We start from the raw sequence: 56712 nt of genomic DNA, 5'->3' as shown, positions 1-56712 counted from the left end.
CAACGAGTTTGTGCCCCTCCCCCTTGAGGCTTCGGGGAACGTTTTTCACCGGCTCGCCGTCGTCGAGGAGAAATTCGACCACCTCGCCGGTATCGACCATTTCCAGCGCCAGCTTGGCCTTGACGAAGTTGGTGGGGCAGGTCACCCCGCGCAGATCGATGGTTGTCATGGTACTCGTTTCTCCTTTCCAATCTGGGTGGCGATGCGCTGGGGGGGGATGGTCGCATCAACAACAGCGGCCGGGAACCGCTCCCGCAGGTAGCCGAGGAGCGCGTCGGGCCCCTCGGCGCGAATGACGTCGCCAAGCCTGATTCTCCCCTGTCCTTCGGCCTTCTCCTTGTACCAGTCGAGCACAGCGGCGATGAAGTCAAACACCTGTTCCTCCGGCAGGAACTCGGCGAATAGTGTGCCCACCAGAGGACGACGCCCCCACTTGCCACCGATCCGCACGGTGTACCCCTTCTTTTCCGCCCGCCAGGCCTCGGAGGGGCAGACCTTGAGGCAGTCGCCGCAATAGAGGCAATTCTCGGGGATGAAGCGTGGCTTGCCGTCATCTCCCATGACAATGGCGTCTTCGGTGCACGATTTGTCGCAGAGGCCGCAGCCGATGCACTCGTCAGCATAAAGAACAGGCCAGATGGCCCCTTGGAAACCCACGTCGTTGGTGGCCGACTTGGGGCAGTCGAAGGGGCAACCGGCAAAGCCGACCTTGAACTTGTGGTGGCCGGTGGAGGTGCCGAAGAGCTTCTCGTCCACCTCCAAGGCCGACTTCTGGGTGTCAACGAGGCCGTTGGGGTTGTACTCACAGCCGCCGCAGGCAGTGGGTACCCGAACCCGGGCACCGCAGGAGGCCACCTTTTGGGTCCCCTCCCCGAGCTCGGCCACCACGGCGTCGAAGTCGCGGAAGTTGATGTTGATGAGCTCCACCGACTGGCGTACCGAGAGATGCACCATCCCTTGGCCGTACTTCTCCGCCACCTCGGCGATCTTTTTCAGGCGCGCAACCGGCATGCGTCCGCCAGGGACCCGCAGGCGCACGGTGAAGAGGTCTTTCCCCCGCTCCTTGATGAAGCCGCCGGCCTTGAGATTTTTCAGGTCGATGTCAGTGCTTTTCTTCTCGTCAGACATTGGTCTGCTCTCCTTTACTCCACGATATCGATGGGCTCAGGCTCCACCACGCCGTCAGTAATGCGGAACGCTTTCACGTCGGGTTCCGCGCCGGCCAGGGAGGCGATGACATAGGAAACGCCGGGAGTGAGTGCCAGCCGGATATCCTCTTCCGACGGCCGGGCCGGGGTCTCCGGGTGGGAGTGATAGATGGCAAGCATCGCCAGCCCCCGGTTCCGCAACTCCTTCACCACGGCGAACTGCTCCTTGGGGTCCATCATGAAGTGCTCGTCGCTCTGGTCGGTGTTGGCCATCCGGAAGATGGCCGAGACGGCGCCGTCAATACCGCCGAGGATGCCGCACGCCTCAATGGGGGCGTCGGCTTGGGCATGAGCGATGAGCTCTGCGTGGATCGCGCGGGGAATCGTCAGCATGGTCACTTCTCCAGGTCGCAGACGTTCAGGGCGTCGAGTTCGTCCACCAGTTCCGTCACGGTGGGGTTATCGCCGCATACGGGGCACTTGCGGTTCCGGTTGAGCTTCACCTTCCGGAAGTTCATCTCCAGGGCGTCATACATCATGATGTGACCGGTCAGCAGCGCACCTTTTCCGAGCAGGTACTTGATCGCCTCGGTGGCCTGGATAGTGCCGATAACTCCTGGCAGGACGCCGATGACACCGGCCTGGGAGCAGGTGGGAATGGCGTCCTTTGGCGGCGGAGCCGGGAAGATGCAGCGGTAGCAGGGGGATTCCCCTGGCTTAATGGTCATTGTCTGGCCCACGAACTGGAGGATGCCGCCGTGGGAGTACGGTTTCCCCGCCATGACGCAGGCGTCGTTGATGAGGAACTTGGCGGCAAAGTTGTCGGTGCCGTCGATGACGAAATCATAGTCGGCGATGATCCGGGCGATGTTGGCGGCGGAGATCCACTCCTGGTAGGTCCGCACCGTCACGTCGGGGTTGATGGCCTCCATCTTCTCCCGGGCCGACTCCACTTTCGGCTTACCCACGTCGGGGGTGAAGTGGATCACCTGGCGCTGGAGATTGGAAAGATCCACCACGTCGGCGTCGGCAATGCCGATGGTGCCAACCCCGGCTGCGGCCAGATAAAGTGCGATGGGGGCACCGAGGCCGCCGGCGCCGATCACCATCACCTTCCCCTCCAGGAGTTTCTTCTGTCCCTTTCCTCCCACCTCTTTCAGGATGATGTGGCGGGAGTAGCGTTCGATCTGCTCTTCAGTGAACATTACTTACCTCCGCCCATAAAGTAGAGGAATTCCACCGCATCGCCATCTTTTACCGTTGTGGCATCGAACGCCTCCCGCTCCAGCACCTCGCCGTTCAGCTCCACCGTCACATACTCGGCCTGGGCCACCTTGAGCGCCGAGAGGAGTTCGGTCACGTTCAGGCTCTCTGCACCATCCACCGTGGAGGGTTTACCGTTTACCGTCAAATTCATTGCAATCTCCTTCTATATAGCGTTGAGGGACTCCGCAAAGTCCTCGATTATGTCGTCGATGGCCTCGATGCCGACGGAGACGCGGATCATCTCCTCGCTCACTCCCATGAGAGCCTTCTCCTCGGGGCCGAAATCGGCGCAGATGGTGCTGGCGGGATGAATCACCAGAGTCTTGGTGTCGCCGATGTTGGCCAGATTCTTGGCCAGCCGCAGGCCGTCGATGCAGTGGAAGGCAGCAGCCTTGTCAGCAAGGCCGAAGGTCAGAAGCGCGCCGTAGCGGCCGCCGAACTGCGCTTTAGCCGTTTCGTGCCACGGCGAACTGGTGAGGCCGGGATAGTTGACCCACGCCACCTTGGGGTGGGCGGCCAGGAACTCCGCCAGGCGCTGGGCATTTGCGCAGTTGCGCTCCATCCGCAGCGCCATGGTTTCGATCCCTTCCGACAGAAGGTATGAGTTCATAGGAGCGGGACAGGCGCCGAGGTCTTTGTGGATCAACTTTCGGGCACGGGCGGAGAAGGCGAACTGGCGAAACTTCTTCACGTACGGCTCGAAGTGGGGATAGCTCTCCCGCCGCCAGTCAAATGTGCCGCAGTCGATGATGGCCCCGCCGATGGCGCTGCCGGTGCCGTTGATGTACTTGCTGGTGGAGTGGACAATAATGTCGGCCCCCAGCTCTTTCACCCTGCCGAGTACTGGCGTGGTGACGGTGGCGTCCACTACGAGGGGCACACCTGCCTCCCGGGCGATCGCAGCCAGGGCCGCCAGGTCGGGGACGTCGAGCCGCGGGTTCCCCATGGTCTCCACAAAGATGAGACGGGTTCGCTCGGTGACTGCGGCCCGCATTGCGGCGAGATCACTCGGATCCACGAAACGGGTGGCGATGCCGTAGTTGGAGAGGGTGTCGCGGAAGAGGGAGAAGGTGCCGCCGAAGAGGGATGCCGAGGAGAGGATCTCGTCGCCGCAGCGGACGATGGACAGCACCGCCAGAGTGATGGCCGCCATCCCCGAGGAGGTGGCAATGGCCGAGATCCCCCCTTCCAGCAGCGCCAACCGGCGCTCCAGACTCTCGGTGGTCGGGTTGTTGATCCGGGTATAGACATGCCCCGCCTTGCGGCCCCGGAAGATGTCCTCCAGATCCTCGGCGGTTTCGTGGGCAAAGGAGGAAGACTGGACGATGGGAACCGTCGTGGCCCCAGCAGGGCCGGGTTCAAGGCCGCCGTGAATCAAGAGGGTGTCGAGCTGAAAATCCCGCGCCATATTCGTTTTTCCCCTTGCCATCATTCCCGGCCACGCGAAGTAAGTCACATCGAACCAGCCGCAAAATAACAGCGCCTTTTTATCACCAATTATGTCAACAATATCTTGACTCCCTTCTAAATTTTTTCACAAAGAAAGGCAAGTTATTTTTGACCTACTTTATAAATTACTTACGGCACAAACAACCGTAATACACACCAGTTTATGTGTAGAATAATCATCTACAGGCGTTCTTATTTTGTAGAATATTCTCTACAACAACCTGTAACACCAAGCTGGCATACGGTAAATAGTTAGTTTTTATATATAGTTACAACACTCGCTATTCTCGGCACGGTTATTGGAATTTATGACTCAAGTGAACAGAGAAACACGCAAAACAATCAACAAGGAGGATGAGTCATGAAAAGGAAAATCTCTTATGGAATCGTGGCAGCTCTGGTGCTTATGTACGGAGGAGTGTCATATGCTGCATCGTGTGGCTCGTGCGGAGATGACGCTAAGTGCAAGGATCCGCAGGCGGTTCAACAGTTCAAGAGCAAGACTGCCCATTTGAGGAAAAGCCTGAATGAGAAGGAGATAGAACTGAGCGTTGAATACGGTATGAACAGCATCGACACTAACAGGACAACTGCCCTCGAAAATCAGATAGGAGATCTGAAGAAGGAAATCGGTGCGGCAGGTGAAAAGTTGGGATTTGCCCCTTGCTGCATTTCCTAGCGTTTGTCTCGGGATGGGGGCGTCAGCCCCCTTCCCCTTACCGCTGAAGAGTCAGCAATGTCATAGCTTTTTCTGATTAGCACCAATCTTCTGCTAAGCGTAGCCAGCGATCAGGCCTTTTGCCAGTGCGAGCAGCCGCGTGGATCATGCGGGGCAACATCCCGGCAAGACCGAAGCGATGGTTGAAACGACACTGACAGGGAACTTGCACCCCATTAGACACGCCCATGCCGGGCGTACACAAATGAAATGATGTCCGGGAAGCCGTTAGCCCGGACAGGGCTGCGGGGGTTACTTCGCGGGCTTGATCTCAGACAGCAGGCTCCTTCTTGGCGATGCCGGACGGCTTAACCTCTCCCTTGGCCACTTCTGCCTCGAGTAGTGTGGATGATCCTCACAATGCGCCGCGTCAGGAAATGAAGAGCAGAAATAACACCCCCACAACGATCCGGTAGACGCCGAACGGTATGAAGGTATGGCTCGTGATGAATTTCAGGAGTGCCATTATCCCGATCACGGCAAAGATGAAGGATGTGACGAAGCCGACCAGAATGTCTTGCCACTCCCCGGATGGTGTCGTACATCATTTTTTCTCGGCCTCGCGAGGCCCGAAGGTATATTGGTAGCCAAGATAGGCCGAGAATCGGTTGTTGCCCGCGATGTCACTGCCGGCAGAGAAAAGGATGTGGTGATCTTCGCTCAGATTGAAAATCCAGCCGATGTTGTAGCCGGTCCGGTCACGCCCATCGTCCGTGTCCTTGCCGAAATAGAAGATCTCCGCTCCCAGGGTGAGGCTCTTGGTTATTTCGCGCTGCCCCAGCCAGCTCAACTGCCAGAAGTTCTTGTTTCCCTCACCTGGATTGATCCAGTAGCCGCCACCACCGTACGTCGTCCATGGCCCCCGACTTTTCTGGAGCCAGATCGGGAGGAACACCGGCACATGGCCACCACCGCACGGTCACTGTCCCCCGTTGGAAGATGCACGATCGGGAAGGTGCCGACCTGTGGCACGGAATCCGTCTCGTGGAGGAACCGGTATTTCACGCCAACCTCGGTGTCGCCGAAGCCATACATGGTTGGTCCGCCATTCGGGTGGACAAAGGCCAGCGGGACAAGGAGATGCAGTTGGACATCCGGGATAATGCCGTAGTTGAATTCGAAGTGCGGTGCGGTGCCTTCCTTACTGTCCTTGTTGTTCGCGTATTGGGAGGCGATGTAGAACTCGCCGTGCTGGTACTCAACCGTCTCCGGGTCGTCGGTAATGAATGGCGGGCCAGCCCATGCAGTTGCCGGGGCAAGTACGGCCAAGGCCAGAATGAAAGCTAGAGCCTTCATCTTCAAACGGTTGCTGGGAGTTGTTCTTTGCTGTCCCATGTCATTTTTCCTTTCGATATTAGTGGGATAGCTAAACTACTGCCAGTGCAGCACGACCATATGGGCGGTAACCCGCGATAACGATCCGCGGGACCTTCAAAAGGAGAGAAGCCCGAAGGCGATAATGCCAAGAGAGCCGCGAGGATGGCTGCTGTTCCACAAGGACGGTTCGGGCATAATGCCTTGGCCATCCTCCAGTATGGCTTGAGCCCCCAACGCTCCTATTGTGGCGCTCCTCGTTCAGCTTATCTCACGTCCGGGGCCATCAGTCTAAACCCGGGCATCTTTTAGGTGAGCCACGGTTTACTTCTCTACGAAATCGTTGCCCTGGATATTTCCTTCGACCACCACTCCTTCCAAATGGTGTTCCCCTGCATAACCTGTAATCCTGACCTTTCCCACTTCCTTGTAGCCCCCGTACTTCCTGAGTCCAGTGTACCGATAGACGGGGACGATCTCATTGTGAGAAAACTCCTCTTTAGCGGCCTTTGGCCCCGGATGAAGAAGCTGAACGGTATCCCCCGGTTTGGCAATAACCGTGACTGTCGCTCTGGGGCCAATACAGGCGGTCATCAGCAACGGAAGTACAAGGACTATTACGCCAATGGCTAACCTTTTAAAAGTTCCCATGAATTCCCTCCCTTTCTTGCATCGCCGCGAATCTTTACCAGTTCCTGCATCTTTTCCTTTATTTTCGCCAAGACATCAACCCCATCGGGGGTGATTCTGTAATATTTCCTTACCTTGCCGCCGACATTTTCAGAAAAGGATTCCAGATAATGCTCTGAGCCGCCTGAAACGAATGTATGCCGACATGGCGTTGGAAAACCGGGCGCTTGCGGGGAGATTGAACGATTTTGAAGATGTAAGGGGTCCGGGACGCCGTTGGCCCGGACAGGAAGGTGAGAATAGCTATACGTCAGTGTTTCACAGGTTGAATCAGGCAGGCAGCCGATTCTTTCATGGCGATGTCGCCAGGCTTCACCTCTCCCTTGACCACTTCGGCCTCAAAGTAGTGAGCACTAACGTACGAAAGCACTTTGACCTGCCCAACTTCAATTGACTTGGGATTCTTGGCCCCACCAATCTCCCGGTAGACGGTAATCACGTCGTTCGGGCAGATCTCTTTTTTTACGTCGGCAGTGCCGCTGTGAAAGAGATGGACCTTGTTACCCACCTTCATCACCACTTCACTCTTCGCTTTCTTGTCTGCAGCCCCGGCTGAGAAAGAGGCGAACACCACAAGCGAAAGGGCGAACATTCCAAATACGACAGCAATTCTTCTCATCTTCATTCTCCTCTCTTGTTTAAATGATCTACAACCGAATAACACCCGTCATCCCCTTGGTATCACCTCCCTCCTTAAGCACCTTCCTGAACATGCATTGTCAGTAACTATAGCGTGAATGACCGCGGCAATTTGCTCAATCCATGCATACCCGGGTTCCGACTACTCATCTTTCGCGCTCGCCACGTGGCTCAATTCGTCGCAACCGATTCCCGTAAAGAGGTCCACGAGTCCCGGATCGAATTCTCCTCCTGAACCTTCCCGAATAATTCTGACAGCCTCCTCGCACTGAACGGCACCGATGCCGGTAATGAGTTTCTCGAAAGTGTCTGCAATCAGCAGCAACCTTGCACCAAGCGGAATCTCCTCCCCTCTGAGGCCGCGTGGGTAGCCGCTTCCGTCGAAATGTTCCTGGTGGGCACGGACGATCTCTGCCGCTTCACGGAGAAAACCGATTTTCCGCAGTAAATTATACCCCGCTTCGGGGTACGAGCGCATTTCCTTCAGTTCTAATTCCGGGAGACCGACCCGTTTTAAGAGGGTAAACACGGAATCGTGAATTGAAACTTTTCCCACTTCGTGCAGCAACGCACCAAATCCTATCGCCTTTCTTTCATTTTCGGTTACACCCAGATGGTCAGCAAGACGGAGGGCAATTTCCCGTACCCGCAGGGAATGGAGCCGGCTGTTTTTTGCCCTCATGTCGAGGGCCGAAACGAGAGCCAGGAGTGTCTCTTCGTTGGCCGTGGCAAGCTCCGCGAGAAGTGCCCGCTGCCGGTCGAAGAGCCAGCCGGAGACAAGCCCTACTACCCAGAAACTGGCAAGTTCCCCCATCTGGTTGGCCTGCTCCATGTAGTTCCCCGGCCAGTCGAGAAAAGCATGGAGGGAAAAAAGGATTGTGACGGCCGATGTCGTGTAGACAGCACCCCTTAGGCCAAACCAGGCACCTGCCATTACAGGAGGGAGGAAGTAGAGCTTACGGAGTACGATATGCAGCGCATGATAGACGTGAGACTCGGTCGGCACGACAAAATGGAACAAGGCGATAACAGCCGTCAATAAAACCAAGATGACGACCCTGCCCTTTGCCCCATGTATGAGATAAGATTTCTTCATTGTCCATTCTCATATCAAAGGATAACAACCTCTCTCGCCGCCGCAACACAACGAATGCCGACTATTACATATTGGGTTCGCCTCCCCCCTGCCCATCTCCTGCTGAACCGATCCCGCGCAGAATGGAATTCACAATCTCGTCCATCCGCTGCTCCTGTTGCCGTCGAAGGCCTCCATCAGCTTTTGCTGGCCGGGGAAGCTCCTCGTCGGCCCGTGCCACAGTGATTGTTTCTCTGCCGTCGCGCAACACCTCGTAATGGACGTGGGGCCCCGTTGATCTGCCCGAGTTCCCTGACCGCGCGATAACTTCACCAGGTTCAATCCGTTCTCCCGGCCGGACGACAAGTTCGGAATTATGCCCGTAGAGTGTCCTGCCGCCGCTGTCGTCTTCGACTATGACGGCCAGCCCATGGCCGCCATGCAGACCAGCATGAATGACCCGTCCTCCACGGGTTGCCCGAACCGGCGTGCCGACCGGGACAGCGATGTCGATACCCCGGTGGTAAACGAGCCTGCTACTGCCGAACGGGTCTACACGCCACCCCACGCCGGAAGTGACTGTACCGCTTACCGGCAATTCCAGTTCGCCCCACGCCGAAAGCGGAGCCAGGAGCATCACTACAACAATGAAAAGACGGTTCATTAGTTACCCCTCCCCGCACCCCCGCCCAAGGCCCCGGCAGGGGCGCGGGGGTACTCCTACTGATCCTGGAAAAGAACGGTACTGAGATACCGCTCTCCGGTGTCGGGAAGGACAACAACAATTCTCTTCCCCTTGTTTTCGGGACGCCTCGCCACCTCCAGGGCGGCGAAAGCCGCCGCTCCCGCGGAGATCCCCACAAGCAGCCCCTCTTCTCGGGCCAGACGGCGGGCGGTTTCCAGCGCCTCCTCGTTTCTCACCGTGAAGATTTCGTCAATGGCTTCACGGTTCAATACCTCCGGCACGAAACCGGCGCCGATTCCCTGGATTTTGTGTGGGGCGGGATGGCCGCCGGAAAGGACCGGTGAATCGAACGGCTCCACGGCGATGATTTTCACCCCCGGGTTTCTCTTTTTGAGCACCTCGCCGACACCGGTCACGGTTCCGCCGGTTCCGACGCCGGCCACGAAAACGTCGACTTTGCCGTCGGTGTCCGTCCAGATCTCCTCAGCGGTGGTGAAACGATGGATGTGGGGGTTAGCCGGGTTCCGGAACTGCTGGGGTATGAACGAGTTGGGGATATCCGCGGCCAGTTCCTCGGCTTTATTGATCGCACCCTTCATCCCTTCCGCCCCCCGGGTGAGAACCAGTTCGGCGCCGTAGGCCTTCAGGAGATTGCGCCGCTCGACGCTCATGGTATCGGGCATGGTGAGGACCAGGCGGTATCCTCTTGCCGCGCAGACGAAGGCCAGAGCGATGCCGGTGTTGCCACTGGTCGGCTCGATAATGACCGTATCTTTGTTGATGAGTCCCCTCCCTTCGGCATCACGGATCATGGACACGCCGATCCGGTCCTTGACGCTGCCGCCGGGGTTGAACGATTCCAGCTTCGCTACAATGTCTGCCTCGATTCCCGCGGCCACTTTGCGAAGCCTCAGCAACGGAGTTTTGCCGATCAGGTCAGTAAGATTCTCGTAAATTTGTGCCATGTGCCCCTGCTCCTTTTGTTGAGTCATTGTGGTTGTCAGTGGGAGTGACCACCGCTGCCGGTCTGCCGCTCCGCCGCTTCGTCCTGTGCACCATGGTGTCCCATGTGGTCTCCCGGCATGAGCATCATGCATCCCGATGTCAGAAACGCGCCGATGATGAGTGCCGAAAAGAGAAGTGCTTTCATAGAGTATCCTCGTCTCTTTAATTTTCGCGCTGTCAGCAAGCCTTTTGGCAGTCACTATTATTCTGCATCAAGATCGAGCAGAGTTTCTGTGCCCCCTTGTGGGCAATCGTGGCTGTCGGATGAGCCAGCGTCAACCCAAGAACCAGCGATGTCAGAACCGTAAACTTGAAAAAGAACATCTTGCTCAGCATTCCTGACGATACCTCTTCAGCTCGAACGTTCATTTCCGCATTCTCCTTTCTCATTCAGTGTGAGTGTCCCCCGCCATGACCGCTATCATAGCTTCCCGAGTTGTATTGGGGCCTTTCGTAGTCGGTTGTGTTGTCGAAATGCTTGCCGTCGAGAAAATCAATAACGGCGCATCCGGACAGAAGCGCGACAGTTCCCGTAATCGCGAGCATCAGAACAACTTTTCCCATATTAATCTCCTTTGTTTCAGGGCGTGGTGTATTGGCGCTGAGCCTCTATGTAAAATCATTTCGTTGCCTGATGGATGCATAAAAAACGGCGCACTCCGAAGGAGGAGTCAAAGAGTGCGCCCAATATAATTCCACCGCCAGGAGAAGCACCAGAAAACCTCCAAGACGTGAAATATTGTACCGTACCTAGCAAATGGTGGGCCATTGCTTAACACTTCGAGATCGCAAGGTTTTTTTAAATAACATTATCTATGCAATCAACTTATTAGGGAATATCCCACAACGGTTGTTGAATTTTCTGCAACAACTTATATCGACTTCTGCAGGAAAGTTTACCTACAGTTTTATAGCAAGCCGTTGCCTTCGTATGCTTACTATTGCAAAGATTGATTTACGCTCTCAATTCATGACTAATATCAGACAGTGTGCTGTTGATTATTCCTCACATTTAATTACCGCAACGATAACATTTAGGCATTTTTTATGTAATTTCAGGTAGTTTTACAATTGGCCCAGCTTTTGTATTCGACTGTACAGACGAAGGCAGACGGCGAAAGAGATGAGAGTCAGAGGAAATTGACCATGCGAAAAAGAACAGTAGGAACCGGAATCCTGGTGGCATGCGCCGTGGGGCTTCTCGTGTATCTCGCCTTCAACGTCAGGCTTGCGCCTATCCCCAACGCAGTGGCGGCCCTCAAGACCGTCGGGATGACCTGCGGCAGCTGTGCCGGCAAGATAGAAAAGGCCCTCAAGCCGATGAAAGGGGTGGCGGGGGTCGAGGTGGATGTCAAGGGCGGGTGGGTTCTGGTGGGGTACGACACCAATTCGGCCAATCCGGAGACATTTGCCGGAGCGGTCCGCAAGGCCGGATTTCAGAGCTGGCTCATGGAGCAGATGTCGCTCGCCGATTTCCGGCGGGTTACGGGTCGGGATTTCGGTGCGAAGGTGGTCCGGTCCGGTGGGTGCGGCACTGGCGGTTGCGACTCCGGCGGCTGCGGTAATGCAATATAGGATGTATTCGGGAAAGGAGATACATATGAGACGAGGACAGATATCTAAAATTTTTCGGCTGGTGATGGTGGCGGCGCTGGGAGTTGTCCTTGGTGCGGGAGCGGCGCTTTCATCAGGCTCACCGGAGGCGGTGACGGAGCTGAAATCCACTGGGATCTCCTGCGGCGGCTGTGTGTCGAAGATAACCAAATCTCTGGAAACGGTGCCGGGGGTTGCTTCCGTGGATGTCAACATTGAGGCTGGCCTGGTATCGGTCTGGCATGACAACACGGCCACCCCCCAGAAGCTGGCGGCAACGGTAAGCGATGCAGGGTACCAGAGCACCGTTCAGGAAACCATGAGCGCCGATAGCTACCGGGAGAAAACCAGAATGAGCGGCCCCACCCAGGCCCGCAGTGGCGGCTGTGGCTGCTGTGACAAGTCCAAGAAGCCGGAAAGGAACTGACCATGGGGAAGAAAATGAGAGAAAAAGAAAATAGACAGGTCGAAACCATCAATAAGCCCGAGGGCGAGGAGGTAAACGTGAAAGCAGCGAAGAAGGGTTTCAAATGGGGAATTCTGGTGGCAGGGGCACTACTGGCCGGGGTAGCTACGGTGTTTGCCCTCAATTTCCCCGGCTTGTCCGGCGTCGAGAAGGTAAAGGCGGTCAACGGCACGGTAGCAATTCCATTGACCAAAGTTTCCGACGGCAGCGCCCACTTCTACCGCTACACCGAGGGCGGCAAGGAGATCAGGTTTCTCGTGGTGAAGGGAAGCGACGGCCAGTTTCACACCGCCTTTGATTCCTGCGACGTCTGCTTCCGGGAGAAGAAGGGGTATGTCCAAGATGGCGACACCATGCTGTGCAAGAACTGCGGCAAGAAGTTCCAAATCAACCGGATCGGCCCCCACTCCGTCGGCGGCTGCAATCCCTCGTACCTCCCCGCCACCAGCGACGGCAGGAACATCATCGTAAAGGCTTCCGATCTCCAGCAGGGAGCGCGCTATTTCTAATCGGACCGGCGAGGCATCGATACCATGAAACTCCACTCCATATCACTCAATAACCTGCGGCGGCGCAAAGCGAAGATGGCGTTTCTCACCATCGGCCTCATGGTCGGCATCGCCACCATCGTCACGCTCGTGACCCTCACCGAATCCATGTCCAACGACATCGGCCGCAAGATGGACGAGTTCGGCGCCAACATCCTCATCATGCCCCGAAGCGAGGACTTGGCCATGAGTTACGGCGGCATCAGCCTCGGCCGGGTAAGCTTCGACCAGCAGGAGATCCATGAGGGGGACCTGGCGAGAATCCGAGAGATCAAAAACAACAAAAACATCCTCGCGGTCTCTCCCAAGGTGCTTGGTGCGGCGACTCTGAAGGAGAAAAACGTTCTCCTCGTGGGGGTTAACTTCGCGGAAGAGCTCAAGATGAAGCAGTGGTGGCGGATCTTCGGCGACGAGCCGAAGACTGAGAACGAAATCCTCCTCGGCAGCACCACCGCCGACACGCTCCACCTCTCCCCCGGCGACTCGGTGACCATCGGGGGCGAGGCCCTGAAGGTGGCGGGAATCCTGGAACAGACCGGCTCCCAGGACGACTCGCTGGTCTTCGCGCCCCTGAAAAAGGCCCAGAAGATCCTCGGCAAGGAGGACAAGATCACGCTTGTGGAAGTGGCGGCGCTCTGCGCCGGTTGCCCCATCGGCGACATGGTCGTCCAGATCGCCGAGAAGCTTCCGGAGGCGAAGGTCACCGCCATTCAGCAGGTGGTGGAGTCGCGGCTCAAGACCCTCGACCAGTTCAAGCGCTTCTCCTACGGGGTCGCCGGGGTGGTGATCTTCATCGGCTCACTTATCGTCTTCGTGACCATGATGGGGAGCGTCAACGAGCGGACCACCGAGATCGGCGTCTTCCGGGCCATCGGTTTCAGAAAGAGCCACATTATGCGGATCATCCTCCTGGAGGCGTCCCTGGTGAGCCTGCTGGCCGGCGCGTTGGGCTATCTTTCGGGAATGGGGGCGGCCCGGCTCGCCCTCCCCTTCATGGCCGAGTCTGCCAAAGCGGCCCTTGTCTGGGACGGACTGGTGGCGTCGGGCTCCATCGGCCTCGCCGTGACGGTGGGGCTCCTAGCGAGCCTCTATCCGGCACTCCACGCCAGCCGTATGGACCCCACGGAAGCCCTGCGGGCACTGTAACAGCGGGGACCGGGGACTAGGGACCGGACAAACGAGAATAACGGAGTATTTAACCATGGCACTCATCGAGATCAGTAATCTAACCAAGCACTACTCCTGCGGTGATGAGACGGTGGAGGCGCTGCGGGGGGTCGACATCGGCATCGAGACCGGCGAGTTCATCACCATTATGGGACAGTCGGGGTCAGGGAAAAGCACCCTTCTTTCCATCCTCGGCGGCATGAACCACCCGACCAGCGGCAAGGTGACGGTCAACGGAACCGACCTCTACGCCTTGGGAGAGGAGCGGCTGGCCGATTTTCGGGCCGGGAACTTCGGCTTCGTCTTCCAGTCGTTCCACCTGATCCCCTATCTCACGGCCCAGGAGAACGTCATGCTCCCCCTGACCATCGCGTCCCTGAAGGGCGACGAGAAACGGCAAGCGGCCCTCCAGGCCCTGGAACGGGTCGGGCTCGGCGGCAAAGCGGACCGGCTGCCGAACCAGCTCTCCGGTGGCGAACAGGAGCGGGTGGCCATCGCCCGCGCCATCGTCAACCGCCCCCACATCCTCTTTGCCGACGAGCCCACCGGCAACCTCGATACCGCCAACAGCGAGGCGGTCATGGCCCTTTTTCGGGAACTGAACGACGAGGGTCAGACCGTGGTGATGGTGACCCACAACCCGGAAAACTGCCAGTACACCGACCGGACAATTCACATTCGGGACGGGAGGGTGATCTGATGCTGAATTTGGCCCACAACAGAGAAGAAATGAATTCGAAAGAGACCTGGCCAGAGAGCGGCGACTTTCTTTTCGTGACCGCAGGGAAGCAGTGCGCCACCATTGAGTCGTTGCTAATTCGTAACGGTTTGAGGGTTACCCGCGTGGAAAACGGCGAAGAGGCGCTCTTGGTGCTTAAAGATGAACCATGGAAAGTCCTAGTTGCCGATGCCCTGCTTCCCGATATGGACGGGATCGAACTGACCCGTGCAGCGCTCGAGAATCAGCCCAGCCTTTTAGTTATTCTCGGTGTCGCCGACCCGCCCGAAGATTTCGGGAAAAAAGCAGCAATGGCAGGTGCGTCGGGTATAGTTCACAAACCCTACGAACCGGACCAGCTGTTTCCGCTCCTTTGGTTCCTCATGCAATAACAGGCGTAATGTTAGGCACTTACATCTGCCAGACACATTGACAACAAGAAATGAAGTGGCATTATTTAACAGGTTAGAGCCGTATCGGCGGATCCGTCCCGCCCTAACCCGGGCCTACGAGGCCAACATCACCGCCATGAAGGCAGGGATGGATATGCAGATGCAAATCATCCAGATTGGCAGCAAGTGATTGCACCGCGCTCTTGTCTCTACTTTGCCAAATGGAAAAATTTTTTTACAAAACAACTAAAATTAATTAAAAACTCGCCGATAAAAACTAGAGTGAACTAGCCACGACAGTAGAGAATATTCTGATGCTGCTGTCGAATATTCTGCATGCTCGCCATCGAACAAGCGGCACAAGTTGAATATAAGCCGTAAAATCAGCCAATTTGCTTTTGGCACGGCAAATGGATAGTCATAACTATCTACAACCTCCAGGAGACCCCATGAAATCACGTCTCGCAATCGGGTTCATGCTTCTCGCGGTGCTGGCGCTTCCGTACCAGGCACCGGCCGAGGAAACAAAACCATCCGAAAATCTCCCTCAGCTTGTCGATGCTGCCCTCGCCAACAATCCCGAGGTGAAGGCGTCCGAGGCCCGTTGGGAGATGTTCCGCAACCGCGTGGCCCAAGCGGGTGCCCTTGACGATCCGATGCTCATGCTCAAGATGCAGAGCTTCCTGATCCGCGATCCCTTCAATTCCCGGCGTGATCCCATGAGCCAGCGGGTGATCGGCATCTCGCAGCAACTCCCCTTCTGGGGGAAGCGGGACCTGAAGGCCGAGGTGGCGTCGAGGGAGGCCGAGGCGCTCAAGTGGCAGGTGGCGGAGCGGAAGTTGGAACTGGCCCGGATGGTGAAGGAGACCTGGTACCAAATCTTTCTGACCGACAAGGAGTTGCAGATCGTCGAGAAGAATATCCGGATCATGGATGACTTCATCGCCCTTGCCGAAACGAAATACTCCGTGGGCCAGGGGGCCCAGCAGGACGTCTTCAAGGCCCAGGTTGAACGTTCGAAGATGGTCGACATGAAGATATCCCTGGAACAGCAGCGAAAGAGCCTCCAGGCCACCCTGAACACCCTGCTCTACCGCCCCGCCGAAACGCCGGTGGGAAAAGTTGCCGACTTCGAACTGAAGCCCTTTACCTGGTCCCCCGACCAACTCCGCTCCATGGCGCAGGAGAACCGGCCGCTGGTCAAGAGTCTGCGCGCCGAGATCGAGAAGGGTGAAGCCGGACACCGTCTGGCGGAAAAAGAGTATTTTCCTGACGTTAATCTCTCCTTCGAATATATGCAGCGGGATCCCATCAATGACATGGAGGCTGGGTACGACATGTACAGCGCTGGCCTCACCTTCAATCTCCCGATCCAGCGGGAACGGCGCCATGCCATGGTCCGGGAGTCGTCGGCCGAGATCGCCATGGCGACGGCAGAATTGAATACCTTGAACAACAGCATCAATCTCGGCATCGCCGACAGCCTGGCCCAGCTGGAGCGGCGTGAGAAGCTCGCCAAGCTCTACCGCACCGGCATCATCCCCCAGGCGGAGCAGTCGCTGGAATCCGCCACCATCGGCTACCGGGTAAACAAGGTCGACTTCCTTACGCTCCTCGACAACCGGCTGACCCTCTTCAACTACGAACGGGACTATTACGAATCCCTGGCCGAGTACCAGATGCGCCTCGCCCAGCTTGAGGCCCTGGTCGGCAAGGAATTGCAGGAGTAGTGGGCTTTCCCGGCGTGCGCGCCCTGTAGATGCTATGCATTGAACTATTCTCCATAAACCGCGAGGTACGATCATGAAATTGAGTGCAAAGGTAGCAGTTCCGGTGGCAGTGGTTCTCCTGGCCGCGGCAGGCGGCGGGGGGTACTACCTGTGGCACAACCAGAAGGCGGAGACCGCAACAGGAGCAAAACAGGGGGAAAAGGCCGCCCAGGGGAAGGTGCTCTACACCTGCGCCATGCATCCCTTCATCATCAAGGACAAGCCCGGTACCTGCCCCATTTGCGGGATGGAGCTCATCAAAAAAGTGGAAGGCGCCCAGGCAGATGCCAAGGAAATGGCCATGCTCGAGCATGTTTCCCTCTCGCCTTCCCAGCAGGTGATGGCCAATGTTGCCACCGTTGAGGCAAAGACGATGCCCCTCACCAAGGAGGTGAATGCTGTCGGCATCGTGCAGTACGACCAGTCCCGGCAGGCGAAGGTCACCGCGTGGGTGGCGGGCCGCATTGACAGGCTCTACGTCAACACCGTTGGCGCCTATGTGTCCAAGGGAAAACCGGTGGCCGAGGTCTATTCGCCCGATCTCGTCTCCGCTCAGCAGGAATACCTCCTGGCACTGAAGAGCCGCGACCGGTTCAAGGACTCCCCCATTGCCTCCATCTCCCAGGGGGGAGAGGGGCTCGTGGCCTCGGCCCGGCAGCGGCTCCTCCTCATGGGGGTAAAGGAGCACCAGATCGCAGGGCTTCAGAAGGCCGGTCGTCCCAATATCCGTCTTCCTATTTACACCCCCCTCTCGGGGGTGGTGATCGAGAAGATCGCCATTGAGGGGCAGTACGTGAACACGGGGGATCCCCTCTTCAACATCGCCGACCTCTCCACCGTCTGGGTGGACGTGGAGGTCTACGAAAACGAATTCTCCTTCATAAAGCTCGGCCAGCGGGTCGACATCGTTTCCCAGTCTTATCCCGGTAAGACCTTCTCGGGTCGGGTGTCGTTCGTCTACCCCTTCCTCGACCCCAAGACCCGGACGGTCAAGGTGCGGGTCCAACTTCCCAATCCAGGCCTGAAGCTCAAGCCGGACATGTTCGTGAACGCGTCGGTCAAGGTGCCGCTCGGCACCGCCGTGACCGTGCCGGTGGCCGCAGTGATGGACACCGGTAAGCGGCAGGTAGCATGGGTTGAGATGAAGCCGGGAATGTTCGAGCCCCGGGACGTGAAGGTGGGCGCCCGGGTGGGGGACATGCTCCAGGTGCTCTCCGGGGTGAAGGCAGGCGAAAAGGTTGCGGCATCGGGCGGGTACCTGATCGACTCCGAAGCGCAGCTGAAAGGGACTGGCGGCGGCCATGCCGGCATGCCGGGGATGAAGATGGAGGAGAAAGGCGCTCCGGCTCCCCCGGCCGGTCATGAAGGGCACACGCCGTCCGCTCCTCCCCAGAAGAAGGGGGGCGGCATGGATATGGGTGATATGAAAATGTAATTTGATCAGGGACCGGACGCCGGTCCCGGAGGTTCACTGTGATTGAGAAAATCATCGACTACTCCGCGAGAAATCGCATCATTATCATCATGATCTTCGCCCTGATTGTGGCTGCGGGGGTATGGGCGGTCTACAGGACGCCGGTTGACGCCATTCCCGACCTCTCCGACAACCAGGTGATCGTCTTCACCGAATATCCGGGACGCTCGCCGCAGGTGGTGGAGGACCAGGTGACCTATCCCCTGGCCGTAAACCTCCAGGGGCTGCCCCAGGTGCGCGCCGTCCGGGCGTCGAGCGCCTTCGGCTTCTCCATGATCTATGTCATCTTCGAGGACAAGGCCGACATCTACTGGGCCAGAACTCGGGTGCTGGAGCGCCTCAACTACGCTGCATCGCTCCTGCCGCCCAACGTCCGCCCGACGCTTGGCCCCGACGGCACCGGCGTCGGCCATGTCTTCTGGTACACCCTGGAAGGAAAAGGATATGACCTGGAACAACTCCGGACGCTCCAGGACTGGTTTGTCCGCTACCAGCTGAACACCGTCCCCGGCGTGGCCGAGGTGGCCTCCATCGGCGGATACGTCCGCGAATACCAAATCGACCTGGATCCCAACCGGCTCTTCGCTTACAACGTCAAGGTTGATCAGGTTATGGAGGCGGTGAAGCGCTCCAACAACGACGTGGGCGGCAGGCTCATGGAACAGGCCGACGCCGAGTACCTGATCCGCGGCAAGGGGTACATCAAGTCTCCCAAGGACCTGGAGGACATCGTGGTCGGCGCCGACATGCGCGGCACGCCGGTCTACGTCAAGAACCTCGGCACCGTGCAACTGGGGGGCGCCATCCGTCGGGGGCTCCTCGACATGAACGGCGAAGGGGAGGCGGTGGGCGGCATCGTGGTCATGCGCTACGGCGAGAACGCCAAGGACGTCATCGACCGGGTGAAGGAGAAGATCAAGTCTCTGGAGCAAGGGCTTCCCCCCGGCGTAAAGATTATGGTCTCCTACGACCGCTCCGATTTGATCATGCGGGCCATTGACACCCTGAAACACTCGCTGCTGGAAGAATCGGTGGTGGTATCCCTGGTGATCCTCGCCTTCCTCCTCCACTTCCAGAGCTCCCTGGTGATCGTGCTGACCCTCCCAATTGCGGTGCTGATCTCGTTCATCACCATGAAGCTCATGGGGGTCACCTCCAACATCATGTCCCTGGGGGGGATCGCCATTGCCATCGGCGTGCTGGTGGACGCCGGGGTCATCATGGTGGAAAACTGCTACCGGCACCTCTCCGAGCTCCCCCCCGAGGAGCGCAAAGAGAAGCGGCTGGAGGTGATCATCACAAGCGCCAAGCAGGTGGGACGAGCGATCTTTTTCTCCCTGGCCATCATCGTCCTCTCCTTCGTGCCGGTCTTCCTCCTGGAGGGGCAGGAAGGGAAGATGTTCCACCCCCTCGCCTTCACCAAGACTTTCTCCATGGTGGGATCGGCCTTCATCGCCATCACGCTCGTGCCGGTCCTCATGTTCTTCTTCATGCGGGGGAAGATGCCGCCTGAGAGCTCCAACCCGGTTTCCATGTTCTTCATCCGGCTCTACTCGCCGGTGATCCGCTGGGTACTGAAGTGGAAAAAGACCACCATCGCCCTTAACCTCGTGGCCCTGGCCATCGCCATCCCGATGTTCATGACCCTCGGCTCCGAGTTCATGCCCCCTCTTGACGAGGGATCGCTCCTCTACATGCCGGTGACGCTCCCCAACATCTCCATAACCGAGGCGAAGCGGCTTATCCAGGTGCAGGACACAGTCATCAAGAGCGTCCCCGAGGTGGAGCACGTCCTCGGCAAGGTGGGGCGCGCCGAAACCTCCACCGACCCGGCGCCGGTCTCCATGTTCGAGTCGATCATCATCCTGAAACCCAAGGAGAAGTGGCGGGCCGGGGTCACCAAGGCCGACATCGTCTCGGAGCTGGATGCCAAGCTCCAGCAGATCGGCGTCAGAAACGGCTGGACCCAGCCGATCATCAACCGGATCAACATGCTCTCCACCGGGGTCAGGACCGACCTGGGGGTCAAGATCTTCGGCAACGACCTGAACGTCCTCAAGGACCTGGCGGTCCAGGCCGAGGGGATTCTGAAGACCGTTCCCGGCGCTGCCGACGTGGTGGCCGAGCGGGTCACCGGCGGCAACTACATCGACATCGACATCGACCGGGAGGCCGCGGCCCGCTATGGGGTGAACGTGGGCGAAATCCAGGATGTCATCGAGACCGCCCTGGGGGGCGAGATGCTCTCCACCTCGGTGGAGGGGCGCAACCGCTTCCCGATCCGCATCCGCTATATGCGCGACTATCGTGACAATATCCCGGCCATCCAGCGCATCCTCGTGGGCGGCATGGAGGGGGCTCAGGTGCCGCTGTCGCTCGTGACGAAGCTCAAGGTCTCCACCGGTGCGCCGGAGATCAACAGCGAGGGAGGGCTGCTGCGCTCCATCGTCTTCCTCAACGTGCGTGGCCGCGACATGGGGGGCTTTGTGGGTGAGGCAAAGACCGTCCTCGAAAAGAACCTGAAGCTCCCGGCGGGTTACTACGTGGCATGGTCGGGACAGTGGGAGAACCAGGTCCGGGCCAAGCAGCGCCTCCAGATCCTGGTGCCGGCGGGGATGCTCATCATCTTCATTCTCCTCTACTTCACCTTCCACTCGGCCCTGGAGGCGAGCATGGTCATGCTCTCGGTCCCCTTCGCCCTGGTGGGGGGGGTCTACCTGGTGAAGGCCCTCGGCTACAACATGTCGGTGGCAGTCTGGGTCGGCTTCATCGCCCTCTACGGCATCGCCGTGGAGACTGGGGTGGTGATGGTCATCTACCTCCATGAGGCCTTGGACAAGAAGCTCATCAACGGGCCATGCACCGAGCAGGACATCTATGATGCCACCTTCGAGGGGGCGGTGCTGCGGCTGCGCCCCAAGCTCATGACCGTGGCAGTGGCCCTCATCGGCCTGATACCGATCATGTGGTCCAGCGGTACCGGCGCCGACGTCATGAAACCGATCGCGGCCCCCATGATCGGGGGGATGATCTCCTCGGCCATCCATGTCCTCATCATGACGCCGGTCATCTTTGTGTTGATGAAAAAACATGATCTAAAAAAGGGTAAACTGAAGTATTCAGGGATGAAGCATTAGCTGTAGAGTCGCTCCGTGGGCGGCTCTCAGGAAGGGTCATTGACCCATTTCAACACACCATAAAAAGGAGAAGAACAATGAAGAAATTGCCAGTAGTCATCGCAGTGGCAACCTTTGCCCTGGCGGCCCCCCTTGTTTCCCACGCGGAGATGGATCACGGCTCCATGAAGATGGACCACGGTTCAATGAAGATGGATCACGGGGGTGACGTCGCCCACCAGGAGGTGGTGGACGGGGTGAAGGTCACCTTCAAGGTGATGAGCATGGCCGAGCACATGAAGGGAATGAAGATGGAGATGCCGAAGGGGATGAAGGAGACCCACCACATCGCCGTTGAGTTCAAGGATGCGAAGAGCGGCAAGGCGATTACCGAAGGAGAGGTGAAGGTCAAAGTCCAAGGCCCCAACAAGTCCGAGCAAGTCAAGGACCTGATGGCGATGCAAGGACATTTCGGCGCCGATTTCGACCTCTCCAAAAAGGGGAAGTACGGCGTCATGGCCAAGTTCAAGCTGGCCGACGGCAAGGTGAGAAGTGCCAAGTTCTGGTACGTGGTGAAGTAAGAAAGATCGGCGTCAAGTCGGCACCAGGGGTGACCGGTTATCCGGTTGCCCCTTTTTCCACCGGGAGTGCCTTATGGGAAAGGTTCGCATAGCGTTGGTGGCAATCCTTGTTCTGATTGCCTTGGCTGGCTGCTCCAAAGAGCAGAAAAACGTCCCAGGGAAACAGGTCCGCGTTTCGGCCACTGGGGCATATGAGAAGTATTTCGGCCCCGCTCCGACCACCGACAAGGGAACCTGCTACGCTTTCGTCATCTATTTCCCCTCAGCAAAAGAGCCGGGCAAGGTGGTCCCGTTTCCGTTCTTCACCTTCGATCAAAGTTCCTTGAAGAAGGTGGCGGTCGAGCGTCTGCTAGGAGGCATGGATGTGGGGAGTTACAAGGGTGAATTCCTCCAGCTATTTGCTCCCGGCACGCGCATCCTCGGCCTTGCCGAGCAAAATGACGCCGTAACCGTGAACTTCAGCAAGGAAATCCTTGCTGCAAAAGCCGATGCCGTGGTTGAAAAGGCCCTGCTCGATGCGGTCGCCCTCACCCTTTCCCAGTTCAGCGGGGTTCGGGAGGTGCGGATGCAGATCGAAGGAAAAGAAAGCGGCACCGTGGACGGCAAAGACGTCGCGATGTTCCTCGGCCATGGAGGTCCGCTGAAACCGCAGGAAAGCGCCGTCCTCCACCCCTCTCCCCCTCGCCTTCTGAGCGTCACTGCCATGAAGGAGAAGGGGGCAAAGGAGGTAGAAGAGGTGAATGTCTTCTTCGACCGGCCGCTGGAGATCAAGGAGTTGAACATAGCCGGGGGAGACAACAAGCGATTCGACGGCGAAGTCTATCACTCGGTCTTCGATATGGCGGCGGTTTTGAAGCCGAAGGCCCCCTCCCTGTTCAAAGCCGGAATGCCGGTAAAGGTCCGCTGGAAGGTAACCGACAAGGTCGGCCGTTCTGCTGAAGGAGCCGGCGAGTTTCCGCTGGAAGTGCAGGAGCACTGATACGATTCAGGAGAGAACACGAATGATGAAGAAAGCAACAATGCTGGCGGCGTGCATTCTTCTGCTGACACAGGGGGGAGCTCTCGCTCACGGAGGCGAGATGCACGGGAAGAAACACCGTGACACCAGGATGGACAAACTCCACCGGATAATGCCCATGTATGCCGAGGCCCAGACTAAGATCAACGGCGCCCTGGAGAAAGGGGATGCCACGACTGTCGAGGCGGAGGCGGGGGAAATGGCCGGGACCATTCCCGATCTGAAGAAAGCGAAGCCCCACAAGAATCTGAAGAAGATTGACACATTCAAAAAAATCGCTGATGACTTCGGCTCGAAGGTAACGGCAACGGTGGCCTTGGCGAAAAAGGGAGATATTGCTGGCGCCAAGACTGCCTTCAAGAAGGCCGAGGAGAAGTGCAACGAATGCCACGCCACGTTTCGCGACTGACGCGACCTGACGGCCATGGGGCCGGGGAGAGACATCATGGAAGAGACCGGACAACTGTCGGAGAAAATTCGCAAGCGCCTCGACAGGCACCTGAACGAACTTGCGGAGAGGCAGAAGCAGATCGACAGCACGATGAAGGAGATGCTGGGTCAACGTGAGCGATTTGCCGCTGCCGCCCATCGCCTCCTGGAATCCGTTGTCCATCCCAGGATGGTGGAGTTGTCGCACCAATTCGAAAACGCCTTCGTTTCCGATCGGCATTCCGGCACCGACTTTTACTGCTCCTGCGAGTTTGCCCACACGCCGCGCTTTCCCGCCACTGTCACTCTCGACATCGGTCTGTTTCCAGAGGAGACGGGCGAAAAGGTGGCGATCCGCTCCACTCTGGACATACTTCCCACGCTAATGGAGTACAAACGAAACGACGAGACAACCCTCCCGCTCGAAGGCTCTGATGAAGCGGTTGGCCGGTGGGTGGAAGAAAAAATCCTTGAATTTGTCGACACCTACCTTCGGCTGGAAACCCATCCCCTCTATCAGAAAGACTATACCGTCGTGGACCTGGTCTGCGGCATGCCGATCTCGGCGACCACTGCCCCATGCAGGATCGAGCTACACGGCCGCGCGCTCTATTTTTGCTCGGAACACTGCAAGGATGCCTACCTGAAGGAGAAAGCCCCCTAGTGATTTAGGCTACAGGCGGCAACCAACAATTACTCACTTCAGTGGATAGTTTGACGAATCTCGGGATTTCGCTCTGACTCGTATGGATTTGACGATTGCATTGTCATGCTGGTGCTCGAGTCGATAGGCCAACTGGGCACGGGTCAGACCGAGCATTCTCGCCGCAGCGGAAAGGTTCCCTTTGGCCTTTTCCACGGCGGCGTTTGCCAGCATGTTATTGGCCTGTTCCATTGTTATCCTGCCGCTCAGGATGGCATCGCAGAAGCTTTCACCACTTTCCTCCTGGTCGGCGCTCAAGCCCCCTTTGACATCAAGCGCAAACTCGTGGAGTCCATCGTTTTTGTACGAAGGAAACATATGGTTTATATGGATGTGGGTGCCGTTCGGCGCAAGCATTACAGCGCGTTCGACAACATTCTGCAGTTCACGGATGTTGCCGGGCCATTGATAGGCGAGCAAAGCCAGCTTTGCCTTGTCGGAAAATCCGCGCAGCCTCTTGCCGTTGATCGCGGAGTACTTCTTGAGGAAGTGCTTGGCGAGAAGCAAAATGTCCAACTTACGCTCTCTGAGTGACGGAATGTTAATCTGCAGCGCGTTGAGCCGGTAATAAAGATCGGATCTGAATTTTCCCACCTCAACCAGGTTTCGCAGGTCGATGTTTGTTGCCGCTACAAGACGCACGTTTACTTTATGTGTTTTTGTCCCGCCGAGACGTTCAACCTCTCCCTCCTGAAGCACCCGAAGTAGTTTTGCCTGCGCCGAAAGGGGGAGATCTCCCACCTCGTCAAGAAATAACGTGCCTCCGTCGGCTCGCTCAAAGCGCCCGGGGCGAGATATATGTGCGCCCGTAAATGCGCCTTTTTCCACGCCAAACAGTTCGGATTCCACAAGGTCGTGTGGAATGGCGGCACAATTGATGGCGATGAACGATTCCTTGCTACGTGCCCCCTTCTCATGGAGAGTGCGCGCAAATACCTCCTTGCCAACTCCTGTTTCTCCAAGCAACAGTACCGTAATCTGGCTATCAACTGCTTGCGTAAGAAGATCGTAAGCGGCGAGAAAAGCAGGCGAATTCCCCAGCACATCAGAAGGCAATTTTTTTTCACCCATTGCGGAACGTAAGTGCACAACCTGATTCTGAAGACCGATGAGCTGGTCGGTAATGGATTCCTGATTCATCATTAGTGAAAAATCGCTGGAATCATCCCATTCCTCGACTGGTTTACCGACAAGGTAGCAGTGGTTCGCGCCAGCAGCGAAACAGTTTACTTCCCTGCAAAGAATTTGCTTGCCCATAAAAGCTGAGCAATAGCCGCTCGAGTAGCCCTGTAAATACCAACACACCCCTTCGGTGGACTCACCATAATGGCGCAGGTATGCCTGACTCTCCCAGGAATTCTCCAAGAGAGCCTCGACATAAAACGTACCTGCTTTCCGATCAATTTCTAATTTGGGGATAGTGGTCTTGGCATTTCCTTCCAATGTGAATAAGAGTGGCCCGGCCATGAAATTCTCATTATCAGTTACCCTATCCCGGCTGATATGGGTGAGTTCATAATCACTTATGCCGGTAGCATAGCCTATGCGCATGATCACGCCCCGCGCACGGCCCACTCCGAGAGTTTCGATCAACTCACGGCGCAATTTCGCATGAGAATCCGCATGAACAAGAAGCATACGGTGCTCAGACAACCATATCTCGCCGGTTTCGCTTGAAAAACGCAATTGCGAACGTAGATTGTCACTGACCACGGTACTTGCAGAGCTTTCCTTCGCGAGCTTACGCTTTTTCACTATGCCACCTTTCTCGATAAATGCCTCAGAAGTGACCCAGCAATATCTAACATTGTTTTATATGTCGCTTTTACTTAAATTGCAATTATATACAGTCAGTACTCCGAACTTACTATACCCCGGGCAACGGCAAATTATAAAAAGCATTGCATTATTGACTAGTTATATTATCAAAGCCTCTTCACCCCCCTCAAACTGGCAAGCGCCCCATCGCCCACCACAACTCCACAGTTATTCAAGTGTATAAAAAAAATGTTCATCATTTTCTGAAATATTGAATCCTGAGAGCAGTATTTAGAAAATAATCAAACTTTTTCCCGTCACACTTTCATTCTCGCATAGTGCCGCCCCTCCCCCCAAATCGCTTCCCCCACCCCCACCAACACAAAATACAAACAAAATTTTAGCACCTAAATCATATCATAACATGGCGATTTAAAAGAAGCTATGTCTAGTTGTCAAATATACACTAAATACAATGTGAGACTTGTTTAATGTCTTATGAAACACTGTTTTGGCACAACTGCTGCTAATGCTCTACTAGAAAGCACGTTCGGTTCAGCAGCATACCCTTTGTCAATCAGGGAGGTGCACCATGCTCACTCCACTCATCACCGAAATTCAAAGATTCTGCCTCCATGACGGCCCCGGCATCAGAACTACCATCTTCGTCAAGGGCTGCCCTCTCCATTGCCCATGGTGCCATAATCCTGAGAACATAAATCCTAAGCAAGAGTTCTATTATCATGCAAGCAAATGCAGTAATTGCGGACAGTGTCTGACAGCTTGTCCATCGGGTGTTGATAATCCTGAGCATGACGACTGTATTGGGAAAACGACCGATAGATCTCATTGCACATCATGTTTCCAGTGTGTATCTGCCTGCCGGTTTGGCGCACGTGAAACAGTAGGCAAATTCATTTCGATAGAAAGCATTGTCCAGGAGGCTGTGTCCGATCGAATCTTTTACCAGCATAGCGGAGGTGGTGTCACGGTCAGTGGCGGAGAGCCTCTGATGTATCCTGAATTCACCCGTGATCTGACGTATAGACTGAAAGTAAAAGAGAATGTTCATGTAGCGATAGAGACATCTCTGTTTGCCGAATGGCATAATATTGAACCCCTTCTGAAGTACGTAGATCTTTTTATTGTCGACATCAAAACCCCTGATCCCCAAAAGCATCAACACGTTATCGGTGGTTCCCTGCACAAAATCTTATCGAACCTGGAACGGCTCCTGGAAGCCAGGGCAACAGTACGTACCCATCTCCCGATCATTCCCGGCATCAACGACACCAGTCAAGATTTCGAAGCCTATGCAGAGTATCTGGGGCAGTTCGCCAACCAACTGTCCGGAGTCGACATCCTTCCCTATCACTCCTATGCGACGGGGAAATATGTGCAACTGGGGCGCAGCTATCAATACCTGGGGGTTCCCGACCTTCCGGCACAGCAGCTTACCCCCCTGGTTAACGCACTCAGGCAGCAAGGAATTCGAGAGATTACCCTCGGCGGTATGGTTGGGTCGTCACCAGCAGTTGAAAATGTTGCCGGCACGAGATCGCTGAAGCCAAGGCGGGATTATTTTTCACGCCCGGTTTATTCGCCGCAGGGAAGGGGGGTGGTGGTCACTCAACGCTAATCGCGCTGTATCACGACAAATCCGCAGGATGTCAACCATGCACATAAAGGAGATTCGAAATGACCACTTGTAAGAATTGCTCATTCTATTTTGCCGTTCCTGAAAATGCCGGGGACTTTGAAGCAGGCAAAGGAGACTGCGTTATCGAAAAGGAGGACGCAAAGGGTAAATACTGGCTGTCCAAGCCGACCAGGAACGATTCTCCATCATGTAAAGCATTCAAAACAGCATAACAAATGATCAAACAGGGGGTTATTCATGTCAACGGTTGCTGCATCAATTAAGTACAATGACAAGGTTGTCGATTTTCCGCTGGCAAATCAGGAAGAAAATGCAATAGCTGATGAAGTACTTCATGAAAATCTTGCCCGTCCCACCACGGAGAGGACAAAGAGACTCAAGGCACGGTGCCGCTGGAAGCATGCCGCAGCGGGAGAATTTGTCGATGCGGAGGTTCGGGCCGGCATCGAGCGGATGCGCTTCATCACCGAAGCGCACAAGGCGAGCGCAGGGCAGCCGGAAGTGATCAGAAGAGCGTTGGGACTCGCGAACATATTGAACAAAAGCACGCTGGTCCTGCAGCAGGACGAATTCATCATCGGCTACCACGCCGAAGACCCCGAGATGTTTCCGCTCTATCCTGAACTCGCCTATATGGCGGTTCAGGACTACCTCATGAGTGACTACTCCCCCCAGCCCAAAGAAGAAGCTGCGGAGATCAACGAATACTGGAAGAAATACAGCATGCAGGCCAAGGGCGAGCGGTATTTCACCCAGGAAGAACTCCTGCAGATGTACCAGGTGAGCACCATGGAGGCTCCGGGGTTCGCCACGGGCTACAACAGTATCAGCCCCCCTTACGAAACGGTGCTGCAGGACGGTCTGTTGAAACGGATTGAAATGGCGCACGAGAAGATCGAGCATGCCAAAAGGGAAATGCAGAAGATTCCATGGGATGCAACAACCGGACTGGATTGGATAGCCAAGATCGATGTCTGGAAGGCAATGATCATCGCCGATGAAGCCGTGATCAACTGGGCCAGGCGCCACGCCCGTCTCGCAAAAATTGTTGCCGAGAATTTCGAAACAAACCCTGCAAGAAAGGAAGAATTGCTGGAGATAGCTGAGATAAGCCACCGCGTGCCGGCAGAGCCGTGCAAAGGCTTGAAAGATGCGTTCCAGGCCAAATGGTATACCTACCTGATCTGTCATGCCATAGACCGCTATGCCAGCGGTTATGCCCAAAAAGAAGACGAGATGCTGGAGCCCTATTACAACATAAGCGTCAAGGAGAAATCCTTCCAGCCCATGACCCACACCGATGTGGTGGAAATGGTTGAAATGGAGCGACTGAAGATCTCGGAACATGGCGCAGGGAAGTCCAGAGCATACCGCGAAATCTTCCCCGGTTCCAACGACCTGTTCATTCTGACCATCGGCGGGACCAAGCCCGGTTATGTGGATGCCTGCAGTGACATGACCGATGCCATTCTCGAAGGTGCAAGGAACATCAGAACCACGGAACCGTCCATCGTGTTCAGGTGGCATCCGGTCGGCCGCGAGAAAACCAAACGCCTTGTTTTCGAGTGCATCCGGGATGGCCTGGGGTACCCCTCAATCAAGCATGACGTCATTGGTACGGAACAACTGAAGTATTACAGCCAGTTCAGCAAGAATAACAATGGGGCGACCGATGACGAGGCCCATTACTGGGGCCTGGTGTTGTGCATGTCTCCCGGTGTATGTGGCAGGCGTAAGACCCATAAGACAAGGTCGGAAGGTGGCGGCTCGATCTTCCCGGCCAAGATGATGGAAATCGTCCTTGCAGACGGGTTTGACTGGTCCTATTCGGGCATGCAGCTGGGTCCGCACACTGGGGACCCTACGACATTCAAGACGTTTGAACAGCTGTGGGAAGCGTTCAGGAGCCAGTATGCCTACGCGACGAGCAAGGTGATCCGTGCCAAGGACATCATGCGTTATTACGAATCGAAATTCCTGCAGATGCCTTTCGTCTCCAGCATCGATGATGGCTGCATGGAGCTGGGCATCGACAGCATGGAACTTTCCGAGCAGCCGAACGGTTGGCATAACCCCATCACGACAGTCGTTGCCGCCAACTCCCTGGTTGCCATCAAGAAACTGATCTATGACGAGAAGAAGTACACGATGGCCCAGCTCGTCACTGCTCTCCGCGCAAATTGGCACGGCTACGAGGATATGCGCCAGGATTTCCTGAATGCACCCAAATGGGGCAATGACGACGAATATGCCGATACCATCATCAAGAAATTTTACGAGGATATCATTGGCGGCGAGATGGCAAAGATCACCAATTATTCGGGTGGACCAGTACTTCCCGTAGGTCAGGCGGTCGGACTCTACATGGAAATCGGGTCACGGACCGGTCCAACCCCGGATGGCCGTTTCGGTGGCGATGCCGGTGACGACGGGGGTATTTCTCCCTACATGGGGACGGACAAAAAAGGACCGACTGCCGTACTGAAGTCCGTTTCCAAAGTGCAGAAAAACCAGAAAGCCAATCTGCTCAACCAGAGGCTTTCCGTGCCGATCATGCGTAGCGTGCATGGTTTTACTATCTGGAAATCCTATATGGATGCCTGGGAGAAACTCAACATAGATCATGTCCAGTTCAACTGCGTGAGCACTGCAGAGATGAAGGCCGCTCAAAAGGAACCCGAAAAGCATCAGGATCTCATCGTCAGGGTTTCAGGCTTCAGTGCCCGCTTTGTGGATATCCCGACCTATGGCCAAAACACCATCATCGCCAGAAACGAACAGGCCTTCGGTGCCGATGATCTTGAATACCTGAACACACAACTCTAACAAATACATCCACGTGGGGGCATTCCCGGCGGGATGTCTCCACGTGGCCCGGGACAGGAGGCAACAGTGAGCGCAACAAGTAATGGCAACATGATGCACGAAGAGCCTGGCACGAAGAAACCGTGTCAATCATGCAAATGGCAGATAGCGGACCCCACCAACCCGCTTCGGGGACAGTGCACCGTCAACAGAAATGCCATGGGTGGCGTGTGGAAACGGTGGGTAACCGACGTAAACAGGATGACCTGCGGCAAACATGAAGTCGGCAAGCTCAGCTTCAGAGAACATGTGTGATACTGGTCAGGCGGGGTAATTCTGGGCAATCTGGTCCCACCAGGCTTTGACTGCCCCGTTATTACAGACCGGGAAGACGGCGGTACCGACATCGGTGCCGCCTGTCACCTTTACCTGAAGACCACCGTGAGGACACATCGTATGTCAGCCAGTAAACAGAGTAACTTATCGGTACCCCAGGAAGATCCCTATTTTTATGTAAGCAAGGACGTGGCGGATATTTTTGAAAAGATCCACCAGCTATCGCAAAAAAAACCGGTGAACGTGCTGATCTCCGGTAGGCAGGGATGTGGAAAGTCTTCCCTGGTAAGGCAGTATGCCGCCATCTACCAGAACCCGTTATCGACGTTTCAAGTCGGCATACTTTCCGAGCCTGGCCAGCTGTTTGGTGAATACGCACTGGAAGCCGGAGAGACGAAATATAAACAGTTTCTGTTCCCCGAGGCTATCCAGACCCCCAACTGTGTCATTCACCTGGAAGAGATCAACCGGCCGGAACACCCGAAGGCCTTGAATATGCTTTTCTCCCTCTTGTCCGACAGCCGCGAGGTCTGGCTCGAAGAGCTGGGACAGGTAAACGTGGCGAAAGGGGTGGTGTTCTTTGCCACCTTGAATGAGGGGGACGACTTTGTCGGGACTGAACTGCTCGATGCCGCCCTGCGTGATCGCTTTTACTTTTTGCTGATGGATTATCTGCCAAACGACGTGGAAAGAGAGGTGTTGGTAAAAAAAACCGGCATCTCCGCTGTGCAGGCAGACGACATCATCTCCGCCCTTAACTTCCTGAGAAGCCATTCCGATCTCAGGATCGACGTATCGACCAGAACGGCCCTCATGATCGGCGATATGATGGCAGTCGGCGCAAGCTTGCGACAGGCCCTGGCCGTGAGTCTCCAGACCAGCCAGGAGGCGCTTGAGTCGGTGCTCATCGGTCTCCATGTCAACAAGGGGTACACCGAGAGCGTCGGCAATGAATACGTTCTGTTCGACCACACCTGGCAACAGCACACCAGAGAATATCGATGATTCATTCCGAAAAAACCTCTCGGGACGGTAAAGCTCAGGAACGTTTCCTGATAGCCGGTGAAAACGGTTTTTCCGAATACTGGCGCAGGGACAAATCGCCCGTTGAGATACTGGAACTGGCGAAATTGCTGCGTGGCATCAGAAAGGTGGTTTCTCAAGTCGGCAGAAACAGCGGCAGCGTAGTCTGGGAAGGAATGCCGATTACCCGATCCGACAGCATCGAAATTGATCCCTCACCGATCATGGGACGCTATCCGATCCCCGCAGTTCAGGCCGACATTGCAATAGGGCTCGCCATCAGAAGCGCCTACCTGAAGACGGAATGGACCGGCCATGTCCTGAAGCTGGCCCAGACAAAACTCGAACTCCCTCCGATGTATGCATACAAATTTTCCCTCTTTCTGGATATTGCGGAAAAGGTTTATGCGGATCTCGTTGCCAACAGGAGCATCCTCGGCCTGTATGCGGCAAAGGCCCGGGAATGGGAGATTGCGAAAGCGGCAAAACAGTTCATCAGCCCCCCCTCATTCAGCGAGCTGCTGCACATCTGGTGGCGGATCGCCGCCGATGCGGAACAAGAAACCTACAAACAACCTTACGAGGATCATTCCGTCGTGGAAATGGCTGGAAGAGCCTCCACAAGCCAGCCCTATACCAAACCCATGGCGCTTCTTAACTCCATTGTGGAAGATTTGATCACACACTGCGCCGCTCTGCCGAGCGTGACTGAACGCTGTGAATACCGGTTGAACCGTTATGCCTCCATTTTCAATGAGTTGCTGGAAATGGTGAAATTCTGGCCGGCCGACAGGAAGGACCCCTTTCTGCTTTCCGCGGATTTCACGGAAGACGTGGCTCAGGAAGACCAGGAAATGGACGCGGTCAAGGCTACCCTCCTGAGTTTTGCGGACGAGATCGAAAGCACTATTGAGACGAAGCATGTGGATTTCACCGAGCAGGTACGACTGCTCGTGGCCAATTTTGGCGATGTGGTTCGCGTGGAAGGGAATGACATCGTCATGCCGGCGAAGAAGAATGTCGATAACGCCCTCCTCTACAAGCTGAAAACAGTGCTCCAGTTGGCTGCCCAGCGAAACATCTCCTTCAGCAGAGGCCTGGATTCGGGGAGGATCGATCGCACGCGCCTATACCGGGCGCCCACAACCGGCTCTATTTTCAACCTGAAGAAAACGAAGTACGAATTGCACAACGATATAGTTCTCCTTGTGGACTGCACCGGTTCCATGTCGGAACCCACCAAATGGTCAAAGGCAGAACTCATCTATCAGACGCTCTTTACGGCCATCCATGATTACAACGCCAATGCCCGGATCTTTGCCTACAACGAACGGAATGAGACCTGCCGGATCACGGAAATTTTCAAGCAGGGCCAATTCTTTTCCGTTACTCCCCATGGCAGAACCGCTTCTGGCGAGGCCATCATCGCCACGGCAATAAGCCTCAAGCCAGGCGCACGCAAACCATTTATCATCCATATTACCGATGGGGCATCCAACTGGGGGTGCGGGGTGCGCGACGCCATCGCCTACTGCAAGAAGAAGAAGATAAACCTGCTGACCCTGGGGCTTGAATGCGACCCCATGAACAAAACTGCTCTGTCGGAAGAATATGGCGAAATGATCCAGTTTGTTAACACTATGGAGCAGTTTCCAAATGTGTTTAAAAAACTTCTTTCACCCAAGTAAAGAGAAATGAGCCATACCCGTTGGCGATCAAGGCAGGGCAAACAAAATATCTTTCGGTAAAGGTGAATCAATGAAATATAAAATTGTAACACCGTACACCTTGGCAATGGTCGCAATCATAGTGTCGACTACGTTGCGAGTGTCTTATGCAACAGATGTGTTCCGGCTCGAGGGGTTTGGCCCCGTATCGCGCGGCATGGGGGGGGCCGCAACGGCATTTGATGTCGGCGCAGCGGGAATGATGACTAATCCGGCAACACTGTCGCTGATGGGCGCCGGTTCTGAAATCCACGTGGGCCTGGACGTTGTTGTGACCGATATTTCCGCTAAAAATAAGGCAACAGGGGAAAATGCCTCGTCTGACTCCCACTCCAATAACCGTGGCCCCTATGCCGCACCCGAAGCGGGATTTGTCTATCGGGCCGCCCCCCTGACCCTTGGATTTGGTGCGTTCGCCCAAGGTGGACTGGGAACGGAGTATGGAAGGAATACCTTTCTTTCCCGTGCCTCCGGCAACCTGGACACAGGGCTTGATAATTCCAGCCGTCTGCTGGTTTTGAATGTCCCCTTCGCAATAACCTACGATATCAACGAAAAGTTGACCATAGGAGCCGCCATCGATGCAATGTGGGAAGGTCTGAACCTGGAACTCCTGCTGCCGGCAGAAGATGTTGGCGCTCTGATCCAGGGGGGGCGCGTTACCGGCAGCTTGCTCCCTGTACTGGGAGGACTCCCCGACTTACGCGGCGCTCATTTCAGCATGACGAAAAATCAACCCATCGCAAGCGGCATAGATGCGTGGGGTTTCGGCGCCCGGATCGGGGGGGTCTACAAACTGTCCAAGGACACTATTATTGGCGCCGCGTACACCATGGAAAGCCGGATGGCGGACATGGAAGGCAATGCCACCATGACTGCAGTCGACGGGAGTGCGGGACAGATTCCGCTCAAGGGGAAGATAAAGTTGGGTGGCCTGCAGATGCCGGCCCAGCTGGATATTGGCGTCAGTCACCAGATCAACGAACATTGGTTGGTGGTTGCGGATATCTCGCGGGTTTTCTGGAAGAATGCCGTGAAAGACCTGAAGGTCCATTTCGTGACCGATAACGGTGAGGATATCCATATCTCCTTACCTCAGAACTACAAGGATCAGATGATTTATTCCCTTGGTGTCGCATACCGAACAGGGCACTGGACGTTGCGCTGCGGTGGGCGGATTGCCAGCCAGGCCATGCGCTCCGACACGGTGATTGCGGTCATACCCGCCATTCCCACCAAGCATGCATCGGCAGGATTCTCGTATGATTTTTCGGCGGCGAACACGGTGGATTTTGCCTATTCCCATGCGTTTGAGGAATCGTTCGACAATGCGAACACACGGCTTGTGCATTCGCAGAACAACTTCAGTATTGCCTATACCCACAGGTTTTAACCTGAATCGGCCAGTTGGCGATAATGGATCCGGCAGCGGATTGTTTTTGCGTTGATGATGGGAAGGCTGATGCCAATGTGGTTAACCTATATCACTATCGGGACATTTGCCGGGCTTTCTGCCGGTCTGTTTGGTGTCGGGGGCGGTTTGATCATCGTGCCGATACTCACGTTTATGTTCACCGCCCAGCATCTGCCGGAAGAACATATCCTCCATCTGGCCCTCGGCACATCCCTGGCCTGCATCATGTTCACCTCCATTTCCTCCCTGCGTGCCCATCACCGGCATGGAGCCGTGGATTGGGCTGTGGTGCGACGTATCAGCTTCGGCATCATAGCCGGTACATATACAGGTTCATGGGTCGCCGCCCAGCTCTCAACCCGCTTTCTCAAAGGGTTTTTCGTCTTGTTCCTCTATTACATCGCCACGCGAATGCTGCTCGATATTAAGCCCAAACCCCACCGCCAGCTTCCCGGCCGTACAGCTCTGTTTGGCGTCGGCGGGCTGATCGGCTGCGTTTCCAGTTTGGTCGGCATCGGCGGCGGCAGCATGTCGGTCCCGTTTCTTGTCTGGTGTAACGTTGCCTTTCACCGGGCTATCGGCACATCGGCGGCAATCGGTTTTCCAATCGCGCTGGCCGGAGCTGTCGGCTACGTGATTAATGGTCTACAGGTGCCGCTTCCCCCACACTCTTTCGGTTTTGTCTACCTCCCTGCGCTGTTCGGTATTGTCGTCGCAAGTATCGTGACTGCGCCGCTTGGCGCAAAACTGGCACACAACCTGCCAATTTATAAATTAAGGCTTGTTTTTAGCTTGCTGGTGATCGTGATGGGAACCAAGATGCTGCTGAGCCTGTTCTAAAGCGGATCAGCCATGGCAGGCTGGAGCAAAACTTGGAAATGGAGCAAACACTGTTCCGAATCATTTTACCGATTAGAGGTCAAGCGGGAGCGGTATGAATCCGGCAACCAGTTGGGACAGAACCGTTGATGTGGTCGTCATCGGCTATGGCGGCGCCGGAGCGACGGCGGCCATTGCCGCCCACGATGCCGGGGCCGCCACACTGGTTCTCGAAAGCACCCCCCAAGGGGGAGGGAATACCCTGGTCTCTTTCGGCGGGTTCATCAGCCATAACGACCCAATCAAAGCGCTTGCGTATGTCAGAGCGCTTTTTGATTCTTCCCATTCGGATAGAGATGATCGATTGTTGCGGGTTTTTGTCGAAGAATCGGCAAAAACTCCCGACTGGCTTAAAACATTAGACAATGAAGTTGCTTTTCAAACCTATGGCGGCGCCGGCTATCCTCAACTTGCCGGCGCCGAGGCGATCATTAGATATGTCGTAAAAGGCGCTAACCGGGGAACAACGGCCTTTGCCCGGAATCTATGGCAGCTGCTCTCCCAGGCCGTAGAACGCCACAGGAATATCCCGGTTCTGACCCGAACTCCGGCGAAGCGCCTTGTTACCGGTGGTAACGGTGAAGTAACCGGAGTTATTGCCCAGTCTAAAGGGGATGAAATTGCGATTCAGGCAAGACGTGGCGTCATCCTTACGAGCGGCGGATACGAATTCGACCCGATAATGCTCAAAAACAGCGTCAAAGGAAGTCCCCTTTACTCACTGGGACATCCCGGCAACCGGGGGGACGGGCTTCGCATGGCACAAAAAGTCGGCGCAGCTTTATGGCACATGAACGGCGTCTCCTGCGCCTTCGGATTCAAGGCGCCTGAGTTTGACTCAGCGCTGTTGATGTCCATCGGCACCACCGGCCAGATATTTGTCGACAGGAACGGCAAACGCTTTGTTAACGAAAGCGCCGTGGAACGTCAGGCCGGTTTATTGGCGGTAGATTACTTCGACAGCCATGCCCTTTCCTATCCTCGTATCCCTTTTTACCTGATTTTTGATGAAAATAAGCGCAAGCGGGAACCGGTTTCCGGCTTGATCGGTCTCGGCTCTGCCGGCAGCCGCTACTCCTGGAGCAAAGACAATCGTACAGAGATCGACAACGGCTGGATCGTGCAGGCTGAGACCATAGCCGACCTGGCCCGGCAACTGGGAATCTCCGGTTTGACCCTGCGTGATACCATTAAACAGTGGAATGCATCCGTACGGGCGGGAAAGGACACGCTCTTCGGGCGCGAGATTAAGGAAAATAGTGATCTGGCCATGATCCATACCGGGCCGTTTTATGCCATGGAAATTTATCCCTCGCTGGCTAACACCCAAGGCGGACCACGGCGCAATGAACGGGCACAGATCGTCGATCCCTTCGGCGATCCGATACCGGGATTGTACGGAGCCGGAGAACTCGGTTCCCTCTGGGGATTGGTTTATCAGGGTGGGGGCAATATTGCCGAATGTCTGGCCTTTGGGAGAATTGCCGGTGTGAGTGCGGCGGCAGGCAGGTGAAATGCCGCAGATTCTGGATTTGTCAGCAATCTGCGGCATTTCACTGCCTTAGTCCTTAGTGATTGTTGAAAGCCTTCATTAGTGCAGGCGGGCGAGCACCGCTGCGGCCACATTGTTCATCAGCACCTGCCCCAGGGCCTGATTGTTTTCCGACATCTCCCGCAACCTCGCCCCGTTGATGTCCACGACCCTGACCGGCTTGGTCGCCCGGGCGGAAGAAGTGTAGTGGTATGGTTTTATCAACGATGAAACGCCGAAGATCGCCCCGGGGACGACGGAACAAACCGTGGAGTTTGCAGCGGATCCTGCCCCGCCATTGCTGTAGAACAGCTCCACGCCCCCTTCCAGCAGGAGCATCAGGTTGTCGGCCTTACTGTTTTCCTTGAAAATAACGCTACCCGTGGGAAAGGATTTCTCCTCGCTGATCAAGGCAATATCCTTGAGCTGTTCGTCCGTCAGTGAGGCGAAGAAGCGATAAACCCGCAAGCGTTCCGGTGAAATCATGGCTGTTCCTCCTTTGAAACCGTGTACACTGTCTCCCCTTCCTGCCGCTCCGGATACGAGGCACCTCTCAGGGAGACTCTACCTTCAGGTAGGACTTACCGTCCTCCGAGCATCCCAGACGAATTTTCAGGCCGCCGGAAAAGGTGATTTCCGTAGGGAAAAGTTCATCATCGCTCGTGTATTCCAACCTGTCACTATTCTCATTCTTCATGTCTCACCATTCCTTTCACACCCCTGACGTTACGGTGGCTGCGGTGTTGCCGATCACCCTGCAAACAGACTTCTCCCGCCACAGACATAGAAGACCTGACCGGTAATGAACGACGCTTCGTCATCCAGGAAAAAGAGGACAGCATTGGCGATATCTTCGTCCTCACCGATCTTCCCCATCGGTTGCTTGGCAAGAAAGCCGAGCCGGTTCTTTTCCGGAAGCTCGTCCCACATGGGGGTGTGGATGAGGCCCGGAGCGATGCAGTTGACCGTTACCCCCTTGCGCCCCAGCTCCAGTGCCAGGGTCCTGGTAAGCCCCACCAGGCCGGCCTTGGCCGATGAGTAGGGTGCCTGTCCCGCCCCTCCGAGCCACGCCCTGGAGGCGATATTGACGATCCGCCCTCCTCCTTGTTCGATCATGTGGCCATGCGCCGCCTGGCTGCAGAGGAAAGCCCCCTTCAGGTTGACGTCCACCGTCAGATCCCAGTCCGTCTCACTGAGATTTCTCAGGGCGCCGGCCCGTTCCATCCCCGCATTGTTGACGAGGATATCCAGGGAGCCGAACCTCTCGACCGCGCTTTTCACCATCTCCTGAACGGCGGAGGTTTTGCAGATGTCGGCCACCACACCCATTACCTCAAACCCTTGTGCCGAAAATTCCTTAACCGTCTGATCGACTTTTTCCGAAACAATGTCGTTGATGACGATCTTCACCCCCTTTTCCGCAAGCCGCTGCGCTGTCTTCTTCCCCATACCGCTTGCCGATCCGGTTATCAATGCCACCTTCCCCTGTAAACCTGCCATGATCTTCCTCCCGATGTGACGTCCGCCCCTACGCGGACATTGACGAATAGATGCTCTTGCCACCGCAGACGATAAGGTTCTGCCCCGTGACATAGCCGCTCAGGCCGGAGGCAAAATACGCAGCGGCATAGGCAATATCCTCCGGCTTGCCCAGACGCTGCACCGGCAACTTGGCAGCCCCTTTCTCCTCCTCTTCAGGGGAGAGGGGACATTCTGCCGTCTTGACGTCCCCCTTCAGGATCTGGTTTACGGTAATACCGTCCTTTGCCAGCTCCAGGGCAAACGAGCGTGTCAACCCGAAGATGGCTGATTTTGCGGTGCTGTAGTTGGCCTGCTTCGCTGTCCCCAGATAATCGAGGCTGCCGATGTTCACGATCCGGCCATACTTGTTGTTCTTCATCACCGGGATCACGTTCAGGGAGAAGGAGACCAGCGGAGTGATATTTTCTTTCAGGGAGCGCTCCCAGGTCTCGACGGTCCCTTCGGTGATCGGTACGCCGTCCCTGTGGTCGATGGCATTGACCAGGATGTCTATCGAGCCGTGTTTCCCGGCAATACCGTCTATTGTGCTCTTGACTGCGCCGGAATCTGCACCGTCTACGGCAATAACCTCCGCTTCACCCCCTGCCGCTGCCACCAGGGCAGACACCTTGTCCAATTCCTGCCGATCCGTATCGATCAGGACGACTCGCGCGCCGAGTTTCGCGAATCGGACGCTGATCGCCCCTCCTATATCGTTTGCCGCTCCCACTATCAGTGCTGTTCTGTCTTTCATGACTGCCTCTCCTTACCCGTTGAGGATTTATTGGTCAGATGCCTCGCTTACCACCCCTTTACCAGCATGTGCATGGTGCACGCCGCATGCTCGGTGCCGGAGAGCCCGCCGCCGGTGACGTGGGACATGGCAACCTTCGGAGTCGGACCGACCTGGTAACCGCCGCATTCCCCCCGCAGCTGCTTCACGTTCTGGGCGATCTGGGCCGCACCGGAAGCGCCGATCGGGTGGCCGTAGGAGAGCAGCCCACCCCGTGGACTCACCACGCACTGGCCGCCATAGGTGGACTGGCCGTCCCTCAGGAACTTGAGGCCATCTCCCTTTTTGCAAAGCCCCATGCATTCGTAATAGAGAAGCTCGGCAATGGTGAAGGCGTCGTGCAATTCGAGAATATTGACCTCTTTCGGGCCGATCCCCGACTCCTCGTACAACTTTTCCGAAGTGGTCTCGGTGATATCGTCGCCGGTAATGTCCCGCGGCCGGTTATGGTACGGACCCGACTCCACCACCACACCCGCCACCTTGACCGGCTTGGCAATCCCCAGTTTCTTCATCATCTCCTTGGAACCGACCACCACGGCGGCAGCGCCGTCGGCAATGCCGCAACACTGCTGCAGGGTCATGGGATAGGCAACCATCCGGGAATTGACCACTTCTTCCACCGTGATCGCCCCCTTGAACCAGGCATAGGGGTTGTGGGTGGCGTGCTTGCGGTTTTTCACCGTGATCATCGCCAGATCCTCGATGGTGGCGCCGGTCTCATGCATATAGCGGGTCGCCCGCATGGCGTATTTGCCGGTCATGACCGCCCCGTGCATGGTTTCTATGTCTGACCTGGCCGCACTGAACGCGGCTCCGCTCTGTCTGTGCATGGTGTGGTTCTCAGTGCCGACTCCGATGGAGAGGTCGGTAACTCCGGTGGCCACATCCTTAATGGCGCAGAAGACTGCCATGGCGCCGGCTGAACAGGCGCTCTGCACATTGATAATCGGCAGATTGGGCCCGCACATCCCCAGCCCCCTGAAAACAGCCTGGCCGGTCGTCATGTCGTTCATTCCGTTTCCCACATAGGCGCTCTGGATCATGTCCGGTCGGTCGATGTTCGATCCATTCATCGCCTGCAGAGCAGCCTCCCTCCCCAACACATCGAAATCGACCGTATGCTTGCCGAATTTCGTTTCCCCCACCCCTGCTATGTATACTTCACGCTGTAATTTCATAACCTTCTCCCGTTTCTTTCAATAGTTAGGCAATCTTCTTGAACTTGTAGCTGATGATCGGCAGGTTATCGTTGTTCATCCTGATCGGCCCCAGAGTCAGTTCCACCTCTTCGTCGCAGCGATAGGTGTCAACTTCACCCTCCAGTTGGGCGAATACCCGCAGATTCTCCGGCAGATCCACATAGGCGAAGATGTATGGGGTTGCCAGCCCCTGCTGGCCGATATAGATATCCGAAAAACTGTAGACCTTCCCTCTGCGGGAGAGAGGCACCATTTCGAACTCCTCACTCCAACAGTTGGTGCACATCTCAGTCTTGAAATCCAGTTGCCCGCACTTCTTGCAACGATACCCCTTCAGATAGGGAAGGCCGCCGTCCTTGGGCACTTCCAGTATATCCGGGTGAAAGAAGGTAATATCGGGTTCCTTCTCTTTCGTCTTCTTCTGCTTAACCTCTTCCTTTGCCATGACACTCCTCCTGTAGTTGTTTTCAGCGCTCTTTATGAAAAATGACCGTTCTCACCCTTCCATCTGACTGCACACCAGTTCCGCGATATCCTGTACCATCTGTTCTTCCGTGAATTTCTTCAGGCCGTCCGTCAGCATCAGCATGCAGAACGGACAGGACGTGGCGATGGTTTTTGCGCCCGTGTCCAGCGCCTCTTTGGCCCTGGTCTGGTTGATCCGGGTCCCCTCTTCCTCGGTCCAGTAATTGCCGCCGCCGGCGCCGCAGCAAAAGCTTTCGCTCCCATGCCTCGGCATCTCCACCAGGTGGCCGATTGAGGAAACGACGCTGCGCGGCTCCGACAGCACGTTGTTGTGCCGCCCCAGGTAGCAGGGATCGTGATAGCAGATGCTCCTGCCGCTGTTGGCGAGCGTTATCTTCCCTGCCTCTATCAGACTGCGGATGAGCACCGCATGGGGGATTACCTCGAACTTCGCCCCCAGCAGGGGATAATGCCGGGTGAAGCTATTAAAGCAGTGGGGACACATGGTGATGACCTTGGTCACCCCTAGCTCGTTAAACTCCTCGATGTTCCGGCCGGCAATCTCCGAAAACAGGAATTCGTTACCCATCTGCTTTGCCGGATCGCCGGTGCAGCGGTTTTCCTCCAGGATGCCGAATGAAACCCCGGCCTTCTTCAGGATGGCGACCATAGCCCGGCCGATATGCTGGGTCCGCTCCTCATAGGCAACCGAACAGCCGATCCAGAGGAGATATTCGGTGGCGCCCCTTTCGTAGATGGGAACCTCCAGCCCCTTGCGCCAGTCGTTGGGGCCGAAACCGGTACCGATGAAGGGATGTTGACGGGCCTCCAGGCTGCGGTGCGCCTGCCCCATGATGTCGGGCATTTCCGACCGCTCCATGAGGAGATGCTGCCGCATGCCGAGGATGGCGTTCGGCTGGTTCACCGATACCGGGCAGGCTTCCATGCAGGCGGCGCACGTGGTGCAGCTGTAAATTGCGTCGGTGGATATGGTTTCCAGGAGCGAGTCGTCGTGCATCTTCCCCTCTTGCAGATACTCGGCAAGGGTGACCATTACCCCTTTGGGAGAGAGATGTTTGCCGGTCTGGGCCGCGGGGCAGACCTCGTGGCACCGGCCGCACTTCAGGCAGGTGGAGATGTCCAGCAGGTTCTTCCGGCTGAAGTCGGCCAGCTTGCTCACCCCCAGGGACGGGGCCTCCTCCCCTTCCCCCTCGAACGCCTCGAAATCGATGACCCCCATCTTAGGGCCGGGGATCGGGGTATCGAGACCGGCGTTGGCCGGAGCCAGCACCAGGTGTGCCAGGGGGGAGAACGGGATATAGGCGATCAGGGAGAGGACGAGCAGACCGTGGAGCCACCAGAGGTACCGATGAAGTTCGAGTCCGCCTTCCCCGGTTGGCAGCATGAACCCGAGCCAGTTGCCGACGAACGAGCCGGGATCAATGCCGTTCTGGGCGATTCGTGCCCCCTCGATAAAGAAGCCGGTAATGATGATGGCGATGATCCCGATCTCAATCAGGATGAAGCCCGAGTTAGCCTTGAAGCAGGTCAGCCTTTCGGGTGGGGAAAGCCTGCGTATCAGCAGGAACAGCACCCCGGCCAGGGCTGCCACCCCGGCGGCATCGAGGGCTCCCCCCATGAACCGGCGATTGAACTCCCCCGTGAAGACCGGGATGCCGAACAGCACATTTGCAAAGACCAGCACGGTCCCGACGGTCAAAACGACCATCCCCCAGAACAGGAGGCCGTGGGCAATGCCGGTGAACGGTTTCTTGTAGATACGGGTACCCACGATCCCCCTGGTCAGAAACGACCAGACATAAACCGGTCCCAGCTTCAGCGCATCAAGGGTAATCCCCTGCCTGACGCTCGCCTTCCCCTGGCGTATCCGTTTCCAGTGGCGGTAGATCCCGTACCCGAACACGGCCATTGCCGGGATGGAGAGGAGGTCGATCAGGAGGCCATAGCTGATATTCCAGTAGGGGATCCGTTCCATGTCAGGCGTTCTCCTTGAGGGCGTTGATCAGGGCCGGGACCGCCTTTTTGTAGTCACCGACGATGCCGAACCTGGCCCGTTTGAAGATGTTCGCCTCGTTGTCCTTGTTGATGGCTATGACGCATTTGGCGTTGGAAATCCCCGCCAGATGCTGGCTGGCGCCGGACACCCCGACCGCGAAATAGACGGTGGGCGCGACGATTTTGCCGGTCTGGCCGATCTGGGCGCCGGGCGGCATCCACCCCTCGTCCACCGCCCCCCGGGACGCCCCTACCGCGCCGTTCAGCATTCCGGCTATCTCCTTCAGGATGGAGAAGTTGTCGCCGCTGCCGATCCCCCGCCCGCCGGTCACCACGACCTCGGCGTCCTCCAGCGGAATACCGGTGCGCTCCTCCTCGATCTCTTCCAGAAGTGTTATTTTCTGCGGTCCGACCGGTAATTCTTCGGTTGCCGTCGTTCCTTCCAACGTGGCCGCTTCGAAGTATTTACGCTTGATTGTCAGAACCAGCGGCCCGGACTCCAGCTTGTAACGGGCAACAGCCTTGGAGCCGTAGAGGGACCGCTCGATTGTCAGGTCAGGACTTATGGCGGTAACCTCGGACAGAATCGGCGCGCCGAGGCTCACCGCCAGGGGGCCGGCCAAGCCGCTGCCGATGGCAGTCGTGCTGAGAAGAATCAGCTCGTACCTTTCCCTCTTGATCAGGTCGGAGAGGGAGGAGCCGAGGTTCGCCCCAAGGGTATCGGAAAGCCGGTAGGCCTTGCCGTAGCTCCCCTGCAACTCCCCGCTGCCCAGCACGACAACATCCGGGGCCTGGCCGAACAGCCTGCTTACGGTTACCAGTTCCCCAAGGATCTTGGCATTGGCCGTTTCGATGATCAGCGTTTTCATAGGTACCGTTCCTCCTTGAGCCTTCTCAAGAGAACACGAACAGCATCGTCCATATCCTCGGCCGGTATAAGTTCACAGTTGGACTCGACCTTGGGGATGCTCACCGACAGCTCGGAGACGGCCATCTTTCCGGTCCCTATTTCAGGGAGCTTCTCCACCGGCTTCTTCTTGGCCGCGAAGATCGCTTTGACCGCCGGAATCCGGGGAACGTTCTCCGGGACGCTGGTGATGGAGAGTACCCCCTTGCCGGAGAGCTTCAGCAACCGCTTCCCTGTTTCGGTTATCTGCGAAATTTTCCACCCCCCGTCGACGCTTTCAACGCTGCAGGCCTGGGGGACAAAGGGGAGGTCGAGCATGCCGGCCAATACCCCCGGGACGACGCCACGGTCCATGTCCGAGGACTGACGACCCGCAAGGATCAGGTCCACAGTACCCTGCCGATCGATGGCATCTTTCAGGTTGGCGGCAATCACATACGGATCGTCCGAATCCCCTTCGACCAGAACCACCTTGTCTGCACCCATGGCGAGCGCTTTTCTGAGAAATTGGACATCGTCGTTCCGGCCATAGGAGACAACCGTCAGGTCGGCCCCGAGTTTTTCCTTCAGCTGCACGCCGAGTTCGACGGCGTTTTCATCGTACAGGCCGATCATCCTCGTGTACCGGGGATGGGCTCTGTTCCCCACCAGTTCGAAGTCCGCGGACGGCACTTCGTAATCCGGCACCACCTTTGCCAAGACGACTATCTGCATGATCCGGCTCCTATCTCCCCCGATACTGGGGCGCTCTCTTCTCGGCAAAGGCGGTGAATCCCTCTTTCCGGTCTTCCGTGTCCCGCAGTATTCCCCACAGCAGGTACGAAAAGTCGATGGCATGGGGGAGCGGCATGTCCATCCCCATCACTGCAGCCTGCTTGGCCGCCATGACGCTCAAGGGAGCGTTGGAGGCGATCTTTTCCGCGTATTTCCGGGCCAGGGCCATCAGTTGGTCCGGTTCGGCAACATCACTCACCAGCCCGACCCGGTGCGCCTCGGCGGCGTCGATCATCTCGCCGGTCAGGAGCATCTTCATGGCAACCGCCTGAGGTATGGCTCTGGGCAGGCACTGGGTCCCGTTCAGGCCGGCAAGGCTTGCCACCTTCGTCTCTGTGAGGGCGAATTTGGCCGTGGTGCTGCAGATCCTCAGGTCGCACGCCAGGGCCATCTCCAGTCCGCCCCCCACGGCGTACCCGTTGATGCAGGCAATGATCGGCTTCCACATTTTCATGTGCGGGATGATCGGCTGCCCCTCCTTGTAGTAGAGTGCTGCCATGCATTCATCAGGAACCTTCGCCTTCTTCATGTCCGTGCCGGTGCAAAAGGCCTTCTCCCCTGCCCCGGTCAGCACCGCGATCCGAATCTCGGGGTTATTTTTCACCTCGCCCCATATCTCCGCCAGCCGCACGAGCCCCTCGGGGTCCAGCGCGTTCATGGCGTCGGGACGGTTCAGTGTGATGTAGGCGACATTCCCCTCTGTTACGAAATCAACTCCCATTGCATCCTCCTGGTATGGTTTAGACGGTACATCGTCATGTAGGGTCACTCCTCGTCGGCGGCAACGATAAACGGATTGTACGGCTTCTTCTCCTTCAACAGCTGCCGGGCAACCAGCCACCGGTGGACCTCTGACGGGCCTTCCACGATCCGCCACAGGCGCACATGGCGGGCCACGTATTCGATCCCCAGTTCATGCGAGACCCCGAGACCGCCATGGATCTGGATCGCCCGGTCCGCCACCCGGGTCAGCATTTCGGTGGCCGCCACCTTGACGCTTGCCCCTTCGATCCGCAGGTCCTTGTGCCCTTGGTCCGATTTCCAGGCCGCGTAGTAGAGCAGCCAGCGGACCTGTTCCAGTTCCATGGTGGAGTCCGCGATCCAGTTCTGGATCGTCCCCCGTTCGGCCAGCGGCTGGCCGAAGGTGATGCGGGTATTGGCCTGGTCGATCATCATCTGGATCAGCCGCTCCGCCATGCCGGTGCAGCTGGAGGCCAACTCGATCCGGCGCACGCCGAACCGGTTTTGTAGCGGGATGAATGCCTTCCCCACATCCCCCAGGATGGCATCGTCGTCCACTTCCACATCCTCAAGGATCAGGTCCCAGGTCGGCATGGGGCCGATTACCGGAATCTCCTTGCCGATCCGCACCCCCGGATGCTCACGGTCGATGAGAAACGCGGTAAACCGGTCTTTGGTGGATGCCGAGGGGTCGGTAACCGCGATAACGATGAAGAAGACGTTGTCATAGTCGCATTTGCTGATGAACGACTTGGTCCCGTTGATGACCCATTTATCCCCCTTCTTGACCGCCTTGGTCTTGAGGCCGCTCACGTCCGAACCGGCGCCCGGCTCGGTACAGGCCATGGCGGAATCGACGTCGCCGTTGCAGTAAGGGACGAAGTATTTTTCCCGCTGCCGGGGACCGCAGCACTCGTGCAGGTAATAGAGGTTGGGGGCATCCGGAGGGAGGGTGAAGCCGTGGTTGGAGAAGCCGACCAGGCTCTTGGAGAGTTCCTCCACAACCAGGGTCTTGGCCAGCATCCCGAGCCCCTGGCCGCCGAACTCCTCATCCACCTCAAGCCCCCAGAATCCGAGTTCCTTCGTCTTCTGCATGAGCCGCTTGTGATCCTCGTCGGGGATAAGATGGCCGGGCTCGGTCCAGAGAGAGAGCTCCCGCTCCAAGAGCGTCTTTTCCAGCGGCATCAGTTCGCGCTTGACGAACTCGCGCATCGACTCTTTGAGCATCATGTATTCTTCGGGTATGCTGAAATCCATTCTCTTTCTCCTGGTGGTAGTATTGAAAGGCAGCTACACAAGCACCTTTTCCTCGCTGAGCATCGCGATTTCTTCATCCGTATAGTCCAGCATCCCCTTCAGCACATCCCTGGTGTGCTGACCCAGCAACGGGGCCGCGGTTTCCATCCGGAGCGGGGTTTTGGAAAGGCGGATCGGCGCCCGGTTGTAGAGGGTGCGCCCCATTACCGGATGGTCCAGGTACGACCAGAACTCCCGCTCCCTCAAGTGATCATCCTCGATGGCGCCCCGGGCATCGTTGACCACGCCCGCTCTGACGCCGTTGCGCAGCAGCTCGTCCATGATCTTGTCCGCGTGCTGCCGGCTGGTCCACGCCTCCATATGCTCATTCAACTCCGCCTCGTTTTCCTTACGACTTTGCAACGAGCCGAACTTCCCATCCTCGGCCCAAGCGGGGTTGCCCATAACCTTCTTGAGCGCCCGCCATTCGTCCTCGCTGAACACGGCAATGGCAATCCATCTCCGGTAGCCGAGTGTCGTGAACAGGCCGTGGGGCGCAGCATTCGGATCACTAAGTCCCGCCGGCCCCAGCGTGTCGCCGTTTGCCGCATAGGTCATGGCACTCGTCGGAGCCATGCTGATGGCGGATTTCAGCTGGGAGATGGCCACGGTCTGCCCTTCTCCGGTCTGCTCCCGTTCAAGTAAGGCTGCCATGATGCCAAAGAGGGTATGGCTCGGGGCCATGACGTGGTCGGTATAATTCGTGCCGGTGCCGAAGGGGCGCTCGCCGGGAAAACATGCCTGGGCCGTCAGACCACACAGGGCGTTAAGATTGACCCCGAACCCCATGTAGCTCTTCTGCGGTCCGGTTTCCCCCTGCAGGCTCATGGTGACGTAGATGATCCGCGGATTAATCTTCCGGACGTCCTCCCACCCGAGCCCCCACTTCTCCATCTGCCCAACACGGAAGTTATTGATGACGATGTCGCTTTTCCTGATCAGGCGAACCGCAACGGCCCGTGCCTTGGGATGGCTCATGTCCAGCGCGATCCCTTTCTTGTTGGGATTGCGGTTGGCAAAATAGCCGCTCCGTTCCAGCCCCTCATTGATCCCGTCCTTGAACGGGCCGCCGGTCCGAAGTAAGTCCGGCCGGCTTTTGCTTTCAATCTTGATAACCTCGGCACCGCACTGGCCGAGGACGTTCGTGGCAATCGGACCGGCCCCCACCCAGGAAAAGTCGCACACCACGATCCCATCAAGGGCCTTTTTAAGATTTGGCAACATGAACAACTCCCTCCCTGTCAAGCGCATCGATTTCACTGCGGCTATAGCCGCATTCGCCCAGCACCTCGGCGGTATGCTGGCCAAAGGTGGGAGCAAAATCACCCAGGCGCCACTTGAGGTGCCCGAACTCGTAGGGAGCTCCCGGACAGACCACCTCGGCGCCGACCGGTTCGTGATACAGCCGCTGCCAGAAGTCGTGATGGTTCAGCTGGGGGTTTTCCAGAAGGTCTTTGCCGTTGCTGACCGGGCTGACGGCGACCCGGTGGGCCTGACCGGCGTCATAGAGGTATTGCTTGGTGTGCTTCATGGTAAACCGTTCGAAGATGCGGCAGAACAGTTCGTATCCAGCCTTGGACTCCCGGTAGGACGCGTTGATCCAGTTGTCGTTGTCGAACAGTTCCCATTCTTCAACACCTTCCTCCTTCATCCACTGGACAAAAGGTGTCCACATCGTCTTGTTTCTACCTACGATGGCGACGATAGCGATAAACCCGTCCTTACATGGATGGATCGTGGCCGAACCCGCCTCCTTGCCCCGCCCCCTTCTCAGCGTCCCTTCGAGGTCCCAGCATTGAGCGGCAGTCTCCAAGGCCATGCCGACTGCCTCCATGCAGGAGACATCAACAAATTGGCCCACCCCGGTTTTTTGAGCGAACAAGAGTGCGATCGAACTCCCGACTGCTGCGTATACCTCTGCCATCCGGTACGCCTGATTGTCACAAGCCCTTACCGGTTTGTCGTTATCGATACCGGCCAGATACAAAAAACCGCCGAGGGCAGAACAAGTCAGGTCGGAACCGGGATACGTACTGTATGGTCCGAAGCTACCGAATGGTGTAATGGATGTTTGTACCAATTTGGGGTTTGCCGCACTCAACACATCAAAAGAAAGGCCAAGTTCATCAAGATAACCGGGTGTAAAACTCTCAAACAAAATGTCAGCGCCCTTACACAGGTCGACAAAAACTTCTTTTCCTTTTTCTTTTTTCAGATCCAACACCAACCCTCTTTTGCCTGCATTGTAATAAATGAATTGCATACTTCTTTCTTTGCCGGGACGGTTCCCAAAGAACGGACCTGTTGAACGTAATGTATCTCCTGCAATTGGCTCTATGTGAATAACGTCAGCGCCTAGGCCTGCATATAGTTTTGCTGCATAAGGTCCAATCTCACCAGTAAAATCCAATATCCGCAGATATGATAACGATCCGGTATTACTCATTTGATTATCTCCAGTCAGCTGCATGGTTAATGTAATGCCAGTTACTTACCGTTTCTCTCACAAAAACCTAAACTAGAATGTAAGAGAAGGTAGTTTTCACTAAGTTCTCACCTATGAATATCAGTATTGTGACATTGTTTTACAATGCCTGTGGCCTATTCATTAGCACGCTACATGCCAAACAATATTTGTTGAATTTATATTTTTTTATTGACAGCAGAACAATACAACCCAAATGAATAGGTAATTTGTTTGTATTTCGACATGTTATAGCGATGTTAATTTTTAGAATAATGTTTTTCTTTAGAAGGTACAAAAGAACAGACCGTCAGGATCCGAATGCACATCGATGAAGGTAGAGGGGGGTAACATCTGACAATGTCGATGTTTTTTGAATCAAGCACATGAAACTAAGAAATACGAATAGGGAGAATACGAGCAACATTGAGATAACAAGCAATATTTCATCATTTTCTAAATTTGGCCGCTACAGCCTCGAACATTTATAAAATAATGAAAATCTGTGACATTATCATTAACCCATATGGTGCCCGACTACGGCCTTCCATTTACCATATCAGGCCATACGTGCCGTGGTCATTAAGGCCCTGGACGTTTCACTTGCCGACCAGGTTGATACCTCTGCAGATATGGGTGAGGCACAATCATGGCGCGACGCAAGGGACTTGCTGGGTTGATAATCTTTCCTTCTTTCGATCACTTGTATCCATCTCCAATGCTTGACCCTCCATCCGATTCACCCCGTTGAATCGTCTGTGTCTCGCGTTTTGTGAGCATGTTCATTTTTTGTGTTGCCATCCTTTTGGTTAGCCGTTATAGTGAGCGCGCTCATATAATTGAAGGGGTAATTGATGCGCATCAGCGAACAGGCCAAGCAGGAAAACCGCGGCCGCATCCTGGAGAAGGCGGCGAAACTGTTCTGCGGCAAGGGGTTCGAAGCCACCACCACCCGGGACATCGCCCTGGCGGCCGGGCTGGCCACCGGCACCATGTTCAACTATTTCCCCAGCAAGGAGACCCTGGCCATGACCATGGTTGCCGAAGCGCTCAGCCGCGGGGGGGATGACTATGAGCAACGCCGCAGCGGGAATGAAGAACTGGCAGAGGAGCTGTTTCTGTTCATCGCGTCGGGACTCCGGCGGCTGCGGCCGCTGCGCCCCTTTCTCGGGCCGGTTCTGGAGCGCTCCTTGAGCCCCTTCCCCCGGAAGACGGTCTGCCCGGAGGGGGAAGCTGCCCGGCAGGACCACCTTGCCGCCGTGCACCGTATCATAGGCCGGCACGGCTTCACCACTGCCCCCGATTACGTTGCCATAACCATCTACTGGTCCCTCTATCTGGGAGTGCTCGCCTTCTGGGCCAGCGACGAGTCGCCCAACCAAGAAGCATCCCGGGCCTTGATAGACTATTCGATCCGGATGTTCGTACAGGTGATCTCCGGCAGCGGTCCGGATGGAGGAGGCGCGCATGAAGCCTGAGAAGCGTCACGCAACGGAGTCGATGACCATGGAGGCGCTGCTCGACCTTCTCCCCAAGGATGCTGCAACTGATCCGACCGGCCGGCGGTTGGCGGAGCTGGTGACCCGTATCGCCACGAAAAGGGTGCCGGTCAGCTCGTTTTCCCGTATCTGGAACCTCGGCTCCCTCCAGGCCAGGGTGACCATTGGCTATGTTGCCTACTGGCTGCGCAGCCGCTTTGCCGATAGTGACGAGAAGCAAAGGCTCCGGAACGAAGCCCATCTTGCCGCGGCCCTGAGGCTGTTCGGCACCATGGGGTACCTGCGGGGTGCGGTGATGAAGATCGGCCAGCTCCTGGCCAATCTCCCCGAGGTGGTGCCGGAGGAGTTTGCCGAGGTGCTGTCGGCCCTGCACTTCGAGGCGCCTCCTATGCACTTCTCCCTGGTGCGGGAGCTGTTTCTCGACGAGTTCGGCCGTGAACCGGAGGAGCTGTTCGCCTCCTTCGACCGCCAAGCCTTTGCCGCCGCCTCCCTGGGGCAGGTGCACCGCGCCCGGCTTAAAAGCGGCGAGGAGGTGGCGGTGAAGATCCAGTACCCAGGCATTGCCAGGACCATCAAAGCCGACCTGCGCAACCTCCGGCTCCTGCTCCAGCCCCTCTGTCTGACCAACGACTGGCAGAACACCCTCGACAAGCTGGCCGACATCGAGCAGATGCTGCTCATGGAGACCGATTACGAGCAGGAGGCCCGCTTCTGCCGGGAGGCGCGGCTCCTCTTTACGACCGAAGACCGGGTGGTGGTGCCGCGGGTCTTTGACGACTATTCCACCAAACGGGTCCTGACCACCGAGTTCCTCACCGGCTGTCATCTGGATCAGTTCTTGGCGGGCAATCCGAGCCAGGCGGAGCGGGATCACTTCACCACCCTCCTCACCGTGGCCACCATGCGGATCTATTACCGGCTCCACTGGTTCTGCGCCGACCCCCATCCGGGGAACTTCATCTTCATGCTGGATGGTCGGCTCGGCCTGATCGACTTCGGCTGCACCAGGGCCATGAATGGGGAGGAGTGGCGTCTGATCTGCGAATTGGAGCAGGCGCATCAGGAGGAGGATGCGGAGCAGTTCGACCGGGTGATTGCCCGGGCGACGCTGTACGACTCGCCCGAGGCGATGGGGAAGGAGCAGCTGGCGGTGGTCCGGCGCAATGTCTTATGGAACATGGAACCGTGGCTCAAGGAGGGGCTCTTCGATTTCGGGGACCGGGAGTTCTTTATGCGCGGCATCGACGGGCTCATGGAGCTGACCCGCAAGCGGTACACCCGGGGCTCCCCTCTGTACCTCTGGTCCACTCGTTTCGTCCTGGGAGGCCGGGCCGTCTGCTACCAGATGCGGGGGCGATGCGAATTCCAGGAGATCTTCCGGCAGGAGTCGGCATGGGTCTGCCCGGAACCACCCATTTGAACCAAGGAGGCGGTACGCAATGCTGAAACTCCACAACGTATGCAAGAGCTACGAGGGGAAGTCACAGGTAACGGCCCTGGCCGGGATCGACCTGGCCATCGGAGTCGGCGAGATGGTGGCGATCATGGGTCCCTCAGGCTCGGGGAAATCAACGCTCCTAAACCTCATGGGAGGGCTCGATATCCCTACCTCCGGGGAGGTGCTAGTGTCGGGGAAGGACCTGGCCCGGTCGAACGAGAAGGAGCGGTCGCTCTATCGCCGCTCGCAGATATCCTACATCTTCCAAGCCTACCACCTGATGCCGACCTTGAAGGTGAACCAGAACGTGGCGCTGCCGTTGCATCTGGCCGGGGTCTCTTCCGGAGAAATCAGCCGACAAGTTGCGCGGGTCCTGCAGGAGGTGGGGCTTGTGGCACGGGCGAACCACCTCCCGGACGAGCTTTCCGGCGGCGAGCGTCAGCGGGTCGCCATCGCCCGGGCACTGGTCACCGGTGCGCCGCTGCTCCTGGCCGACGAGCCCACCGGCAACCTGGACAGCGCCCGGGGAGAGGAGATCCTGAACCTGCTTCGCAGCATCCATCGGGAGCGGGGGACCACCATCGTCATGGTCACCCACGACCACCATGCCGCTTCCGCCTGCGACCGGCTGATAAAGCTCCGGGACGGCCGAGTTGAGGGTGACAGCGCCCTCGGAGGCAAACAATGAATTTCCTGCTTCGCACCCTGTCCCTCTCCTACGTGAGGCGGCACCTGATGAAGACCCTGCTGACCCTGTTGGGTGTGGTGGTGGGCGTTGCCACCTTCAGCGCCATCAGGAGCGCCCAGGGGACCCTGGTCAAGGGGATACGGTCCACCGTCGACCGGGTCGCCGGCAAGGCCCACCTTCAGATCACCACGACCGGCGGTGTACCGGAGGAGGTACAGGAGAAGATCCGGACCCTTCCGGGCATCCGGGCAATATCGCCGGTCATCGAACAGATCGTGGTGCCAGAGCGGGGGGAACTGGGGAGCCTGATGGTAATTGGGGTCGACCTCCTGGGGGACCGGGAGATGCGGGAATACGGTTTCGAGGGTGATGACGCCGACCTGGACGATCCGCTCCTCTTTCTCGCCCAGCCCGATTCAGCGATCTTCACCCGCGACTTTGCCCAAAGGGCGGGGCTGAAGGCCGGAGACACCCTGCCGGTACGGGTGCCGACCGGGGTGAAACGGGTGGCGGCGCGGGGGCTTCTATCTCCCAAGGGTTTTGCCGAGGCCTTCGGCGGCAATCTCATGGTGGTGGATGTCTACGCCGCCCAGGAACTCTTTGGCCGGGGCCGCCGCTTCGACCGCATCGATGTGCGGCTTGCGGAAGGAACAACGGTGGCCCAGGGGACGGCAACGCTGGAGAAGGCACTCGGGCCGGCTTACCGGGTCGAAACGCCCGATCGCCGGGGCAAGCAGATGGAGCAGTCGGTCAACAATTTCGTTGCCGGCTTCAACGTCACCAGCGGCTTTGCCCTTTCCATCGGCACCTTTCTCATCTTCAACGCCTTCAACGTGGCAGTGAACCGCAGACGGCGCGACATCGGCACATTGCGCGCCCTGGGGGCCACACCCAGGCAGGTGCAGTCCTTCTTTCTGCTGGAAGCGCTGGTCATCGGCCTAGTTGGCGGTGCTGTCGGTTGTCTGGTCGGGGGGGCTATCGCCGAAGGTTTCCTCAGGATGATGGGGCAGACCACGGAAACCATCTATGGGGTCAGTTCCCCAGGAGGCTCTGTCCGGTTTCCTCCGGGAATCATCTTGGAGTCGATGCTGCTGGGCGTCGTCGCCTCTCTGGTAGGGGCATGGAATCCGTCCCTTGCCGCCTCCAGGATCTCCCCCACCGAGGCCTTTGCCAAAGGAACTTTCCAGGCGAACATCGCCGCAAGCCGGGCACCCCGCATAGCAGCTGGCGTTGTTGCCTTAGGTTGCGCCATTTTCATGGCCCTCTTTCCCCCATACGTGGGAACCCCCCTCATCCTTTCCGTCATGGCCTTGGGCGGAGTGGGGATGGTGCTTCTGGTAGGGCCGCTTTCCCGAGTGCTCCTGCGCCTCCTTGCCCCGCTGCTCATGGGGCTGTCGCCGGTGGCGGGGCGGCTCTGCTCCGACGCCCTCCTGGGAGCTCCACGCAGGACCTCCGGCACCGTCATGGCCATGGCCCTTTCCCTTACCTTCGTGCTGGGGATCGGCGGATATATGGGATCAATGACGGCTACGATGGTCAAATGGATGGACGACGTCCTCACCAGTGACTTCTACGTGCGGGCGTCCGCCAACTGGTCACGCCCCGATTTCCTCTTCCCCGGAAGCTTGCGGCAGGAACTGCTGAAGGTGCCTGGAGTGCGGGCAGTGGAATCGGTGAGAACGATTCGTCCCCTGTACCGGGGACATCAGATCGTCATCAGCTCATATGAGGTCGAGCCGGTGATGAAGCGGATCAAATATGAATATTTCAGCGGCAACGAGCAATCCATAGTGCAGGGGGTCGGCCGCCAGGGGATGTGCTATGTTTCCGAAAATTTCCAGCGTCGTTTCAATCTGGGGGTCGGCCAGGCAGTGGAGCTTGAAACGCCGACCGGCATTGTGCGCTTCCCCATAGCCGCGGTGGTCCGCGACTACGGCTCCGATCAGGGTTCCATCTTTTTGGATAGGAATACATATCTGCGCCATTGGCAGGATGACCGGGTGGACATATACGACGTATCCGTGGTTGCCGGAGCGGATGTGGGGCAGGTCCGCAACTTGATACGGGCGAAGCTTGCGGGGAAGATGCCGGCGTTGATTTCCACCCGCCAGGAATTCATCGCCGAGATCAAGAAGGCCATCGATGCCTTTCACGCCCTGACGCGGGTTACAGTTTTTCTTGCTCTGGTGGTGGCCTTCCTGGGGATCGTCACCTCACTGCTCATTTCGGTGGCCGAGCGGACCAGGGAGATCGGCGTACTGAAGGCCTTGGGTGCGATCCCGTCGCAGATAGTCCGCAGCGTCGTGGCTGAGGCGCTGGTCATCTCGCTGGTGGCGGTGATCGTGGCGATTCCGGCCGGCAACCTCTTTGCCTCCTTCATGGAAGGGGCGGTGGCACGGTTCTACACCGGCTGGAGCATGCCCCACGAGTATCCCTTGGAAATTCTGGCCCAGCTTCTCGTCGCCCTTCCGTTCATCTCGACGCTGGCCGCCTGGATGCCGGCGCGCCAGGCGGCACGGCTGAAAATAACCGAGGCAATCGAGTACGAGTGAATCAGGAGGAAGAAACGCTATGGCAGAAGTAGCGATAAAAATCGGCGGAATTCTCTCCGCCCTGGTGGGGATCGGTCACTGTTCTTTTTACCGGGGGTTCGGCTGGCGGGAGGATTTCGCCGGGACTAAGATACTGACGGCACGGGTACTCTACACGATTCATTTGTTTCTGATTCCCATGTTCCTGTTCTTTGCCTACGCTTCCCTCTTCCATACGAGCGAACTGGCCGGAGGCACGCCGCTGGGTGTTGCCATGAGCACCTTCTACGCCTCCTTCTGGCTGTTCCGGCTAATCTGGCAGGTGGTCTATTTCCGGCCGGCGCAGATACCGGAATTGGGAAGGCTCCTGCCCTTGCACTACTTTCTGATTGTCAGCTTCGTTGTTCTGGCGGCGGCCTATGGTGTGCCGTTGACAATGCAGGGGTGACCGCGGCGATTGCTGAGACAAATATCCATGACAGGTACCTTTCGAGGAGACAGAGATGAGTAACAAGAAAACCATGGTCACATCATTGGTTGTCATTGCTGCGGTTATTTCAGCCCTCTTGGCAGGAACCGTCTTCGCGGCCCCGGATGCCCGGGCGCTGCTCAAGGAGTCTGAAAACCGCCACCGTTCCAAGACCCAGCAGTATTCCGGCAATCTTGCCGTCGTCAACAGGGAGGGGAAGGTGCGCAAGAAGGGGTGGAAGAGTTATCGCCAGGGATATGCCGGTGACGCCAAGACCCTGACCCGCTTTACCGATCCCCCCGAGGTGAAGGAGGTCGGCTTCCTCTCCATTTCCCGGCCGGCGGGGCAGAATGACGACCAGTGGCTGTACCTTCCCTCAATGAAGCGGGAGCGGCGCATCGCGGCCCAGGACCGGGACGCCTCGTTCGTGGGAACCGATTTCAACTATGAGGACATGGAGGAGTTCGACCACGAAAAATACAGGGTGACGCTCCAGGGGGAGCAGACCGTTGACGGCCAGCCCTGCTACGTAATTGCGGCATTCCCCCTGGAAGGGGCCGGCAGGTCCGTGTACGAGAAGAAGATCCTCTACCTGCGCAAGGACATCCTCTACCTGCTGCGCATGGACCTCTATCGGAAAGGGGATAAGCAGCCGAGCAAGATTTTCACCCTTTCCGACCTGCAGCATCTGGAGGGGCATTGGGTCGCCAAAAAATGGGAGATGAGCGACCTCAGGAAAGGAAGCAGGACGACTGTCGTCCTGGACCGGATCAGCTACGACAAGCCCCAGCCCGTGGGCCGCTTCACCCTGC

General features: G+C 57.0%; 59 protein-coding genes and 1 pseudogene (2 of these 60 running past the window's edge). 30 read left to right on the top strand and 30 right to left on the bottom strand.

Features of this window, described 5'->3' with window-relative positions:
- The 6 genes in view from GMET_RS07895 to GMET_RS07870 are tightly spaced (at most 14 nt apart) and all read right to left on the bottom strand, a layout consistent with a single transcriptional unit that may run on beyond the window.
- Positions 1 to 169, bottom strand: the 5' portion of a protein-coding gene (locus GMET_RS07895) for a sulfurtransferase TusA family protein (protein WP_004511494.1). 56 nt of this gene lie to the left of the window's left edge; the window shows 169 of its 225 coding nt (coding positions 1-169); its start codon is at positions 167 to 169; its stop codon lies off the left edge, out of view.
- The gene (locus GMET_RS07890) at positions 166 to 1128 is read right to left on the bottom strand and encodes a 4Fe-4S dicluster domain-containing protein (RefSeq protein WP_004511495.1); all 963 of its coding nucleotides are present in this window, start codon (positions 1126 to 1128) and stop codon (positions 166 to 168) included. Before GMET_RS07890 ends, GMET_RS07895 begins: the two co-directional genes overlap by 4 nt.
- A gap of 14 nt (positions 1129 to 1142) precedes the next feature.
- The gene (locus tag GMET_RS07885) at positions 1143 to 1541 is read right to left on the bottom strand and encodes a M67 family metallopeptidase (RefSeq protein ID WP_004511496.1); all 399 of its coding nucleotides are present in this window, start codon (positions 1539 to 1541) and stop codon (positions 1143 to 1145) included.
- Between the two features lie 2 nt (positions 1542 to 1543).
- On the bottom strand, positions 1544 to 2353 hold the full coding sequence (locus tag GMET_RS07880; RefSeq protein ID WP_004511497.1) for a HesA/MoeB/ThiF family protein: 810 nt from the start codon (positions 2351 to 2353) through the stop codon (positions 1544 to 1546).
- A complete protein-coding gene (gene thiS / locus GMET_RS07875) occupies positions 2353 to 2565 on the bottom strand; it encodes a sulfur carrier protein ThiS (RefSeq protein WP_004511498.1) in 213 nt (70 codons plus the stop codon). Before thiS ends, GMET_RS07880 begins: the two co-directional genes overlap by 1 nt.
- A 12-nt stretch (positions 2566 to 2577) precedes the next feature.
- Complete coding sequence (locus GMET_RS07870; protein ID WP_004511499.1) at positions 2578 to 3822, bottom strand: O-acetylhomoserine aminocarboxypropyltransferase/cysteine synthase family protein; 1245 nt, start codon at positions 3820 to 3822, stop codon at positions 2578 to 2580.
- A 402-nt stretch (positions 3823 to 4224) separates the two neighbouring features.
- Between GMET_RS07870 and GMET_RS07865 the strand changes: the two genes are divergently transcribed.
- Complete coding sequence (locus tag GMET_RS07865) at positions 4225 to 4542, top strand: hypothetical protein (RefSeq protein ID WP_004511500.1); 318 nt, start codon at positions 4225 to 4227, stop codon at positions 4540 to 4542.
- A gap of 76 nt (positions 4543 to 4618) precedes the next feature.
- Here the strand turns inward: GMET_RS07865 and GMET_RS19000 are convergent.
- From GMET_RS19000 to GMET_RS18895, 3 genes and pseudogenes are all read right to left on the bottom strand, one after another.
- Positions 4619 to 4738: pseudogene (locus GMET_RS19000) on the bottom strand (IS1595 family transposase); the annotation flags it as partial.
- Positions 4739 to 4951: 213 nt separating this feature from the next.
- Positions 4952 to 5095: an undecaprenyl-diphosphate phosphatase gene (locus tag GMET_RS18995; protein WP_261974568.1), complete on the bottom strand. Its 144-nt coding sequence runs from the start codon at positions 5093 to 5095 to the stop codon at positions 4952 to 4954.
- Between the two features lie 30 nt (positions 5096 to 5125).
- The gene (locus tag GMET_RS18895) at positions 5126 to 5482 is read right to left on the bottom strand and encodes a hypothetical protein (RefSeq protein WP_202943493.1); all 357 of its coding nucleotides are present in this window, start codon (positions 5480 to 5482) and stop codon (positions 5126 to 5128) included.
- A 38-nt stretch (positions 5483 to 5520) separates the two neighbouring features.
- Here GMET_RS18895 and GMET_RS18890 point away from each other — a divergent pair, with 38 nt between their 5' ends.
- Positions 5521 to 5868 carry a hypothetical protein gene (locus tag GMET_RS18890; RefSeq protein WP_202943492.1) on the top strand — a complete coding sequence of 116 codons (348 nt, stop codon included), beginning with the start codon at positions 5521 to 5523 and terminating at the stop codon, positions 5866 to 5868.
- Positions 5869 to 6219: 351 nt separating this feature from the next.
- Here GMET_RS18890 and GMET_RS07855 read toward each other — a convergent pair whose 3' ends face one another.
- The 8 genes from GMET_RS07855 to GMET_RS18785 form a co-directional block, all read right to left on the bottom strand.
- Positions 6220 to 6546, bottom strand: a complete 327-nt coding sequence (locus GMET_RS07855; RefSeq protein WP_004511503.1) for a hypothetical protein — start codon at positions 6544 to 6546, stop codon at positions 6220 to 6222.
- A 289-nt stretch (positions 6547 to 6835) separates the two neighbouring features.
- Positions 6836 to 7204, bottom strand: a complete 369-nt coding sequence (locus tag GMET_RS07850; protein WP_004511504.1) for a hypothetical protein — start codon at positions 7202 to 7204, stop codon at positions 6836 to 6838.
- 162 nt (positions 7205 to 7366) lie between these two features.
- On the bottom strand, positions 7367 to 8320 hold the full coding sequence (locus tag GMET_RS07845) for an HD-GYP domain-containing protein (protein WP_004511505.1): 954 nt from the start codon (positions 8318 to 8320) through the stop codon (positions 7367 to 7369).
- A gap of 64 nt (positions 8321 to 8384) precedes the next feature.
- Positions 8385 to 8963, bottom strand: coding sequence for a M23 family metallopeptidase (locus tag GMET_RS07840; RefSeq protein ID WP_004511506.1), 579 nt, complete (start codon positions 8961 to 8963; stop codon positions 8385 to 8387).
- 56 nt (positions 8964 to 9019) lie between these two features.
- On the bottom strand, positions 9020 to 9949 hold the full coding sequence (gene cysK, locus GMET_RS07835) for a cysteine synthase A (protein ID WP_004511507.1): 930 nt from the start codon (positions 9947 to 9949) through the stop codon (positions 9020 to 9022).
- 35 nt (positions 9950 to 9984) lie between these two features.
- The gene (locus tag GMET_RS18790; RefSeq protein ID WP_004511508.1) at positions 9985 to 10134 is read right to left on the bottom strand and encodes a hypothetical protein; all 150 of its coding nucleotides are present in this window, start codon (positions 10132 to 10134) and stop codon (positions 9985 to 9987) included.
- Between the two features lie 32 nt (positions 10135 to 10166).
- The gene (locus GMET_RS07830; RefSeq protein WP_004511509.1) at positions 10167 to 10358 is read right to left on the bottom strand and encodes a hypothetical protein; all 192 of its coding nucleotides are present in this window, start codon (positions 10356 to 10358) and stop codon (positions 10167 to 10169) included.
- A 21-nt stretch (positions 10359 to 10379) separates the two neighbouring features.
- Positions 10380 to 10553: a hypothetical protein gene (locus tag GMET_RS18785; RefSeq protein WP_004511510.1), complete on the bottom strand. Its 174-nt coding sequence runs from the start codon at positions 10551 to 10553 to the stop codon at positions 10380 to 10382.
- 582 nt (positions 10554 to 11135) lie between these two features.
- Between GMET_RS18785 and GMET_RS07825 the strand changes: the two genes are divergently transcribed.
- From GMET_RS07825 to GMET_RS07765, 13 genes are all read left to right on the top strand, one after another.
- On the top strand, positions 11136 to 11564 hold the full coding sequence (locus GMET_RS07825; RefSeq protein WP_004511511.1) for a heavy-metal-associated domain-containing protein: 429 nt from the start codon (positions 11136 to 11138) through the stop codon (positions 11562 to 11564).
- Between the two features lie 25 nt (positions 11565 to 11589).
- Positions 11590 to 12009 carry a heavy-metal-associated domain-containing protein gene (locus GMET_RS07820; protein ID WP_004511512.1) on the top strand — a complete coding sequence of 140 codons (420 nt, stop codon included), beginning with the start codon at positions 11590 to 11592 and terminating at the stop codon, positions 12007 to 12009.
- Positions 12010 to 12086: 77 nt separating this feature from the next.
- On the top strand, positions 12087 to 12557 hold the full coding sequence (locus tag GMET_RS07815) for a DUF2318 domain-containing protein (RefSeq protein WP_011365844.1): 471 nt from the start codon (positions 12087 to 12089) through the stop codon (positions 12555 to 12557).
- 24 nt (positions 12558 to 12581) lie between these two features.
- Positions 12582 to 13742, top strand: a complete 1161-nt coding sequence (locus tag GMET_RS07810) for an ABC transporter permease (RefSeq protein WP_004511514.1) — start codon at positions 12582 to 12584, stop codon at positions 13740 to 13742.
- A 55-nt stretch (positions 13743 to 13797) separates the two neighbouring features.
- Positions 13798 to 14463 (top strand): ABC transporter ATP-binding protein, encoded by a 666-nt coding sequence (locus tag GMET_RS07805; protein ID WP_004511515.1) that lies wholly within the window; start codon positions 13798 to 13800, stop codon positions 14461 to 14463.
- Complete coding sequence (locus tag GMET_RS07800) at positions 14463 to 14873, top strand: response regulator (protein ID WP_004511516.1); 411 nt, start codon at positions 14463 to 14465, stop codon at positions 14871 to 14873. Before GMET_RS07805 ends, GMET_RS07800 begins: the two co-directional genes overlap by 1 nt.
- Before the next feature lie 449 nt (positions 14874 to 15322).
- Positions 15323 to 16603 (top strand): TolC family protein, encoded by a 1281-nt coding sequence (locus GMET_RS07795; protein WP_004511517.1) that lies wholly within the window; start codon positions 15323 to 15325, stop codon positions 16601 to 16603.
- 73 nt (positions 16604 to 16676) lie between these two features.
- The gene (locus GMET_RS07790; protein WP_004511518.1) at positions 16677 to 18077 is read left to right on the top strand and encodes an efflux RND transporter periplasmic adaptor subunit; all 1401 of its coding nucleotides are present in this window, start codon (positions 16677 to 16679) and stop codon (positions 18075 to 18077) included.
- A gap of 38 nt (positions 18078 to 18115) precedes the next feature.
- The gene (locus GMET_RS07785) at positions 18116 to 21253 is read left to right on the top strand and encodes an efflux RND transporter permease subunit (RefSeq protein ID WP_004511519.1); all 3138 of its coding nucleotides are present in this window, start codon (positions 18116 to 18118) and stop codon (positions 21251 to 21253) included.
- A 77-nt stretch (positions 21254 to 21330) separates the two neighbouring features.
- Positions 21331 to 21813: a hypothetical protein gene (locus GMET_RS07780; protein ID WP_004511520.1), complete on the top strand. Its 483-nt coding sequence runs from the start codon at positions 21331 to 21333 to the stop codon at positions 21811 to 21813.
- Positions 21814 to 21886: 73 nt separating this feature from the next.
- Positions 21887 to 22792 (top strand): GerMN domain-containing protein, encoded by a 906-nt coding sequence (locus tag GMET_RS07775; RefSeq protein ID WP_004511521.1) that lies wholly within the window; start codon positions 21887 to 21889, stop codon positions 22790 to 22792.
- Positions 22793 to 22817: 25 nt separating this feature from the next.
- Positions 22818 to 23240 carry a cytochrome c gene (locus GMET_RS07770; protein ID WP_238378996.1) on the top strand — a complete coding sequence of 141 codons (423 nt, stop codon included), beginning with the start codon at positions 22818 to 22820 and terminating at the stop codon, positions 23238 to 23240.
- 36 nt (positions 23241 to 23276) lie between these two features.
- A complete protein-coding gene (locus GMET_RS07765; protein WP_004511523.1) occupies positions 23277 to 23924 on the top strand; it encodes a YHS domain-containing protein in 648 nt (215 codons plus the stop codon).
- Between the two features lie 33 nt (positions 23925 to 23957).
- Here GMET_RS07765 and GMET_RS07760 read toward each other — a convergent pair whose 3' ends face one another.
- Entirely contained in the window at positions 23958 to 25718 is a 1761-nt protein-coding gene (locus tag GMET_RS07760; RefSeq protein ID WP_004511524.1) for a sigma-54-dependent Fis family transcriptional regulator, read from the bottom strand.
- 595 nt (positions 25719 to 26313) lie between these two features.
- Between GMET_RS07760 and GMET_RS07755 the strand changes: the two genes are divergently transcribed.
- The 9 genes from GMET_RS07755 (at position 26314) to GMET_RS07720 (ending at position 37078) form a co-directional block, all read left to right on the top strand.
- Positions 26314 to 27360, top strand: a complete 1047-nt coding sequence (locus tag GMET_RS07755; RefSeq protein WP_004511525.1) for a glycyl-radical enzyme activating protein — start codon at positions 26314 to 26316, stop codon at positions 27358 to 27360.
- A 59-nt stretch (positions 27361 to 27419) separates the two neighbouring features.
- Complete coding sequence (locus GMET_RS07750; RefSeq protein ID WP_004511526.1) at positions 27420 to 27593, top strand: benzylsuccinate synthase gamma subunit family protein; 174 nt, start codon at positions 27420 to 27422, stop codon at positions 27591 to 27593.
- Between the two features lie 25 nt (positions 27594 to 27618).
- Positions 27619 to 30207, top strand: coding sequence for a benzylsuccinate synthase subunit alpha (locus GMET_RS07745; RefSeq protein WP_004511527.1), 2589 nt, complete (start codon positions 27619 to 27621; stop codon positions 30205 to 30207).
- Between the two features lie 66 nt (positions 30208 to 30273).
- Entirely contained in the window at positions 30274 to 30501 is a 228-nt protein-coding gene (locus GMET_RS18315; protein ID WP_004511528.1) for a benzylsuccinate synthase subunit beta, read from the top strand.
- Positions 30502 to 30642: 141 nt separating this feature from the next.
- Positions 30643 to 31527: an AAA family ATPase gene (locus GMET_RS07740; protein ID WP_004511529.1), complete on the top strand. Its 885-nt coding sequence runs from the start codon at positions 30643 to 30645 to the stop codon at positions 31525 to 31527.
- Positions 31524 to 33233 carry a vWA domain-containing protein gene (locus GMET_RS07735; protein ID WP_004511530.1) on the top strand — a complete coding sequence of 570 codons (1710 nt, stop codon included), beginning with the start codon at positions 31524 to 31526 and terminating at the stop codon, positions 33231 to 33233. The genes GMET_RS07740 and GMET_RS07735 overlap by 4 nt, the downstream gene beginning before the upstream one ends.
- 70 nt (positions 33234 to 33303) lie before the next feature.
- The gene (locus GMET_RS07730; RefSeq protein WP_004511531.1) at positions 33304 to 34665 is read left to right on the top strand and encodes an OmpP1/FadL family transporter; all 1362 of its coding nucleotides are present in this window, start codon (positions 33304 to 33306) and stop codon (positions 34663 to 34665) included.
- Positions 34666 to 34734: 69 nt separating this feature from the next.
- On the top strand, positions 34735 to 35526 hold the full coding sequence (locus GMET_RS07725; RefSeq protein WP_011365842.1) for a sulfite exporter TauE/SafE family protein: 792 nt from the start codon (positions 34735 to 34737) through the stop codon (positions 35524 to 35526).
- Positions 35527 to 35620: 94 nt separating this feature from the next.
- Positions 35621 to 37078, top strand: coding sequence for an FAD-dependent oxidoreductase (locus tag GMET_RS07720; protein WP_004511533.1), 1458 nt, complete (start codon positions 35621 to 35623; stop codon positions 37076 to 37078).
- A 78-nt stretch (positions 37079 to 37156) separates the two neighbouring features.
- Here the strand turns inward: GMET_RS07720 and GMET_RS07715 are convergent, their stop codons facing one another.
- From GMET_RS07715 to GMET_RS07660, 12 genes are all read right to left on the bottom strand, one after another.
- Complete coding sequence (locus GMET_RS07715; RefSeq protein WP_004511534.1) at positions 37157 to 37582, bottom strand: cyclic nucleotide-binding domain-containing protein; 426 nt, start codon at positions 37580 to 37582, stop codon at positions 37157 to 37159.
- 264 nt (positions 37583 to 37846) lie between these two features.
- Positions 37847 to 38596: an SDR family NAD(P)-dependent oxidoreductase gene (locus GMET_RS07710; protein WP_004511536.1), complete on the bottom strand. Its 750-nt coding sequence runs from the start codon at positions 38594 to 38596 to the stop codon at positions 37847 to 37849.
- 28 nt (positions 38597 to 38624) lie between these two features.
- Positions 38625 to 39371 carry an SDR family NAD(P)-dependent oxidoreductase gene (locus GMET_RS07705; protein ID WP_004511537.1) on the bottom strand — a complete coding sequence of 249 codons (747 nt, stop codon included), beginning with the start codon at positions 39369 to 39371 and terminating at the stop codon, positions 38625 to 38627.
- A gap of 47 nt (positions 39372 to 39418) precedes the next feature.
- Positions 39419 to 40591, bottom strand: coding sequence for a thiolase family protein (locus tag GMET_RS07700; RefSeq protein ID WP_004511538.1), 1173 nt, complete (start codon positions 40589 to 40591; stop codon positions 39419 to 39421).
- Positions 40592 to 40616: 25 nt separating this feature from the next.
- Positions 40617 to 41057: a Zn-ribbon domain-containing OB-fold protein gene (locus tag GMET_RS07695; RefSeq protein WP_004511539.1), complete on the bottom strand. Its 441-nt coding sequence runs from the start codon at positions 41055 to 41057 to the stop codon at positions 40617 to 40619.
- A gap of 51 nt (positions 41058 to 41108) precedes the next feature.
- Positions 41109 to 43073: a (Fe-S)-binding protein gene (locus GMET_RS07690; RefSeq protein WP_004511540.1), complete on the bottom strand. Its 1965-nt coding sequence runs from the start codon at positions 43071 to 43073 to the stop codon at positions 41109 to 41111.
- 1 nt (position 43074) lies between these two features.
- A complete protein-coding gene (locus GMET_RS07685) occupies positions 43075 to 43962 on the bottom strand; it encodes an electron transfer flavoprotein subunit alpha/FixB family protein (protein ID WP_004511541.1) in 888 nt (295 codons plus the stop codon).
- Positions 43959 to 44714 (bottom strand): electron transfer flavoprotein subunit beta/FixA family protein, encoded by a 756-nt coding sequence (locus GMET_RS07680; RefSeq protein ID WP_004511542.1) that lies wholly within the window; start codon positions 44712 to 44714, stop codon positions 43959 to 43961. The genes GMET_RS07685 and GMET_RS07680 overlap by 4 nt, the downstream gene beginning before the upstream one ends.
- A gap of 10 nt (positions 44715 to 44724) precedes the next feature.
- Positions 44725 to 45495 (bottom strand): enoyl-CoA hydratase/isomerase family protein, encoded by a 771-nt coding sequence (locus GMET_RS07675; RefSeq protein ID WP_004511543.1) that lies wholly within the window; start codon positions 45493 to 45495, stop codon positions 44725 to 44727.
- A 44-nt stretch (positions 45496 to 45539) separates the two neighbouring features.
- Entirely contained in the window at positions 45540 to 46772 is a 1233-nt protein-coding gene (locus GMET_RS07670) for an acyl-CoA dehydrogenase family protein (protein WP_004511544.1), read from the bottom strand.
- 33 nt (positions 46773 to 46805) lie between these two features.
- Entirely contained in the window at positions 46806 to 48035 is a 1230-nt protein-coding gene (locus GMET_RS07665; protein WP_004511545.1) for a CaiB/BaiF CoA transferase family protein, read from the bottom strand.
- Entirely contained in the window at positions 48019 to 49257 is a 1239-nt protein-coding gene (locus GMET_RS07660) for a CaiB/BaiF CoA transferase family protein (protein ID WP_011365841.1), read from the bottom strand. Before GMET_RS07660 ends, GMET_RS07665 begins: the two co-directional genes overlap by 17 nt.
- An 872-nt stretch (positions 49258 to 50129) precedes the next feature.
- Here GMET_RS07660 and GMET_RS07655 point away from each other — a divergent pair.
- The 6 genes in view from GMET_RS07655 to GMET_RS07630 are tightly spaced (at most 55 nt apart) and all read left to right on the top strand, a layout consistent with a single transcriptional unit that may run on beyond the window.
- Positions 50130 to 50753 carry a TetR/AcrR family transcriptional regulator gene (locus tag GMET_RS07655; protein ID WP_004511547.1) on the top strand — a complete coding sequence of 208 codons (624 nt, stop codon included), beginning with the start codon at positions 50130 to 50132 and terminating at the stop codon, positions 50751 to 50753.
- Positions 50743 to 52194, top strand: a complete 1452-nt coding sequence (locus tag GMET_RS07650; RefSeq protein ID WP_004511548.1) for an ABC1 kinase family protein — start codon at positions 50743 to 50745, stop codon at positions 52192 to 52194. Before GMET_RS07655 ends, GMET_RS07650 begins: the two co-directional genes overlap by 11 nt.
- A gap of 19 nt (positions 52195 to 52213) precedes the next feature.
- Positions 52214 to 52900 (top strand): ABC transporter ATP-binding protein, encoded by a 687-nt coding sequence (locus GMET_RS07645; RefSeq protein WP_004511549.1) that lies wholly within the window; start codon positions 52214 to 52216, stop codon positions 52898 to 52900.
- The gene (locus tag GMET_RS07640) at positions 52897 to 55452 is read left to right on the top strand and encodes an ABC transporter permease (protein ID WP_004511550.1); all 2556 of its coding nucleotides are present in this window, start codon (positions 52897 to 52899) and stop codon (positions 55450 to 55452) included. The genes GMET_RS07645 and GMET_RS07640 overlap by 4 nt, the downstream gene beginning before the upstream one ends.
- 19 nt (positions 55453 to 55471) lie before the next feature.
- A complete protein-coding gene (locus tag GMET_RS07635; RefSeq protein WP_004511551.1) occupies positions 55472 to 55879 on the top strand; it encodes a hypothetical protein in 408 nt (135 codons plus the stop codon).
- A gap of 55 nt (positions 55880 to 55934) precedes the next feature.
- Positions 55935 to 56712: the 5' portion of an outer membrane lipoprotein-sorting protein gene (locus GMET_RS07630; RefSeq protein ID WP_004511552.1), read on the top strand. 29 nt of this gene lie beyond the right edge of the window; the window shows 778 of its 807 coding nt (coding positions 1-778); it begins with the start codon at positions 55935 to 55937; the stop codon falls past the right edge of the window.

The sequence above is a fragment of the Geobacter metallireducens GS-15 genome (assembly GCF_000012925.1).
Lineage (GTDB): Bacteria > Desulfobacterota > Desulfuromonadia > Geobacterales > Geobacteraceae > Geobacter > Geobacter metallireducens.
This window is presented reverse-complemented; position numbering and strand designations above follow the sequence as displayed.

Coding starts and splice junctions, on each gene's coding strand:
- GMET_RS07890 (WP_004511495.1), bottom strand. CDS start 1,128: ATGTCTGACGAGAAGAAAAGCACTGACATCGACCTGAAAAATCTCAAG.
- GMET_RS07885 (WP_004511496.1), bottom strand. CDS start 1,541: ATGCTGACGATTCCCCGCGCGATCCACGCAGAGCTCATCGCTCATGCC.
- GMET_RS07880 (WP_004511497.1), bottom strand. CDS start 2,353: ATGTTCACTGAAGAGCAGATCGAACGCTACTCCCGCCACATCATCCTG.
- thiS (WP_004511498.1), bottom strand. CDS start 2,565: ATGAATTTGACGGTAAACGGTAAACCCTCCACGGTGGATGGTGCAGAG.
- GMET_RS07870 (WP_004511499.1), bottom strand. CDS start 3,822: ATGGCGCGGGATTTTCAGCTCGACACCCTCTTGATTCACGGCGGCCTT.
- GMET_RS07865 (WP_004511500.1), top strand. CDS start 4,225: ATGAAAAGGAAAATCTCTTATGGAATCGTGGCAGCTCTGGTGCTTATG.
- GMET_RS18890 (WP_202943492.1), top strand. CDS start 5,521: ATGCACGATCGGGAAGGTGCCGACCTGTGGCACGGAATCCGTCTCGTG.
- GMET_RS07855 (WP_004511503.1), bottom strand. CDS start 6,546: ATGGGAACTTTTAAAAGGTTAGCCATTGGCGTAATAGTCCTTGTACTT.
- GMET_RS07850 (WP_004511504.1), bottom strand. CDS start 7,204: ATGAGAAGAATTGCTGTCGTATTTGGAATGTTCGCCCTTTCGCTTGTG.
- GMET_RS07845 (WP_004511505.1), bottom strand. CDS start 8,320: ATGAAGAAATCTTATCTCATACATGGGGCAAAGGGCAGGGTCGTCATC.
- GMET_RS07840 (WP_004511506.1), bottom strand. CDS start 8,963: ATGAACCGTCTTTTCATTGTTGTAGTGATGCTCCTGGCTCCGCTTTCG.
- cysK (WP_004511507.1), bottom strand. CDS start 9,949: ATGGCACAAATTTACGAGAATCTTACTGACCTGATCGGCAAAACTCCG.
- GMET_RS18790 (WP_004511508.1), bottom strand. CDS start 10,134: ATGAAAGCACTTCTCTTTTCGGCACTCATCATCGGCGCGTTTCTGACA.
- GMET_RS07830 (WP_004511509.1), bottom strand. CDS start 10,358: ATGAACGTTCGAGCTGAAGAGGTATCGTCAGGAATGCTGAGCAAGATG.
- GMET_RS18785 (WP_004511510.1), bottom strand. CDS start 10,553: ATGGGAAAAGTTGTTCTGATGCTCGCGATTACGGGAACTGTCGCGCTT.
- GMET_RS07825 (WP_004511511.1), top strand. CDS start 11,136: ATGCGAAAAAGAACAGTAGGAACCGGAATCCTGGTGGCATGCGCCGTG.
- GMET_RS07820 (WP_004511512.1), top strand. CDS start 11,590: ATGAGACGAGGACAGATATCTAAAATTTTTCGGCTGGTGATGGTGGCG.
- GMET_RS07810 (WP_004511514.1), top strand. CDS start 12,582: ATGAAACTCCACTCCATATCACTCAATAACCTGCGGCGGCGCAAAGCG.
- GMET_RS07805 (WP_004511515.1), top strand. CDS start 13,798: ATGGCACTCATCGAGATCAGTAATCTAACCAAGCACTACTCCTGCGGT.
- GMET_RS07800 (WP_004511516.1), top strand. CDS start 14,463: ATGCTGAATTTGGCCCACAACAGAGAAGAAATGAATTCGAAAGAGACC.
- GMET_RS07795 (WP_004511517.1), top strand. CDS start 15,323: ATGAAATCACGTCTCGCAATCGGGTTCATGCTTCTCGCGGTGCTGGCG.
- GMET_RS07790 (WP_004511518.1), top strand. CDS start 16,677: ATGAAATTGAGTGCAAAGGTAGCAGTTCCGGTGGCAGTGGTTCTCCTG.
- GMET_RS07780 (WP_004511520.1), top strand. CDS start 21,331: ATGAAGAAATTGCCAGTAGTCATCGCAGTGGCAACCTTTGCCCTGGCG.
- GMET_RS07775 (WP_004511521.1), top strand. CDS start 21,887: ATGGGAAAGGTTCGCATAGCGTTGGTGGCAATCCTTGTTCTGATTGCC.
- GMET_RS07770 (WP_238378996.1), top strand. CDS start 22,818: ATGAAGAAAGCAACAATGCTGGCGGCGTGCATTCTTCTGCTGACACAG.
- GMET_RS07765 (WP_004511523.1), top strand. CDS start 23,277: ATGGAAGAGACCGGACAACTGTCGGAGAAAATTCGCAAGCGCCTCGAC.
- GMET_RS07755 (WP_004511525.1), top strand. CDS start 26,314: ATGCTCACTCCACTCATCACCGAAATTCAAAGATTCTGCCTCCATGAC.
- GMET_RS07750 (WP_004511526.1), top strand. CDS start 27,420: ATGACCACTTGTAAGAATTGCTCATTCTATTTTGCCGTTCCTGAAAAT.
- GMET_RS07745 (WP_004511527.1), top strand. CDS start 27,619: ATGTCAACGGTTGCTGCATCAATTAAGTACAATGACAAGGTTGTCGAT.
- GMET_RS07740 (WP_004511529.1), top strand. CDS start 30,643: ATGTCAGCCAGTAAACAGAGTAACTTATCGGTACCCCAGGAAGATCCC.
- GMET_RS07735 (WP_004511530.1), top strand. CDS start 31,524: ATGATTCATTCCGAAAAAACCTCTCGGGACGGTAAAGCTCAGGAACGT.
- GMET_RS07730 (WP_004511531.1), top strand. CDS start 33,304: ATGAAATATAAAATTGTAACACCGTACACCTTGGCAATGGTCGCAATC.
- GMET_RS07725 (WP_011365842.1), top strand. CDS start 34,735: ATGCCAATGTGGTTAACCTATATCACTATCGGGACATTTGCCGGGCTT.
- GMET_RS07720 (WP_004511533.1), top strand. CDS start 35,621: ATGAATCCGGCAACCAGTTGGGACAGAACCGTTGATGTGGTCGTCATC.
- GMET_RS07715 (WP_004511534.1), bottom strand. CDS start 37,582: ATGATTTCACCGGAACGCTTGCGGGTTTATCGCTTCTTCGCCTCACTG.
- GMET_RS07710 (WP_004511536.1), bottom strand. CDS start 38,596: ATGGCAGGTTTACAGGGGAAGGTGGCATTGATAACCGGATCGGCAAGC.
- GMET_RS07705 (WP_004511537.1), bottom strand. CDS start 39,371: ATGAAAGACAGAACAGCACTGATAGTGGGAGCGGCAAACGATATAGGA.
- GMET_RS07700 (WP_004511538.1), bottom strand. CDS start 40,591: ATGAAATTACAGCGTGAAGTATACATAGCAGGGGTGGGGGAAACGAAA.
- GMET_RS07695 (WP_004511539.1), bottom strand. CDS start 41,057: ATGGCAAAGGAAGAGGTTAAGCAGAAGAAGACGAAAGAGAAGGAACCC.
- GMET_RS07690 (WP_004511540.1), bottom strand. CDS start 43,073: ATGGAACGGATCCCCTACTGGAATATCAGCTATGGCCTCCTGATCGAC.
- GMET_RS07685 (WP_004511541.1), bottom strand. CDS start 43,962: ATGAAAACGCTGATCATCGAAACGGCCAATGCCAAGATCCTTGGGGAA.
- GMET_RS07680 (WP_004511542.1), bottom strand. CDS start 44,714: ATGCAGATAGTCGTCTTGGCAAAGGTGGTGCCGGATTACGAAGTGCCG.
- GMET_RS07675 (WP_004511543.1), bottom strand. CDS start 45,495: ATGGGAGTTGATTTCGTAACAGAGGGGAATGTCGCCTACATCACACTG.
- GMET_RS07670 (WP_004511544.1), bottom strand. CDS start 46,772: ATGGATTTCAGCATACCCGAAGAATACATGATGCTCAAAGAGTCGATG.
- GMET_RS07665 (WP_004511545.1), bottom strand. CDS start 48,035: ATGTTGCCAAATCTTAAAAAGGCCCTTGATGGGATCGTGGTGTGCGAC.
- GMET_RS07660 (WP_011365841.1), bottom strand. CDS start 49,257: ATGAGTAATACCGGATCGTTATCATATCTGCGGATATTGGATTTTACT.
- GMET_RS07655 (WP_004511547.1), top strand. CDS start 50,130: ATGCGCATCAGCGAACAGGCCAAGCAGGAAAACCGCGGCCGCATCCTG.
- GMET_RS07650 (WP_004511548.1), top strand. CDS start 50,743: ATGAAGCCTGAGAAGCGTCACGCAACGGAGTCGATGACCATGGAGGCG.
- GMET_RS07645 (WP_004511549.1), top strand. CDS start 52,214: ATGCTGAAACTCCACAACGTATGCAAGAGCTACGAGGGGAAGTCACAG.
- GMET_RS07640 (WP_004511550.1), top strand. CDS start 52,897: ATGAATTTCCTGCTTCGCACCCTGTCCCTCTCCTACGTGAGGCGGCAC.
- GMET_RS07635 (WP_004511551.1), top strand. CDS start 55,472: ATGGCAGAAGTAGCGATAAAAATCGGCGGAATTCTCTCCGCCCTGGTG.